We start from the raw sequence: 55,980 nt of genomic DNA, 5'->3' as shown, positions 1-55,980 counted from the left end.
GTCATCGGCAGGACGCGGCAACCCTTGGTCCTGAATAGCCTGGCGCAGCAGTGGCATCGCCTTCTCGGGGGTGCGCATCGCCGCGACCACGCGCCACCCCTCGCGATACAGGCGCACGGCTGAGGCGAATCCGAGTCCGCGGGATGCGCCGGTGATGACGACCGAGCGCGGCTCAGCCATTCTTGCTCACGGTCGCGCAAGAGCCTTGGCCCGGCGGCGGCGCTTCGACATGCGGCCGGCCATTCGGCTCGCCGCTGGCCCACGTCGACCAGATGCCGACCGAGTAGGGGCCCTGGGCCCCGGCTTTCTCGTAATAGCCTTGCGGGTCATATACTTTCGCTTCCGGATACGGCCATGGACAGGCAACCGAGGTCGCCGCGTGGCTGGCCTTGATGGCCCAGAACCAAGCGCCGTAGGCGAAGTAGGAGACGTTGATGATGGCGAACATCACCAAGAAGGTGCCCAGCACCGGCCGGCCCGGGAAGATCTTCGCCTTGGCGGCCAGCTTCTCTGCCACCGATCTACCGGTGTCGTCGCGATAACAGAGAATCGCCGCAGGCACCATCACGAAGGTCACCGAGAACGACTCCCAGATCAGCGGGAATTGGAAAGTGGTGCCGGTGAACACCGATCCCCACGGAATCACCTGCGAGTAGATGTACATCCCGGCCTGCACGAGCTGGATCTCCAGCCACGCGTCGAAGATGAAACCGATCACGCATGTCAGCAGGCCCAAGCTGACCAGCGGATGCCGCGACACGAATGCCGTCGGTCCATACTTGGCCTGCAGCTTGCGCAGGATCCAGACTGCCGGAAAGTATGGCCCGAAATAGAAAGTGACATAGCCGAATACGACGAACGGCTCGACGGTCGGCGACAGCGAGACCAGCGGCCAGGACTCCGGCCAGTGGATGAGGTCGGGGTTGTAGACCGCGAACGGCGACCAGTTCATGATCGGGTCCTGCCACACGATCAGCGTGGTGCACAGGAACATCAGCATGACGGGGCTACCCGGATTGCGGCGCCAGCCCCGGATGAACACCACCAGCAGCACCAACAGCATGATGATCGTGGAGATCTGCAGGAAGGTGATGTAGTCCAATCCGAACAGGAACTTCACCGGCCGCGGCCGGCCCTGCACGTTTGGATTGGCAACCCGCGGGTCAAGGGCCACACGGCAATTCGCGATGAAGAAGAGTGCGAAGGCCGCCAGCGCGCCACCGGCGATCCAGCCGCCCCAGCCGTGCTTTTGCGCTCCCGGCGCGGTGGGCGTGCCGTCTGCCTTCAATGTTGCGGATCGTTCGGTAGACATCAGTCTTGTTCTCCGAAGCGATCCACCAGATGCGAGTTGATCCCGTCGGCGTCGAGAGTCCGGGCCACCAGGTACCCGGCGCCCATCCAGGCGCGGCGGGTCCACTTGCCGAACGACACTCGAGTCCCGGGCGCGCCCGAGGCGGCGGGCATCATCTTGACCCGCTCGAGGGCCTCCTTCACGCCACGCGGGCTCAGCGGATGAGCGTCGGTAAACGCGCGCACGAGTGTCGCGGCGACATCGCGGTTCACCACCGTCACGCAGAACTCGGGGCGACTACCGTTGTACTTCGCGGCGTAGGTGTCGAGGAATTCCTGGCCGACCCGGTTCGCCTCGTCGTACTGGTCCACACCGGTCCAGCCCATGAACGCGTTCCACATGATCGGGTTGACCCACGCGTTCTGCCACGCGGTGGTGGTGAAGCGGGGCGGGTCCCAACCGAGGGCTTCGAGCGCCGGGTTGATGAAGACGATGCCGAATCCGAATCCCAGATGCACGATCGCCTCGGCCTTGGCCTCGTGCAGCGTCTGGACGGCGACGTTGATGTCCTGCGCCGTCTGGGCGATCGAAGCTTCGGCCACGATGCGAATCCCCTTGCGCCGACAGGCACTTCGCAGGTTCTTCAGGTAGCTCTCGCCGATCAGGCTCTGCTCGACCAGCACCCCGATCTCGGCCAGCCCACGTTTGGCGATCAGGTCGGCCAAGAAGATCGGCTCGTCGGTCATCGACCCCTGCGGAAAGGCGAATGTCCACTCGCCCAGCCAATCGTCGGTGCCGGTGACGCTGATGGCCGGCACCTTGAACCGGTCCTCGATCGCCTCACGCACCGGCACGCAGTTGTCGGTGATGTTGGGACCGAAGACGACAAGGCAGCCCTCGTCGACCAGTTCGCCGTAGGCATCGATCACCGCCTTGACCGAACCCTTGGGCAAACCCTCCACCTCGCGATAGATCATCTGCACCGGACGGTCCATCAGGCCCTGGGCTAGCGCCTCTTCGAAGATCAAGTCGAAAGTCCGAGTGAACGAGGCGAACAACTCCTCCGGAAAGCCCGGCGGCAGCCTGAAGTCCATCAAATAGCCGACCTTGATCGGCTCAGCACTACTTTCGTAGGACATCTGACCTCCCGGTTAACCCGCTCACGTGCAACGATTCAGTGCAACCTAATATTTGTTCAAACGGGCGACGGGGCCGGTTCGCAGGGCCAGTCATCTACCCGCCGCCGCCCAGGTAGAGCGCGACCATCTCCCCCAGCGCGCGACCCACGGCGACATCGTCGGTGAGTGGTGCGGTGATCGCAGCCCGCGCCGCCTCTTGCATGCTCAGCCCCTCGGCGATCAGTCGGCCCGCCGCGATCAGCAGGCGGGTCGATGCGACCTCGCGCAGGCCGCCGGTTTCCAGGCGGCGGATGGCCTGGCCGAAACGCACCAGCTCGGCCGCGGTGGCGGCGTCCACACCCGCTTCATGCTCGACGATGCCTTCTTCGACATCGGCTGCGGGGAAACCGAATTCGATCGCCACCATGCGCTGGCGGGTTGAATCCTTGAGGTCCTTGAGCACGCTTTGATAGCCGGGGTTGTAGGACACCACCAGGCCGAAGCCGGGTGCCGCGTCCAGCGTGATCCCGAGGCGCTCGATCGGCAGCTGCCGCCGGTGGTCGGCGAGCGGATGCAGCACCACGGTGGTGTCTTGCCGCGCTTCCACGACTTCGTCCAGATAGCAGATCGCCCCCTCGCGCACCGCGCGGGTCAGCGGGCCGTCCACCCACACCGTCTCGTCGCCCCGCAGCAGATACCGCCCGACCAGATCCGCCGTGGTCAGGTCGTCGTGGCAGGACACGGTAATCAGCGTCCGGCCCAGGTCGTGGGCCATCGCCTCGACGAAACGGGTCTTGCCGCAACCCGTTGGGCCCTTCAACACCAGCGCCAGACCCTGGCGGTAGGCGGCCTTGAAGATCGCCTCTTCGCGGCCGACCGCCCGGTAATAGGGCCGCGTATCGGGAGCCGCACCGTTGCGGCAAGCGATCCCGGACTCGCTGCTCATCACGTCCCCTCTGCCGACTTCTTGGAGCCTAACCGGAACAGATGTTTGTTTCAAGGGTACTGACCTTTGAGTTCGTTTTGTGACGGCGTGCACGAACTTCGTTCGGGGACATGGCATCCCCGCGAATTGACGGCAATCAGCCGCTCACCTTTCGGCGCACCTCCGCCGCGCGCAACGCGGATCGGAACAGCGGTCCGATCACCCCGACCAGCTGATCCGGGCCCGCGATGGTGGCATGTGCGGTGCTGCCGAACACCCGGCGCAGCGACGCCACGTCAGTGCCGGCCCCGATCGTCAGGCACACGCAACCGGTCCCCCGGCGCCGTGCCTCGGTCAGCGCGCGGCGGGCGTCGGCGGCACCATAGGCGCGCTCATAGCCGTGGTCGTAGGCGAGGCCGTCGGACAGCACCACCAGGAGCCGCCGGGAGGTGCCGCCGCGCGCCTCCAGCACCGACGAGCCGTGCCGGATGGCCGTTCCGAGGCGAGAGTAGGCACCGGGTTCCAGGCTGTTGAGCCGCCTGATGACTGACGCGTCGAGATGGTCGTCAAACCGCTTGAGCGGCACCATCGTTACCGCCGTGCGCCCCTGCGAGTAGTAGGCGTAGAGGCAGACCCGGTCACCGAGGTCGTGCAGCGCGACGGCCAGGTTCGCGACCGCGGCGCGCTGCTGTTCGTGCACCGTGCGCCCGGCCGTGCCGGGTTCGGCCGCCGACCCCGACACGTCGAGCAGCAGTAACACCGACAGGTCGCGCCGGCGCCGCAAGCTGTCCAGGTACACCGACTCGTCGGGCACCGATCCGGCCCGTACCTCGACGCGGGCTTCGACGGCGGCGTCGATGTCGATGTCGTCCCCCTGCGACTGCCGGTGGCGACGGTGCAGTCCCATGCCGAGCCGCGACAGCGGTCGACGCACTGCGAAGGCGTTGTCGACAGCCTGCGACGCCGAGGCTTTGATCTGCGGCTCGACCTCGCGCACGGTGCACCAAGCCGGTCGGTAGCGCCGGCGGGCGACGTCCCATTCCGGATACCGCACGCCGTCGCCCATGGCGTCGGAGTCGTCGACCTCCTGGCTCGCGGTCGAAGCCAGCGACGCTACGGTGTGCGCACCGCGCTGTGCCGAGTTGGTGCGGTGCGTCGGGTCGTCCGCGCCGGGCGGTCCACCGCCAGTGCCGGTCTTGCGCGCCGACGACAGCATCTTCTTCAGCCACTTGCCGATGAAGCCGCCGCCACCGACCGGGCTGGTGAACAGGTCGGGATTGTCGGAGTCGTCGACCTCGCCATCATCGAGCTCCTCCAGCTCGCGGGCGCGATCGGTGCGCGGGACATGCCCGGCGACTTCGTGTTCGTCTGCTGTGGCGACGCGGCCGCGCGCGGCCATCAGCTTGGCCGCACGGATCACCCCGAAGGCGGGCTGCGGCTCGGCGACCGGAGCCCGCCCGGCGGCCAAGGCCAGCGACGCCGCGGGCGAGTCGCTGCGACGCGCGATATCGCGATTGCCCAACGATGACAAAACCGTTGGTAGCACCTGCTCATTGGCCACCAGAGCGCGGTGGCTCTCGACCGCGAGGTAGCGCTTGGCCAGCCGGGGGTGGTGCAGCAACGACCGCACCACGTCGGGCTCCAGACTGCCGGCCGCGACCATCGACGCCTGCACCGCGATGGCTTCGAGCTGCGCGCGGGCAGCGGCGGCGGCATCGACGTAAATCGTCTGCCCGTCCGTCCAGGCCGGCTCACCAGGTGACAGCCCCGCAACCGCGACGCCCCTGCCTGCCAATGCGCAGGCGAGCATGCCCAGGCTCTGCAACCGCTCGGCACCAGAGTCGTCCGCCACCCAACCTCCGACTTGACCAAATATCTGTTCCACCGTAAACGCGGGCTGGACGACCGTCAACGAATCGGTAGCCGTTATGCGGGCAGGCTGTTGACCAAAAAAATGCTCCACCGTAAAGTCCGGGCTAAGTCGCAGTTAGCCTCGATCAGAGTCAAGGAACAGTGGACTTCTCCTATCCGGCGGAATTGGAACAGTTCCGCATCGAGTTGCGCGACTGGCTGTCGGCGAACGTGACCGACGAACTGATCGCCGCCCGGCGGCCCTCGGGACGCGACGATGCGTCCTTCGAGATGCTGCGCGGGTGGAGCCGCACGATGTCCGACGCCGGCTGGGCCGCTGTGTCCTGGCCCCGTGAATACGGTGGTCGCGGAGCGACGGTTCTCGAGCAGCTGATCTACACCGAGGAGACCACTCGCGCGCGGGCTCCGATGCCGCTCAACGTCATTGGGATGAACAACATCGCCCCGGCGATCATGCAGTACGGCACCGAAGACCAGAAGAAGACGCTGCTTCCCCGAATGATGCGCGCCGACGACATTTGGTGCCAGGGCATGTCGGAGCCCGAAGCCGGTTCCGATCTCGCCTCGCTGCGCACTCGCGCGGTCCGGGACGGCGACGACTTCGTCGTCAACGGCCAGAAGATCTGGACCTCGCTCGGCCATCGGGCACACTGGTGCCAGCTGTATGTGCGTACCGATCCCGACGCCCCGAAGCACAAGGGGATCTCCTGCCTGATCGTCGACATGTCGCTACCCGGCATCGAGGTGCGTCCGCTCGTCACGCTCAACGGCGATACCGATTTCGCCGAGGTGTTCTTTCACGACGTGCGAGTGCCGGCCGACGCATTGCTCGGGCCGCTGCACGGCGGTTGGCAGGTGGCCACCACCACGCTGCGCCACGAGCGGGCCGGGGCCGCACGACTCTACGCCGAAATGCAGGTGCGACTGGAAGAACTCATCGACGACATCGCCGCGCACAGCAACGCGCTCGAAGATCCGGTGACACTGCGACGTCTCGGCGAAATCGCGGTTCGCATCAAGTATCTCGAGGTGCTCTGCCAGCGATCGATCTCGGCGGCACTGCACGGTGGCTCGGAAATCACCGCGTTCGGATCGGCCAGCCTCGCCAAGTCGGTGTGGGGTGAGATCGGACAGGACATGGCCGCACTGGCCTTCGACGTGCTGGGCACTCGTGGCGACAACGCCGCATGGGCGAACTATCGCCTCACCTCACGTTCGCTGACCATCGCGGGCGGAACCACACAGATCACCAAGAACATCACCGCGCAGCGCGTACTCGGATTGCCACGCAAATGAACCTCGAACTCACCGACGAACAGGTCGCGCTGCGCGACACCACACGGCGCTTTCTTGCTGACAAGGCACCGATTTCGGGTCATGTGCGCGAACTGCTCGACGATCCGGCCGGTATGGACGACGCGGTTTGGCGCGGCCTGGCCGACCTCGGTACCACCGGGCTGTTGGTGCCCGAGGAACACGGCGGCGCCGGGATGACGATGGTCGAAGCCGGCGTGGTGGCCGAGGAGCTCGGCGCTGCCCTGCACCCGGGACCGTGGCTGTCCACCGCGGTGGCCGCGCCGCGCGCGTTGACCCGGCTCTGCGACAATGACAGTGCCGCAACAATTTTGGCCGGCATCGCCGGGGGAACGATCATCGCCACCGTCAGCTTCCTGGACTCTGGGAACGTCGCGGCGGAGGCATCCGGTGATGGCCTCGTCCTGCGAGGTGAGCTCGGCGACGTGTCCGATGCCGCGGCGGCCGGCGTGCTGCTGGTGCTGGCCGAAGATGCAAGCGGCACCGCACTTTTCGTGGTAAATACCGACACCTCGGCAGTATCCGTGGTACCAGAGCGCGGTATCGACCAGACCCGCAAGCAGTTTCGCGTCCGGCTCGACGACGCACCCGCGCAGCGACTGGCCACCGCGGCATCAACCGATGTCGCGGCGGTGATCGATGACCTGCTGATCGCGACGGCAGCCGACGCGCTCGGCGCCGCCCGGGCGGTGCTGGATCTGGCCGTCGAATACGCAAAAGTCAGAAAGCAATTCGGTCAGGTCATCGGATCCTTTCAGGCCGTCCAGCACTTGTGCGTCGACATGTACGAGACGGTCGAACTGGCCCGCAGCGGTGTGGTGCACGCGCTGTGGGCCGCCGACGCGCTTGAATCCGACGAACGCCATCTCGCTGCCCTTCGCGCCAAGGCATTCGCCGGGCGACTGGCCACCGTTGGCGACACCGCGATCCAGGTGTTCGGTGGCATCGGCTACACCTGGGAGCACGATGCGCATCTCTATCTCAAACGCCTGCTGAGCTGGAGCGCACTTCTCGGCGGACCCGACCGGTATCTCACCGAACTCGGTGCGCGCCTTGCCAACAGGGCTCACTGATGGACGTCGACTGCCTGCAGTCCGGCAGGGCCTCGAACTCAAGGGTTCCGGACGGGCAATCTGATAGCCTTTAGCAACAATTTGGTTCGGCAGGAGGATGAATGCGCAGCTTGGCCCGGTCGCAGTCCTCTCAACATGCGCACCGTTAGCCATGGCCAAAGCCAAAACCTTGGCCAAGGGAAAGCGGGCGCCCGCCGATCGCCTGGATCAGCTTGACGATTCCGGGACGCGCCGCAGCGAGATCCTGCAGACCGCTGCATCTTTGATCGCATCCTCGGGATTGCGAACCTCGTTGCAAGAGATCGCCGACGCGGCGGGAATTCTGCCCGGAAGCCTGTATCACCATTTCGAATCCAAAGAAGCGATCCTCATCGAGCTGATCCGTCGCTATCAGGACGATCTGCACCGCATCGGGGAGCGGGCCCAGGCGCGACTGGACGAACCCGATTCGCGACCGCCCGCCGACAAAATCATCGAGCTGGGATCGGCGGTCGCCAACTGCGCCGTGCATCATCGCGCCGCGCTGCAGATGTCGTTCTACGAGGGACCGAGCGCGGACCCCGAATTGATGAACCTGACCCGAAATCAGTCCGTCGCGGTGCAAGCGGCGATGGTGCAGACACTGCGCGCCGGCAGGTGGAGCGGCTACATCAAGCCGGACATCGATCTGCCCACGCTGGCCGACCGCATCTGCCAGACCATGCTGCAGGTCGGGCTCGACGTTATGCGACACAACTCCGCACCCGACCAGGTGGCGGAGCTGCTGTGCCGAATTATGTTGCGGGGCTTGGCTGCCCGGCCGCCTACCGATGCGGCATTGGATCGATCGAATGCATTTTCGGCGGCCAGCGCCGTCATCGAATCGTGGGCCGACGACATCGACGCCGATCCCAGCGACAAGGCCGCCCATGTCCGCGCCGTGGCACGAACCGAATTCGGACGCAAAGGCTATGAGGCCACCACGATCCGGGACATCGCGGCGGCGGCCGGCCTAGGCACCGGCACCGTCTATCGGGTGATCGGCTCCAAGGACGAACTTCTCGACTCGATCATGATGTCGTTCGGTCAGAAGGTCGAGGCAGGCTGGGTCAGCGTGCTGCGCTCGGATTCCTCCGTTATCGAGAAGCTGGACGCGTTGAGCTGGATCAACGTCAACGCACTGGATCGCTTTTCTGACGAATTCCGGATTCAGCTGGCGTGGATGCGCCAGACGCCCCCGACCGCCAACCCCGGTTGGTCATATCCCACCCGGCTACGGCAAATGAAATCGCTGCTCTCCGAAGGCATCCGCTCCGGCGAGATCAGCATCGACGCCCCGTCCACCGCCATGCTGGCGCGCTGCGTGATCAGCCTGCAGTGGATTCCGGAGAACATTCTGCGCGAGATCGGCAAGCGGCCGGCGCTGGTGCACATCCGTGACACCGTTTTGCGCGGCGCCGCCGTCCGCGGCAAGTAAGACCGGCTGATTCGATACGACCCCGGTATTGAACCAAATAACTGTTACCCATACAGTTGAGCAGTTAGAACCGCGTTGGCATTATCCGAGAAGGGGATTTCCATGACCATTGTCGATCGGTTGCGCTACGACGGCAAGCGCGCTCTTGTAGTCGGAGGCGCGACTGGCATGGGCGCCGCGGCGGCCAAGTCGGCGGCCGAGCTCGGCGCCGAGGTCATCGTGCTGGATTACGCGCCCGTGGACTACGACGTTGCCCAGTCCGTACAGGTCGATCTGCGCGATCCCGCCTCGATTGACTCCGCTCTCGACCAGATCACGGGTCCCATCCACGCGGTGTTCTCCGCGGCCGGCGTCGCCGACGGCACGATCGACCTGATGAAGATCAATTTCATCGGCCACCGCCACCTGATCGACCGCCTGCTGGAGCGCAACCAGCTTCCCAACGGTTCGGCGATCTGCTTCATCTCCTCGGTCGCCGGCATGGGCTGGGAGAACGACCTGGACCTAATGCTGGAATTCCTCGAGACGCCGGACTTCGCCGCGGCCGAGGCGTGGTGCCAGGCGCACGAGTCCGACGGGATCAACCACTACGGAACCAGCAAGAAGGTGATCAACACCTACGTGGCCACCCAGGGCTACCCGCTGGCGAAGAAGGGAATTCGCATCAACGCGATCTGTCCCGGGCCGACCGACACGCCATTGGCCCAGGCCAACGCGGACCTGTGGCTGTCCTTCGCCCAGGACTACCGCGACGACACCGGCTCCAAGGTGCACACGCCCGAGCAGATGGGCGACGTGATGGCGTTCCTCAACAGCGACGCCGCCTGCGGCGTCAGCGGTATCACCCTGTTGGTGGACTCCGGACACACGATGGCCTCGATGACCGGCGCCTACGCGCCGGGCAAGCCGATCATCGACATCATCATGGGCAAGGTCAAGTTCTAGCTCTCGTCGACACCGACGAGGAGGCGTTGCGGGCTGCGGCCAAGGACGCGGCGCCACGCAATGTGGGCGGGGTCCTGCGCCAGGCGCAGGAATGGCCGCGCGGCGAGTGCGGCGCGGATGCACTCCTGCACAGCCACTTTCGCAAGAGAGGCGCCCAGGCAGTAGTGCGCTCCGGCGCCGAAGTTCATCAGCCGGGGCGTGCCCGCGCGGGTGAACCGCTCGGGATCGAAGCGGTCCGGCGACGGCCACGCCGAGCGGTCCCGGCATGCCGAGGCGATGCACAGCAGAACCATCGCCCCCGCCGGGATGGTGGTGTCGTGCAGATCGATCGGCGCGATGGCGGTGCGCGGAATGAGGGGGATGCTGGGTTCGAGGCGAATGGTCTCGGCGGCCGCGCTCGCAAGCCGGACGTCATCGTGCGCTACCCCGCCAAGGCGGTCGCGGTACTGCAGCGTCACCAGAAGGCTGCACGGTATCTGACTGCCCATCGTGTCGTGACCGGCGACAAGGAGATTCGCAATCATCGCCACAGTCTCGTCGCGGGTGAGCCGCTCGCCGTCGGACTCTGTGGTCAGCAAGCCGGTGATGAGATCGGGACACGGATCCTCGATTCGGCGCTGCGCCAGCGCCTCGACATAATGCCGCAACTCAACGATCGCTCGCGTCGCCTCCTCGATCTGGTCGGGTGTCATCACGTAGAACACCGGACTCAGGGCATCCGCCCATCGCGAGAATGCACCGGCATCGCTGTCCGGGACTCCGAGGAGGCGACAGATCAACCGCGTTGCCAGGCCCGCACAGGAAGCCACCAGATCTCCTCCGTGCAGGTCCGCGGAAGCGATCGCGGCGGCGGCCATGTCCGCGGCGGTCGACCTGAGGTTCTCGACCGAGCGCGGGGTGAACGCACGGGAAACCAGCGACCGCAGGCGGCGATGGTAGTCACCCTCGGTGGTGAACATCAGCTTGCTGTACCAGTCGCGCAACGGACCGTCGGTGATGCCCATGACGTCGAATAGGGCCAGCCCGATTCCATTCAGCCGCTCGTCGCGGGCCAGTGTTTCGATGTCGTGGTGGCGCAACACCACGGTGGCGCCGGTGATCTCGTCGGTGGCCAGCGGTCCGCGTCGCGCAGCCTGGGCGAGCACGTCGTGCATCTGTGTGGTGAAACTACCGGTCAGGTCTACCAATGGTTTCGTTCCCATTCCCGAATTCCCTCCAGTTGGCTCACAGGGCGTATTGATGGCGCAGAATCTGCCCGGCGCGCTCGCCGATGATGACGCAGGGGGCCATGGTGTTGCCGGTGGTGACCCGCGGCATGACGGACCCATCCGCAATGCGAAGGCCTTCTACCCCATAGACTTTCAGGGATCCGTCGACGACCGACATGCTGTCGCGGCCCATCTTCGCAGTGCAACTCTGGTGGTGGTAAGTGGTGACCTCGTTGCGTATGAAAGTCACTAGATCGGCGTCGTCGAGCCTGCCCGGCATGACTTCTCGCTTGCTGAAGCGACGAAGGGCCGGCGCATTACCGATTTCACGGCACAGTTCAATGCACGCGATTGCGGCCTTGAGGTCGTCCGGGTGCGACATCAGACCGTCATGGATCTTGACGGGATCGCCAGGATTTGGCCCAGTAAGAGCGATGTGCCCGCGGCTCTTCGGCCGCACCACCGCGCCATACATGGCCCAGCCCTCCTCGGGCACACCGAACGCCTGCGCGTTCTCCGTGCTTGAGAACGGGAACTCCAGCTGATAAGCCTGCAGATCCGGGGACTTAAGGCCCGGATCACTTTTGCAGAAAAACGTCACTTCGCCGCCGCTGTTGCGCCAGGGCAGCGGTTCGCGATATTCCCACACACACGAGAAACCCGGGTGGTCCTGTAGGTTTTGGCCGACGCCGGGCAAATGCTGCACGACGTCGATGCCGTGCGGCTGCAGGTGAGCCTGATCACCGACACCCGATTGCATGAGCACCTTCGGAGTATGGATCGCGCCGAGCGACAGCACGACCTCAGATCCCGCACCGACACAACGTAACTCGCGGTCGTGCAGGAATTCCACCCCGGTGGCCCGCGACCCGTCGAACGTCACGCGGGTCACCATCGCGCCTGTCAGCACCGTCACGTTGGGCCGGTCCATCAGCGGGAACAGGTAAGAGCGAAAGACCGATTCGCGGCGGCCATTACGTATGCGCAGATCGACAATCGATGCGCCACCGGCGGCCTCCATGAGCGCACCGTTTTGGCTCTCGAACGCTGGGATGCCCAGCGATTTACCGGCTTCCAGCCCCGCGCGCGCAATCGGACTCGGTTCGGCGGCGGGTCCGACGTAAACAGGTCCGCCGATGCCGCGATGCGCAGGGTCGGGAGCCCCATGCCAGTCCTCGATCGCCCGATAGATCGCGAGCACCGAATCGTAGCTCCACCGTTGGTCTTTGGCTTCGGCGGCGAAGTAATCCCAGTCGCTTTTGTGACCGCGCGCCCACACCATGACGTTGATGCTCGAGCCCCCGCCGAGGACCTTGGCCATCGCGTACGGGATCGCTCGTCCGTTGAGGTGGCAATTGCGCTCGGTGGTGAAGTTCCAGTCGCGCTCGCTGCCAAGGTTCGCCAACCACATTCCCGGCTCGCTGATCTCGGGTCCTTCGTCGGGGCCGCCGGCCTCGAGCACCAGCACGCTCACATTCGGGTTTTCGGCGAGGCGCCGGGCCACAACCGAGCCGCTCGATCCCGATCCGCACACGATGAAGTCGTATTGCGGCTTCAACTCCGCGCCCAGCCGTCGCTGGTTGCGACGAACCCGTTCGGCGAATTCCGCTGTGGGACGCCCGATCTCGACGGAGGTTGATGGCATGGAGCTTCTCGCTTCCAGGGCTGGGTGGCGTCTCGGATGGCCGGCCACGGATACTTCATGGTGACGCCGCCGGCACGGCTCGAGCGACCTCCGGAGCCTTGGAGCGCGGATTTCGGCTATCGGTCCGCGTTGCCCGGATAACCCCCGCGATCACGCGGCCCGTGCAGGGTCTGCTGCGGCGGCTCCCCATACATCGCCCGGTAGGCGGCCGCGAACCGGCCGAGGTGCGCGAATCCCCAGCGATGCGCAATCGCGGCGACGCCGGTGTGGGACGGGTGGGCCGAGCGCAGCTCGCCGTGCACGCGACGGAGCCTGACCGTGCGCAGGTAGGCCATAGGTGACATCCCGACGTGCCGGCGAAAACCCTCCTGCAGCGCGCGGACGCTGACGTGGCACTCGAGCGCCAACCGTGACGTCGTCAACGCCGATTGCGGGGCGCTCTCGATGATGTCCATCGCCTCGCGGACGGCCGCCGGCCGGATGGGCCGGACGGTCGACGCGAGGGCCTCGCGGTGGGGATGGTCGGCCACCAGCAGCAGGCCGTACACCAGGCTCTCCAGCAGCGGATCCAACACGGCCGGGTGCCACATCGGGCTGTCCGAACGAGCGAGCTCGCGATTGAGCCAATGCACTTGGGTCACCCAGCCCCGCACGGCATGGTCGGCCAGTGGCAGCGCCACGGCGAAGGGAACGGATGACCTTGCCGGCTTGCCCAACAGCGTTTCGAGTGCCGTATCGACGACCAGTTGATCGAGCTTGACTCCCAGGTGTCGGCTGGCCGCGGGCCAACGGGTCACGCTCATCTCGGCCCGGGGGCCGTAGATCGTGGCCGTCGCGGGAGTCGAAACCCACCGCTGGCCAAGGTATTGCGACTCAAGCCGGCCGTCGATCGGGACGTGCACGTAGTAGCTGTCGCGATCCGCCGAAAAGCGCAGCGAAACATCGGTGTCGTAACTGAGGTCGGCCAGCGTGATCGGTCCGGCGTGTATCAGGCGCTGGCTGAAGCCGAACCCCTCAGCGGGGCCGAGCAGCCGAAGTCTGTGGGAGTGAAAAGCCGATTCGCAAAGGTGGATAGCCTGCTCCGGCGATCGCGTGTGAAACCAGTTGTCGGCCATGACGGTCATCGAGTCCGTTCGGTAGGTGCTAATCGCGCGCGCGGGGCCACGCACGGTAGACGTCGTCAGCGTTGATCCGGTTCGATTCCCTTCCGTTTTGCTAACCGGAGAAGTCTCCGGTATCTTTCCGAGCGTACCGGAGAATTCTCCGCTACGTTGCACGCGAAGGAGAGACCATTGCGATACCTCAAGCTCGGCAGCTCAGGCCTGGACGTGTCCCCCCTGGCGATCGGAGCCATGACGTACGGCGATCCGCAGCGCGGACATCCGGTCTGGTCGCTGGCCGAAGACGAATCGCGGCCACTGATCAAGCATGCAGTCGAGGCCGGGATCAATTTCTTCGACACCGCCAACATGTATTCACAGGGCAGCAGCGAGGAGATCCTCGGACGCGCGCTGCGCGACTACGCCAACCGCGACGACGTGGTCATCGCGACAAAGCTGCGGCATCCGATGCGACCGGGGCCGAATGGAAAAGGACTGAGCCGCAAGGCGATCATGGCCGAGATCGACCATTCGCTGCGTCGGCTCGGCACCGACTACGTCGACCTCTATCAGATTCACCGCAATGACCACACAACCCCGCTGGAAGAAACACTTGAGGCGCTGCACGATCTGGTCAAGGCCGGCAAGGTCCGCTATCTTGGGGCCTCGTCGATGCCGGCGTGGGAGTTTTCCAAGGCCCTTCACCTGCAGCGCGCCAACGGCTGGGCGAGGTTCGTCTCGATGCAGAACCACTACAACCTGCTGGCCCGCGAGGAGGAACGCGAGATGATCCCGCTGTGCCTCGACGAGGGCGTAGGCACTGTGGTGTGGAGTCCGTTGGCCCGCGGCAGGCTCGCGCGTTCCTGGGACGACGCCAAGTCGACCGCACGATCGTCCAACGACGGGTTTGCCGACATGCTCTACGCGTTCGGCAACGAGGGCTCGGACAGAACGATCGTTGACGCCGTCGGAACCGTCGCCGCCGCACGCGGTATCAGCCGCGCCCAAGTCGCACTGGCGTGGCTGCACGCCAAACCCGTAGTGACAGCGCCGATTGTCGGAGCGAGCACTATCGACCAAATCGACGAGGCGATAGCGTCCCTTGACGTCACATTAACCGATGATGAATTGCACACGCTGGAGGCACCTTACACGCCGCGCTACGACTTTCAAGGCATATCCGATGACGCACAATTGCAGGCCGTCATCGCTCGCATACCCCAAATGTCGATCGCCGGATAACGTTTCGCGGAAGCAGGCGCGGGCAGGCGCCGAGCCGTACAACGGAGCTTGCCCGGACATGCCGGTGTGCGATACCTCAAGCGCTCCACCGGAAAGGAATCGCCATTGCGCTATGTACTGAAGCCCGACCATATCCCGGCGGCATGGTTCAACGCAGCATCCAGCCTTCCCTCGCCACTGCAGCCACCGCGGCACCCGGTCCTCGATCGAGGGGTCCAGGGCGACGATCTAGGTGACCTCTTTCCCCAGGCTCTGATCGAACAGGAGATGTCCGCCGCACCCTGGGTCGACGTTCCAGGCCAAGTACTTGACGTCTTAAGACGCTGGCGTCCAACGCCATTGGTGCGGGCCGTACGTCTCGAACAACTCCTGGACACGCCGGCCCGGATTTACTTCAAGGACGAGTCGGTGTCACCGGCTGGTTCACACAAGGCCAATACCGCAGTTGCCCAGGCGTACTACAACAAAGCCGAAGGTGTTCGTCGAATCACCACCGAGACCGGTGCTGGGCAATGGGGCAGCGCGGTGTCGATGGCCTGCCGATTGTTCGACCTGAACTGTCATGTGTTCATGGTGGCCGCATCGCACCGGCAGAAGCCGTACCGCCGCATCTTGATGGAGACGTGGGGCGCTGAGGTGATTGCAAGCCCATCCGCTACCACCGAGGCGGGACAGTCGGTCCTGCACAGCGATCCCGACAGCCCGGGTTCACTCGGGATCGCGATCAGCGAAGCCGTCGAAGAGGCACTGGGCAGGCCGGATACGCACTACGCGCTCGGCTCTGTGTTGAATCATGTCCTGCTTCACCAGACGGTCATCGGCCTGGAAGCCAAAGCGCAACTGCAGCTTGCGGGCGAGGGCGCTCCCGACGTCATCATCGGCGCATGCGGCGGCGGATCGAACTTCGCGGGCCTGGCGCTGCCGTTTCTGCAATCACGCACCGCGGCGGGAAGCCGGCCTCGTCTGGTAGCCGTCGAACCGCAGTCCTGTCCGTCACTGACAGCGGGCCTGCTGCGATACGAATCCGGTGACGCCGCAGGCCTGACCCCGCGGATGTGGATGTACACGATCGGACGCGACTTCGTCCCGCCGGCCACGCACGCCGGCGGACTGCGTTATCACGGCGTGGCACCGATTGTGTCAAACCTCCTGCAACACGGGTGGATCGAGGCCGTGGCGTACTCACAGCGATCCGTGCTGGAGGCCGCCATCCGGTTCGCACGCAGCGAGGGCGTCATCCCCGCGCCGGAGACTGCGCACGCGATCCGAGCCGTGCTCGAGGAGGCGCTGGTCGCCCGCCGGACGCAGCGGGAAACCGTGATCGTGTTCAACTACTCGGGTCACGGACTCCTCGACCTGGCGGCCTACGACGATTATTTCCATGACCGGCTGTCCGACGACTAATTGCCCAGGGTCGTAACGGAGATCGACTCCACTTATGCTCGTACCGCAGCGAAGATGTGCCTGACGAAGCGAGGTGGCGGTCCGTGACAGACGACGGTGTCACCCGGGTTCGCGCCGACGCCGTCCGCAACCGGGAGCACATCATCGACGTGGCGCACGACGCCTTTGCGGAGTCGGGCACGACATCACTCAACGAGATCGCCAAGCGCGCGGGTGTCGGGGCGGGCACGTTGTACCGCCACTTCCCTACCCGGGAAGTGTTGATCCTCGCCGTCTACCGCCACGATGTGCAGCGACTTGTGGCCGCGGTGCCCAAACTGCTGCAGGCGCACCCGCCCTTGGACGCGTTGCGCCTGTGGTTTCTGAAGCTCGCCGATTACGTTCGCGTCAAACACGGCCTCGGCGACGCGCTGCACAGTGCCGCCGCACAGGACGCGATCAACGAAACCTATGCACCTGTGGTCGCCGCCGTCGGCCAGTTGGTCGATGCATGCATCGCCGACGGATCCCTTCGGCCGGACCTGGATCCCGCGGACGTTGTGCTCCTGATGAGTTTCCTGTGGCGGGTCCCGGCAGGAGCCGAGGGAAAGCGGCAAGCCAAACGAATCATGGAGCTCGCGATCGAAGGACTACGACGTAGCTGAGCGGTCGTTCGACGCGCTGCGCGTCGGTACCGTCGATGGCATGGCACGCATCATCGTCTTCGGCGGACACGGCAAGGTCGCACTGCAGCTGGCTCGCATCCTGAGCGAGCGAGGCGAGCAGGTGACCTCCGTGTTCCGCAATCCCGACCACTCCGACGAGGTCGCCGCCACCGGCGCCGAACCGGTGGTCGCCGACATCGAGCAGCTGGACACCAACGCGCTGGCCGAGCTGCTGCCCGGACACGACGCGGTCGTATTCTCGGCCGGCGCGGGCGGTGGCAATCCGGCGCGCACCTATGCCGTCGACCGCGACGCCGCGATCCGGGTGATCGATGCCGCCGGCCACGCGGGCGTCAAGCGGTTCGTGATGGTGTCCTACTTCGGTGCGGGTCCGGATCATGGTGTGCCGCAAGATGATCCATTCTTCGCCTACGCGCAGGCCAAGGCCGCCGCGGACGAGCACCTGCGGGCCAGCGAGCTGGACTGGACGGTGCTCGGTCCCGGCCGGTTGACGCTGGACGAAGCGACCGGGCGCATCGCTGTCGGCGAAGAGGGCAAGGGTGAGGTATCGCGTGCCGACGTCGCGCTCGTCGTGGCCGCCGCGCTTTCCGACGATTCGACGATCCGGCGGACCATCGAATTCAACAACGGAGACGTCCCGGTCGCCGAGGCGTTGGCGGGCTGACTAAGCTTCTTCTCGCAACTGGTTTGCGTGCGCCGCAAGGCGCGGGCATCGAGCGAAGCAACGTTAACAACGCTTCGTGAGAGGGAACCCGGTGGGAATCCGGGACTGTCCCGCAACGGTATGCAGGAACGACCGCCGTCATGTAGGCACTGGCCTTAGGACTGGGAAGCGACGGCCACTAGGAGCACCGTTAGGTGCGCGCCTGCGAGTCCGGAGACCTGCCAGCTGTGCCGGGCGCGCCGCGTCCGGCGGCTCATCGCCTCGTGGAATGGGCGTTAGGCTGCAGCCGTTGGTGGTTAGTGCTTCAAGAAAAAGAGGTGCTGACCGCTGTTGGAGTGGCTGTACGTCCGCCGGCGGTGACCACCACGTCGATTGAAGGACGAATATCGTGATCCCCCAACCATTCACCGCAACTGTTGTCGGTTCTGCCCGTATCGGCCCGAAACGCGAACTCAAGCGCGCGACCGAGGGCTATTGGAAAGGCCGAACCAGCCGCGCGGAACTCGAAGAAGTCGCAGCCACCCTGCGCCGAGACACCTGGAATCACCTGGCCGAAGCCGGATTGGACTCGGTGCCGGTGAACACCTTCTCCTACTACGACCAAATGCTCGACACCGCGGTCATGCTGGGCGCGTTGCCGGCCCGGGCCGCACAGGTTCCCGACGACCTGGACCGCTACTTCGCCGCCGCGCGCGGCAACGCCGATGTCGCGCCGTTGGAGATGACGAAGTGGTTCGACACCAACTACCACTACATCGTTCCCGAGATCGAACCCGCCACGACGTTCACGCTGAACCCGGACAAGGTGCTGTCCGAGCTGAAAGAGGCTCTTGAGCAAGGGATTCCGGCCCGCCCGGTCGTCATCGGTCCGATCACGTTCCTGTTGCTGAGCAAGGGCGTCAACGGTGGCGGCGCGCCGATCGAGCGCCTGCAGGAGCTGGTGGGAATTTACTCCGAGCTGCTGAGCCTGCTCGCCGCCAACGGCGCGCAGTGGGTACAGATCGACGAGCCGGCGCTGGTCACCGACATCTGCGCCGACGCCCCCGCGCTGGCCGAAGCCGTCTACAACGCCCTGGGCAAAGTGAGCAACCGGCCCGCCCTCTACGTCGCCACCTACTTCGGCGATCCCGGCGCCTCACTGGGCGCACTGGCCCGCACACCCGTCGAGGCGATCGGCGTCGACCTGGTGTACGGCGCCGACACCGCGATCGCCGCAGTGCCGGAACTGGCCGACAAGACCCTGGTGGCCGGCATCGTCGACGGACGCAACATCTGGCGCACCGACTTGCAGGCGGCGCTGAGCAAACTGGCGTCGCTGCTGGGTTCGGCCGCCAACATCGCGGTGTCGACGTCGTGCTCCACGCTGCACGTGCCGTATTCGCTGGAGCCGGAGACCGGCCTGGACGACACGCTGCGCAGTTGGTTGGCATTCGGGCGGGAGAAGGTGGCCGAGGTGGTGACGCTGTCCCGTGCGCTGCACGAGGGCCGCGAAGCCGTCGCCGCGCAGATCGAGGCATCCAACGCCGCCGTCGCCTCCCGCAAGCAGGATCCGCGGCTGCACAACGACCGGGTCCGGGCCCGCATCAAAGAGATTGTCGCGACCGGCACCCACCGCGGCGACGCCGCAGAGCGGCGGATCAGCCAAGACGAGCGGCTGCACCTGCCACCGCTGCCGACCACGACAATCGGGTCGTTTCCGCAGACCGTCGAGATCCGCAAGGCCCGCGCCGCGCTGGTCGCCGGTGAGATCGACGAGGCCGAATACGACCGGCGGATGAAGCAGGAGATCTCCGACGTCATCAAGCTGCAGGAACAGCTCGGCCTCGACGTGTTGGTGCACGGTGAGCCCGAGCGCAACGACATGGTGCAGTACTTCGCCGAGCAGCTGGACGGCTTCTTCGCCACCAAGAACGGCTGGGTGCAGTCCTACGGCAGCCGCTGCGTGCGGCCGCCGGTGCTCTACGGCGACGTCATCCGCCGGCAGCCGATGACGGTGGAATGGGCGAAATACGCGCAGTCCCTGACCGACAAGCCGGTCAAGGGCATGCTGACCGGCCCGGTGACGATCCTGGCGTGGTCGTTCGTCCGCGACGACCAGCCGCTGGCCGACACCGCCAACCAGGTGGCACTGGCGATCCGCGACGAGACGGTGGATCTGGAGTCCGCCGGCATCGCGGTCATCCAGGTCGACGAGCCCGCGCTGCGTGAGCTGCTGCCGCTGCGCCGGGCCGATCAGGAGGACTACTTGCGTTGGGCCGTCGGGTCTTTCCGGTTAGCCACCTCCGGCGTCGCCGACTCGACCCAGATCCACACGCACCTGTGCTACTCGGAGTTCGGCGAGGTGATCGGCGCGATCGCCGACCTGGATGCCGACGTCACCTCCATCGAGGCGGCGCGCTCGCACATGGAGGTGCTCGACGACCTCAACGCGGTCGGCTTCGCCAACAGCGTGGGCCCGGGCGTCTACGACATCCACTCACCGCGGGTGCCGAGCTCCGGCGAGATGGCTGAGTCGTTGCGGGCCGCGTTGCGGGCTCTGCCCGCGGAGCGGCTGTGGGTCAACCCCGACTGCGGCCTCAAGACGCGAAACACCGACGAGGTGACCGCGTCGCTGCAGAACATGGTTGCCGCGGCGCAGGAAGTGCGCGCAGCAGTCTGACGGTCGATAGCGCCGAGCGTCACGCCGTCGTGGCGCTCGGGCTTCGGCGTCACTCTGGCGTGACGCTCGGCGGGGCCTCCGGCTCTAGCTCCTCGCGCGCCTCGGCCTCTGCTGCCTCTTCTTCGGCAGCCGCACTCCAGAGCACCTGGACCGGCACCTGGTCGTCCCAGGGCTGCCGCGTCACCATGTCCGCGACTTTGACGATGCCGCGTTCGAATTCGCCCGTCGCGGCGTCCACCAGCCGGTAGGCCTGCGTCTGCTTGTGGATCGGCTGGGCGTCGAGTAGCACGACCCGCACCTCACCGGGCAGGAAGCCGCAGCGCTGCTGCATCGCGGCGATCAGCTGTTCGTTGTGCATATGGCCGTCGCCGAAATTCCATCCGATGGCGGTGCTGCAGATTCGCTCCCCGTCGGTGATCACGTAGTCGTCTTCGTTCTGGCCGGCCATCGCCCGGTGTGCCAAGGTGAACAACGCCCGGCCGTGAGTGTTCATGGCGCGGAACGCATATCCGAGATACATCGGGATCTGCGCACGTTCCTTGCCGTACACCTTCTCCAGCTGGGCCGCGGGCATGCTGGCGATCGAGACGATGTTGTGGTTGATCTTCTTGTCCGCCGAGGCCTTGATGCACCACAGCGTGGTGTCCCAGTTGCCGGCGTAATAGCGCATGCCGGGCAGGAACGAGATCTTGCGGGGAAACAGGTTGCCCGCGATCACGATTGAGGCGATGAACGCGATGAAAACCCCGACCAGGACGGGGTTTTTCAGGTCGGTCAGTCCGGTATGAGTGTGTCCGACGAACAATGCGAAGACGCCGAAGATCATGAACACGTTCCACTCCAGCGGCACGCCCATCGGGATGGCCGACAGGATGCCGAAGTGGAAGATCACCATGATCGCTGCGGGGACCGCGGTCCACCATCCGCCGTGCCCAACGAATAGCGCGATGGGCACACACATTTCGACGAAGGTGCTCACGTGGGCGAATACGCGCGACAACCGGCCGGGCCGCAGATCGTCGGGGAACTTCTCGAAAAACATCCGCTTGATGAACCGGGGCCGGAACACCGGGTTGTTGGACATCATCGTCGACATCACGAACGGAAAGTGCTTGTTCAGCTTGGAGGTGGCAGCACCGATCCAGATCACCATAAACACCAGCTTGGCGGCGATGATCATGTCGACACCGCCGAACAAAAACGTCACCGACAGCGTCGCGTACACCTCACCGCGGGCGGCCAGGAAGATCACCTTGTCCCGCAACCCCAGGATCCCGAGCAGTACCAGGATCAACACGATCCGCCACGGGCGAATCACCCCGATCTGGGTGCCCAGCTCCGGTATCGGGCCGGTGCCGTCGGCGAACAGCGTCAGGAAAGTCACCAGCAAGAACAGCCCGTACAGCGCGTTGTCGACCAGCGTGCGGGCGGTGCCCTTGGTCCCCGGCACGCGCTGAGGCCACGGGGGCAGCCGGATGGTGTCGGGCCGCAGCCAATACAGGATCGACCCCAGTGGTGGGTTGAACCGGTTGTTCAGCGGCCCGAAGCCGCAGCCCAGCCCGACCACCTCGAAGAGCATCGTGTACAGCACGACCTTCTCGAACACGATCGGCTCGGCGTACCACGACATGACGTCGGTGAACGCCAACCCGCGAGTGGTCGGCACCGCCAACAACCAAGCGAACAGGATGTAAAGCAAGATCTTGCCGACGTAGAACAGATGCAGAACGACCGGCGTTCCGAAACCGACCTCGGCCCAATGTCGGGCCATCGGGCGGATCTTCTCGCTGCGGGACAGCTTGCTCCACTCGTCGATGTCGACCTGCGGCAGTTCGGGTTGGAGAAATCCCATGGTTTCACACCCTAGAACCTGCTCTGGCCGACCGTGTTGCGGATCGCGGATGACACCCTTTGCCCGCGGGTCCTGCGGCGGTTAGCGTAATGTCTTGGCACCTGCTTAGGAGATGGCCATCATGAGCAGACTTCGGTTCCTGATACCGGCCGCGGCGCTGGCGAGCGTGATGGCGACCACGCTCGGCGTCGGCATCGCTTACGGTCAAGCCCCCGCACCGGGTGATTCATGCACGGTGTTGCACTCCACCACGCAGGACGCCAACGGCCGCACGATGTGGTGCAACCCGACCATGACCGGCAACCACAGCCTGGTCTGGCAATATGGCGGGCCGACGGACTAGGCCTACCGGTGGGCCAGTGCCCGCTGCTCGCGTCCCGAGTAGGCGCTCAACGGGCGGATCAGGGAGTTCGACGCGGCCTGTTCCATGATGTGAGCGGTCCACCCGGCGATCCTGCTCATCACGAAGATCGGCGTGAAGCAGGCGATGTCGAATCCCATCAGGTAGTACGCCGGGCCGGTCGGGAAGTCGAGATTGGGCAAGATGGCAGTGGCGTCGAACATTTCGGCTTCCAGAACGTTGTATATGTCCAGCCAGCGCTGTCCGTCGCGCGTCGCGGCGACGCGGTTCAACGCCGCCTTCATCGTCGGCACCCGCGAGTCACCGTTCTTGTAGACCCGATGCCCGAATCCCATGACCTTCTCCTTGCGGGCGAGCTTGCCGCGCAACCACTCTCGCGCGTTGCCCGGCTCGCCGATCTCGATCATGTCGTGCATCACCGCCTCGTTGGCCCCACCGTGCAGCGCACCCTTGAGCGCACCGATGGCCCCGGTGACCGCGCTGTAGATGTCCGACTGCGTCGACGTCACCACCCGCGCGGCAAACGTCGAGGCGTTGAAACCGTGTTCGGCGTAAAGGATCATCGACTGTTCGAAGGCCTGCACCACCGCGGGTTCGGGCACCTCACCGAAGCACATCTGCAGGAAGTTCTCGGTGTAGCCCAGGGCGCTGTGCGGCGGGATCGGCGCCAACCCGCGCCGGCGCCGCATGTCCACCGCGACGATGCTCGGCAACACCGCGAGCATCCGCAGCGCCTTGGCCCGGTTCGCCGAGTCGTCGTCCTCCTCGGGGTCCTCGGCACCCAAAAAGCTGATGGCGGTGCGTACCACATCCATCGGATGACAATTGTCGGGCAGCTTGGTCAGCAACGACAGCATCGAGCGGTCGAGCCGGCGGCTGGCGCGTTCGCGCTGGCTGAACAGCGCCAGCTCCGCGTCGGTGGGCAGCTCGCCGCGCCAGAGCAGGAATGCGACTTGCTCGAAACTGCAGTGGGCCGCCAAATCCTGGACCGGATACCCGCGATAGGTCAGCGAATTGGTCTCCGGCACCACTTTCGAGATCGCGGTGGTGTCCACCACCACGCCGGCGAGGCCCTTCTTGATGTCAGCGGTCGGCGCGGTCATGGTTGATCCCTTCAAGGCTGAAATTGTAAGTGTCGGTGTCGAATTCGTTGTAGTCCTGGTAGCGCAGCAGCGAGTACAGCCGGCTGCGGTGTTGCATGCGATCCAGCAAATCGAATTGCGTTCCCGAAGAACCGATTTCACGCAGACCCGCTTCGACGGCGAACATCGCCAGCCGCAAGGTGGTGACCGGGTAGATGACGACGTTGTAGCCGAGGTCGGCGAGTTGGCGCACGTTCAGCAGCGGCGACTTGCCGAATTCGGTCATGTTGGCCAGCAACGGAACGTCGACCGCGGCACGGAACGCCTCGAACTGCGCCACCTCGGTCAGCGCTTCGGTGAAGATCATGTCCGCGCCGGCATCGGCGTAAGAACGCGCACGATCGATCGCGGCGGGCAGACCCTCGATGCCGGCGGCATCGGTGCGCGCGCAGATGACGAAGTTGGGGTCGCGCCGCGCGGATACCGCTGCGCGCAAACGCTTCACCATGTCCTGGGCCGAGACGACGGCCTTGCCGTCCAGATGGCCGCAGCGCTTCGGGTTGACCTGATCCTCGAGGTGGCATCCGGCCAGTCCGGCGTCCTCCAGGACCGTCACCGTGCGTGCGGCGTTCAGCGGCGCGCCGAATCCGGTGTCCGCGTCGATCAGCGTCGGCAGGTTGACGGCGGCGGCGATCTGCGCGCCCCGGCCCGCCACTTCGGTCAGCGTCGTCAGGCCGATGTCCGGCAACCCGAGATCGGCCGCCAACGCGGCACCGGACACATACACGCCTTCGAAGCCCGCCTCGGCGACCGCCTTGGCCACCAGCGGCGAGAAGGCGCCCGGAAGCCGCTGCAGCCGGCCACTTTCCAGGCCAGCGCGCAATGCGATGCGCTTGTCGGCGGCACTGGACGAGGAGCCGGCCACGCTCATCGGAAGATTCCCGACGGAATCGCCGGCGCCTTGTCCAGCACCCGCGGATCGACCACCACGTTCAGCGCCCCCAGCGCGCCGCCTTTCAGATCCGCGAGGGAGTCGACGGCGGACAAGAACCGGTGCTGTTCAGAGCTTTCCACGACGCCGTCGGCGAGCTCGGAGAACTTGCGGACGTACTGCTCGCGCGCGAACGGCCGGGCGCCCAGCGGATGAGCATCGGCCACGGCCAATTCGTCGGAGATCACCTCGCCGCTCTTCAGCGTCACCTCCGCACGCGCCCCAAAGGCCTTCTCGGCCGGATCGTTCGAGTGGTAGCGGCGAGTCCACTGTGGATCCTCGACGGTGGAGATCTTGTGCCACAGTTCGACGGTGTCGGGCCGGTGCGCTCGCTCCGGAGCGTACGAGCGCTCGTGGTGCCAGCTGCCGTCCTGCAGCGCGACCGCGAAGATGTAGGGCAGCGAGTGATCCAGCGTCTCCCGGGAGGCGTCCGGATCGAACTTCTGTGGGTCGCCCGAGCCGGTACCGATCACATAGTGGGTGTGGTGGCTGGTGTGCAGCACAATCGTCGCGACCTGCTCGAGATCGCCGATTCGGTCACGCAGCCGGCGCGCCAGGTCGATCGGCGCCTGGCTCTGGTACTCCGCGGAGTGCTCCTTGGTGTAGCTGTCCAGAATCGCGCGCTTGGCTTCGCCCGGCTCGGGCAGCGGCACCTGGTAGGTGTGGTCGGGACCGCTTAGCAGCCAAGCGATTACGCCGTCCTCGCCTTCCCAGATGGGCGCCGGGGCGCCTTCCCCGCGCATCGCGCGGTCGACGGCCTCGATGGCGACCTTTCCGGCGAACGCCGGCGCGAACGCTTTCCAGCTGGAGATCAGGCCCTTGCGGGATTGACGGGTGGCCGTGGTCAGGTGCAGCGCTTGCCCGACCGCCTGATAGATGGTCTCGGTGTCCAACCGCAGCATCGTCCCGATGCCCGCGGCCACCGACGGACCCAAATGCGCGACGTGGTCGATCTTGTGCTCGTGCAAGCAGATTGCCTTGACCAGGTCGATCTGGATCTCGTAGGCGGTGGCCACACCGCGGATCAGGTCGGCACCCCGTACATCGAGCTGCTGGGCGACGGCAACGAGCGGCGCAATGTTGTCGCCGGGATGGGAGTAGTCCGCGGCCAAGAACGTGTCGTGGAAGTCCAGCTCGCGCACCGCGACGCCGTTGGCCCAGGCCGCCCACTCGGTCGAATAGGCGCCCGGTACGCCGAAGACGCGCGCCCCACGCTGCACCGGATGCGCCAGCGCCTGGGCCCGCGCGGTGCTCACCGGCCGACGGATCACCGAGGCGGCGCTGACGGCGGCATTGTCGATGATGCGGTTGATGACCATCTCCGCGGTCGCCGCGGGCACGGCGACCGGGTCCGCCGCGACCTCGGCAATCTTGAAAGCCAGGTGCTCGCGGCGGGGGAAATCGTCGGCGCTACGCCGGGTTCGCACGTCATGGATGCGCATACATCGCACAGTACGCAGCCGGAGAAACGCGGTAAATCCCCTAAATAAGCGTAATTTTGTGTCCCGCTCCCGGCGGTTTTGCGAAGTTTGTGAAAGGCGGTGGGCGTACCGTGTAGCAGGTGGCGAAGACGTTCGCGGGTGCGCGGCTACGCCGGCTGCGCGAGGAGCAGGGGCTGACTCAGGTCGCGCTGGCGCGCGCCCTCGGATTGTCGACCAGTTACGTCAACCAGCTGGAAAACGACCAGCGCCCGATCACGGTCCCGGTGCTGCTGACGCTCACCGAGCGATTCGACTTGCCGAATCAGTACTTCGCGCCCGAGTCCGATGCCCGACTGGTCGCGGACCTGCGCGAGATCTTCGCCGAGGGACCCGCGACGGCCGGGCAGATCGAGGAGCTCGTCGCCCGCATGCCGGAGGTCGGCCAGACGCTGGTCAATCTGCAGCGGCGGCTGCACGACGCCACCGCCGACCTGGAAGCGCTGCACAGCCGGGCCAGCGCCGAGACATCCGCGGCACCCTCGCAGCCGATGCCCTTCGAGGAAGTCCGGGACTTCTTCTACGACCGCAAGAACTACATCGGGGATCTCGACGTCGCGGCCGAGCGCCTGTTCGACCAAAACCGTTTGCAGCCAGGCGGACTCGACAACCAGCTGGCGGAGTTCGTTCGCGACCAGCTCGGCGTGACGGTGGTCATCGACGATGGTCAGGTCTTGAATCCCAACTCCAAACGCCTGTTTCGCGCCGAGTCGAAGACCTTGTATCTGGCCCGGTGGCTGCATCCGGGCCAACGCGCCTTCCAGTTGGCAACTCAGATCGCATTACTCACCCAGGCCGAACTGATCACCCAGCTCATCGACGGCGACGACCAGCTCAGTGACGATGCGCGGGGTGTGGCGCGCATCGGGCTGGCCAACTACTTCGCCGGCGCGCTGTTATTGCCCTATACGCGATTCCTCGAGGCCGCCGAGGCCCTGCGTTACGACATCGACCAGCTGGCAAGACGTTTCGAGGTGGGCTTCGAAACCGTCTGCCACCGGCTGTCCACGCTGCAGCGCCCGAGCGCCCGCGGCGTCCCGTTCATCTTCGTCCGAACCGACAGCGCGGGCAACATCTCGAAACGTCAGTCCGCCACGGCTTTTCACTTCTCGCGCGTCGGCGGCAATTGCCCGCTGTGGGTGGTCCACCACGCCTTTTCCCGGCCCGGTCAGTTCATGACTCAGATCGCGCAAATGCCCGATGGGCGCACCTATTTCTGGCTCGCCAGGACCACGTCGGCGGAACCCAGCCGCTACCTCGGCCCGGACAAGACCTTCGCGATCGGGCTCGGCTGCGATGTGGCCCACGCCGAGAAACTGATCTATTCCGTCGGAATCGATTTGAACGATGCTGAGGCGATCGTGCCGATCGGCGCGGGCTGCAGAATCTGTGACCGGCCCGCCTGCCCGCAACGGGCGTTCCCCTACCTCGGGTACCCGGTGTACGTCGACCCGCACTCCAGCACCGATCTGCCCTATCCGCCGATCGTCCCGGCGCCCGGTCGATGAATTCCGCGCGAACCGGCCGCTGACGTGGCCCGGCCGGTGTAGTTTGCTGCTCAGCGGGGGTAGGGCAACCGAGGAGCGGTCATGGCGGACGTCGATTATTGCGTGGTCGGAGCGGGTTTCGCGGGCTTGACCGCTGCGCTCCGGTTGAAGCAAGCCGGGCACTCGGTGGCCTTGCTGGAGGCCCGCGACCGCGTCGGCGGCCGCACCTTCACCGTCACCCGCGACGACGGCGTGTGGGTCGACCGCGGCGGGGCGTGGATCGGGCCCGGACAGGACCGGATCTACGCGTTGATGAACGAGTTCGGGGTGCCGGAATACAAGCAGCACAACGACGGCGACGCGATGATGATCGTCGGCGGCAAAAAGCACCGCTACGGCGGCACTATTCCGTGGACCGTGAGCCCGTGGGCGGTCGCCAACCTCGGGCTCGCCCTGGCCAGCATCGAGAAGATGGGCAAAGCTCTTCCGCGCGAAGCCCCGTGGGAGGCGAAAAAGGCCCACGAGTGGGACCGAATCAGCATTGGGCAGTGGATTGAAAAGAATTCCATATCCTCCGAAGCCGCCCAGATGCTGGACATGGCCTTCGCCGGCCTGTACACCTCGGCAGCGTCGGAGACGTCGTTGCTGTGGGGGCTGCTGCAGACGGCATCGGCCGGCGGACTCACCTTCGCGATTTCGGGCAAGGGTGGCTCCCAGGATGCCCGCCCGGTCGGCGGCATGGGCGCCCTGCATCGCCCGATGGTCGCTGAACTCGGTGAGGCGCTACACCTTTCGCAGCCGGTCCGCCAGATCAGCCAGGACGACGACGGCGTGACGGTCAGCGCGGCCGATCTGGCGGTGCGGGCGCGACGGGTCATCGTCGCGATCCCGCTGGCGATCGCCACCTCGATCGACTACGAACCGCTGCTGCCGGTGGACCGCGCGTTTCTGCACCAGCGTGTGACAAGCGGCGCGGTGATCAAGACGTCGGTCTTCTACGACGAGCCCTTCTGGCGCGCCGACGGACTGTCCGGCCAGTCCGCCGCCCCGGGCTCCCCGGCCTCTTTGACCATCGACGCCTGCACGGACGCCGGGAGCCCGGGCATCATGTGCGTCATCACCGAGGGCCCGGCGGCGCGCCGGCTCACGATGCTCGACGAGGCCGAACGCAAAACGGTGGTAATCGGTGAGCTGGTCAACCGGTTCGGCAGCAAAGCCCAGACGCCGCTGGAATTTCACGAACAGAACTGGAGCCAGGAGCGCTACTCCGGAGGTGGGATGATCGGCCACACCCCCACCGGTGTGTTGACCGAGTACGGCTACACGCTGCGCGAGCCCTGCGGCCGGATACATTGGGCCGGAACCGAAAGCTCGGCGGTCATGTGCGGGTGGATCGACGGCGCGATCCGGTCCGGAGAACGTGCCGCGGCCGAAGTGGCGGCCGCCGAAACCGCCGCGGTCGCCTAGTCACGGCAGCCCTGCCTGGTCATCCCGGTGTGCTTGCCGGAAAGAGCAGTGCCACAATGGGCCGATCATCACCATCACGGGGGCCTGACCAGGAGAGTTGACGGGATGGGTGTTAACGTCCCAGGCCCTTTCGCTCGGCGATATCGGCTGCGGCTACATGCCAGTGCCGGCAGCGGCTTCTACGCCCGCGAGCAAGTTCGGGTGCTGCGAATCTTCTTGGGCGGCACGACTTTTCTTTACGCCTGGGGCGTGGCGTTCACCCTCTTTCCCATCCACAAGGGCCTGACCTACGCGAACCCGACCGGGGGCATCATCGCGATCGTCCTCGGCGTCGCCGCTTTGGTCTGGCTGGGCGTGCGTCCCGACCGACCCGCGCCGGCGACGGCCGTTGCGATCGTGGCCACCCCGATCGTGATGGCCTTCCACGTCGCGATCATCGCCGAGTTCGTCTGCCTGATCGCGCCGATCTTCCTGGCCATGTACCTGCGCGCGTTCCACTCGCCGCGCCGCGGGGCCATGCTGGTCGCCGTGCTGACCGCGGCGTGCGTCCTGGCTCTCGCGGTCGCGCCCACGCGCAAGCTGGTGATCGACTACGTCATCTTCGTGATCGCCATCGTCGGTGCCGCCGAATCGTTCGGGTTGCTGATGCGAGCCCTGGTCGCCGCGGCGTGCACCGATCCCCTGACGCGCCTGCTCAACCGGGCGGGCTGGGAGATCGCCACCGCCGACCTGCTGGGCCGGTCCCGTTCGGCAGCCATCACCGTCACCGTCATGGTGCTCGACATCGACAACTTCAAGACGATCAATGACACCCACGGGCACCTGGCCGGCGACGAGCATCTGATCAGCCGCGCGGAGTGCTGGCGGAAACTGGCGCCCGCCAATGCCGTTCTGGCCAGGCTCGGCGGCGACGAATTCGCGGTGTGTATCGCCGACGACGCCAACGTGGCGCCGGGCAACTCCGATCGATTCCTGGCCGACGTCCGCCTGCACACTCCGGGCACCAGCATCGGCACCGCATCGCACAGCGGTGTGGGCGCCGACATCGCCGCGCTCTACGCGATCGCCGACGCCGCACTCTACGACGCCAAGCGCAAGAAGCTTCCGGGCGCGCTCGGGATCTAACCGGCTTGCTTAGCCGGCGGGCGGTAGAAGATCAGCAACAGGCCGAGGCCGCCCGCCAGCCCGAGCCCGACCGAGATCAGCAGGCCGTTCCAGCCGATCAGCGGGTTGTTGATCCCGAAGATCACCCAATCCAGGCTGAGCCGGCCGGGGCCCAGCGTGGCCACTCCGACCGCGCTGAGCGCCAGGACCAGGTTGTACTCCCAGCCCTCCTTGACGATGAAGAAGCCATTGTGACGATGGACGGTCCAGGCCGCGACCAGCATCAGCGCGACAAAGCCGGCCGCCGGAATCGGCGTGAGCAGCCCGGCCGCCAGCCCCAGCCCGGCAGCGATTTCGGTGGTGGCGGCCACCGTGGCGTGGAATTTGCCCGGCTTCATGCCGATGCTCTCGAACCAGCGCGCGGTGCCCGGGATGCGGCCGCCGCCGAAGAACTTGTTGTAGCCGTGCGCGGCCAATGTCACGCCCAGGACCAGCCGCAGGATCAGTAATCCGACGTCATAGGGAGTCATACGTGCAAACCTAGATCATCGGCCGGATTGGACAACAGCAGCGGTGAGCGGCTGTGGCGGTCGATCCGTGTGGGAACATAGCGGGCGTTCCCGCGCATGCCGAAACCAGCCGAGCCAGGAGGGGGTGCACCACGGCGCGTATCGCACGAGGCGACAGCACTCCCGAGAGCATCGGGCATGCGCCCGCCTCCACCGACCACACCGTGGTGTTGCTGAACGGCGACGCGGACCATCCGCGGGAGATCCTGGGCAACAAGGGCCACGGCATCGAGGTCATGCGCCGGCACGGCCTGCCGGTGCCTCCCGCGTTCTGCATCACCACCGAGGTGGGCCTGCGGTATCTGGTCGAGCCCGCCGCGACGCTGGACGCGATCTGGGACGACGTGCTGGGCCGGATGCAGTGGCTGGAGACCGAAACCTCCCGCACGTTCGGCCGGGGCCCGCGCCCGTTGCTGGTCAGTGTGCGCTCGGGCGCCACCCTGTCGATGCCCGGCATGATGGACACGATCCTGAACGTCGGCCTCAACGACGACGTGGTGCGGGCGCTGGCGGCGTCGGGGACCGAGAAGTTCGCCCGAGACACGCTGCTGCGATTCACCGACATGTATCAGCGCATCGTCGGCGGAGCATCGCAATCCGTTCCGGCCGACCCGTACGCGCAGCTGCGTGCCGGCATCGAGGCGGTGTTCGCGTCGTGGAATTCGCCGCGCGCGGTTGCCTACCGCGACCACTACGGCCTCGACGATCGCGGCGGTACCGCAGTGGTGGTGCAGGCCATGGTGTTCGGCAACCTCGGCGCCAATTCCGGTGCCGGAGCATGCTTCTCACGCAACCCAATCACCGGCGCCAACGAACCGTTCGGCGAGTGGCTGCCCGGCGGTCAGGGCGACGACGTCGTCTCGGGGCTGGTCAACGTGGAACCGATCACCGCGCTGCGCGACGAGCAGCCGGCGGTCTACCAGCAGCTGATGGACGTCGCCCGCACCCTGGAGCGGCTCGGGTCCGACGTGCAGGAGATCGAGTTCACCGTCGAAGAGGGCAAACTCTGGCTGCTGCAGACCCGGGCGGCCGAGCGCTCGGCGCAGGCCGCGGTGCGACTGGCGCTGCAGCTGCATCACGAGGGGCTCATCGACGCCACCGAGACATTGCGCCGGGTGACCCCGGCCCACGTAGAGGCCCTGCTGCTGCCCGCTTTGCAACCGGAAATACGTTTGGCCGCACCACTTTTGGCCAAAGGCCTGCCCGCCTGCCCGGGCGTGGTGTCGGGCAAGGCCTACACCAGGGTCGACGAGGCGCTGGAAGCCGCCGACCGGGGCGAACAGGTGATCCTGGTGCGCGACCACACCCGCCCCGAAGACGTGATGGGCATGCTGGCCGCGCACGGCATCGTCACCGAGATCGGCGGGGCTGCCAGCCATGCGGCAGTGGTCAGCCGCGAACTCGGCCGGGTGGCGGTGGTGGGCTGTGGCAACGGCGTGGCGGCGACGCTGGCCGGCAAGCAGATCACCGTCGACGGCTACGAAGGCGAAGTGCGCGAAGGTGATCTGGCCCCGACCTCGTGGTCGGAGAACGATACGCCCGAGCTACGCGAACTCGCCGACCTCGCACGACGGATCAGCCCGCTGCGCGCGCACGCCGGCGGCGACCATCCCAGGCTGGCGGACACCTCCGACGCCGCGGTGCGTGCCGCCCTGGAAAGCGGCCAGACCGACGTGCTTTCAGCCTCCCCGCTGATCGTCATGCTGGCCGCGCTGCGCTTGTCGAGCCAGGCCACCGGATGACCGAACTGGCCGTGCTGCAAGCGGTCCGACTCAAGGGCCGGGTCAGCCCGGCCGATCTGAGCGCCACGCTGAACCAAGACGTCGACGATGCCGTCGAACAGCTGACCGTCTCGGGTTTCCTGGTCGGTGATGCCACGTTGCGAATCAGCCCCAGCGGCCGCGACCGGCTGGACGCGCTGCTCGCGCAGGAACGCGAAGGCATCGACGAGGCGGCGATGACCGCCGCCTATGACGACTTCCGAAGCGTGAACGCCGATTTCAAAGCCCTGGTCACCGATTGGCAGCTCAAGGGCGGCCCCGCCGGTAAACCCAACGCGCACGACGACGCCGAGTACGACGCGGCGGTGTTGGCCCGCTTGGACGCAGTACACGCCCGGGTGCTGCCGATCATCGAAGCGGCCGCGGCCCAGCTGCCGCGGTTGAATGCCTATTCGGTGAAACTGGTTGCCGCACTGGACAAGGTCAAGTCGGGCGACAGCACCTGGCTGAGCCGGCCGCTGATCGACTCCTACCACACCGTGTGGTTCGAATGGCACGAGGAGCTGATCGGCGCGGCCGGGCTGACGCGTGCGCAAGCGGCGAGATCCGATGACGCGCAGTAGCCTTTACAGCGCGGCGTCCAACAACTCCAGATAGGCGTCGACGTCGGCATCGACGCCTCGAAAGACCGACTCCGCCGTGTGGACGCTGATCGCGACGGTCTCGCCGATGCCGTGTACTCCGTGCGTCAGACCCATCGACGGCGACAGTCCCGGATAGCCGGCCGTCAGCACTACCCGCGCATCGCCGAAGCGCAGATCGGCGGGCCCGCGGTTGACACTGGACACCACGGTGTTGCCCAGCACCTGCGCGGATCGGGCACCGGCGTCGAATCGTGAGATGCCCCAACGTAGTAGCGGGGCCGGTACCGTCGCGAATGCCCGGTCGCCGGCCCGTGTCGCCGGATGTTCGAATCGGCGCCGGCCGTTGGCCAGATCGGTGGCGATCCGATCCAGCCGCGCATCCAGCTCCAACTGCGGATAGAGTCCGACGACGACGTTGCCGAAGTGATTATTCGCCTGTGGTACACCGGGTTTGGCCATCGGGACCTCCGCGCCCAACATATCGGTCGCGCCGGAAAGCAACCGCGACAGGGCGGTCGACACCGCGGCGAGCACCGCGACGGTGACGCTGGGCCCGCGCAGCTGCGAGCGATGGCGCACCAGTGTGCGCATCGAACGGACGCCGTCGGGGCGGGTATTGGTGGCAAGCGGCGGGCGAGTTCCGGCCCCCGGTGCCAGCAGACCCGCCCGCGTATCGCGGACCAGCCCGCGGTGGCTGCGCGCCGCCTGGGCGGCTCGCCACGCGAAGATACCCGGCGACGGCCGTCGCACCTCGGGCACCGGCGCCGCCCGGCCGAACAGCCAAGCGGCCAGCGCCGCGCCGCGAACGCCGTCGGCCAGCGCATGCGGTAGCTGCAGAACCGCCACCGTGCCCGGGCCTTCGACACCCGGAATGCCGGGCACCGGCGTGAACACGTGGACCCGCCAGGGCATCCGGCGAAGGTCCAGCTGGCTGTCGGCGAACCCGGCCACCGCCGACAGGCAAGCCTGCCAACTGTGATCCGTCAGGTCGTGGCGCACCACCTGCTCGGGCGTCACTGTCGTGGGCACCCACCGCGGATACGTCAGCGAACACCCATCCTCGACGCGCAACGTCAGTTCGGGGCACGCCCGAGCCCGGCGCCGAACCTCTTCGAAAGCACCGCCTAAGTCGGCGGGTTCACCGTCGAATGCATAGAGCAGGAACTCGTCGCTGGGGACTTTGGCCGACATCCAGTAGAACTGCGCATCGACGGCCGCCATTCGGCGCGCAGCCACGGCGTCAGCCGGGTGATCCGATGAACGCCAGCACCCGCTCGGCGATTTTCTCGGGCTGTTCAAGCTGCAGAAAATGCCCGGCATGGTCGATGATCGCGACATCGCTGCCGGCGGGCAGCACCTTTTCGGTCCAGTGCGCGAAAGCCGGAGTCATACAACCGTCGTCGCGGCCATGCAGATACAGCGACGGCAGGATCGGCGCCTTGGTCCACAGCTGGTTCAGTTCGGCGTACCGCTGCGGCGGCCGGGTGTTGCGCAGCGTGGCACGGTAGGTCCCCAGCGCCGCCCGCCAGCTTTCCGGTGTTCCGATCGCGGCATCGACGTGACGCAGGTCCTCTTCGGCGCCGCGATAACCCGGTGACCACCGCCGCCACAGCCGCGGCAGCACCCAGGACGCGGAACGCTCAGGCAGCAAAGGCAATTGGAAATAGAACATGTACCAGCTACGCCTCAGCTGACCCGGCAGCAGGCGGGCCAGCCGGGCGCGCTCGCTCACCTGACCGCGGAAGGCGGCCGAGACCGGCACCGACATGATCACGGCCTTGGTGAACGGGCTGTTGGGCATCGCGGCCAGGCCGGTGGCGGCAAGTGCGCCCCAGTCGTGTCCGATCACCACGTCGCGGTCGGTGCCCCCGGCGGCCTCGCGCACCCGCAGCGCGTCGTCCATGATCGCGCCCACGTGATAGCTGCCGTCGTCGGGTAGGGACGACGGCGCGTATCCCCGCATGAACGGCGCGACGACCCGCCAGCCGGCCGCGGCAAGCAACGGGGCCATCTTGCGCCAGCCGTAGGCAGTGTCGGGGAAGCCGTGCAGACACAAGGCGATCGGGGCGTCGGCTGGGCCCCAGGTGAGCGCCTTGAGATCCGCGGGAGGGCCCGGCACGTCGATCCACCGCGGCTCGGTCATCTCGGGTAGTCCGCCATCTTCACTCCCTGTTCGGCAAAATTCCGACCGGATACCTGACGGGCAATCGCCCGCACCGACCAACGTATCGTGCGCGAATCAGAGTGCATCAACCGCTACTGAATATCGTTCAAATCCGCACTGTCGCAATATCTTCGGATCGGGCGACATCCTGGACGCTAGCCTGCCGGACTGATCAACCCGTAATGGCCGTCGTAGCGGCGGTACAAGACGCAGGCACGGCCCGGCGCTGCGTCGATGAAGAACAAAAACGGCAGGTCCAGCAGGCCGAGGCGCTCGGCTGCCTGCTCTTCGGTAAGACACGGCGGCGGCTGGGTACTGATCGTCACGGGTAGTTCGAACGGGCTCAGTTGGTCCGCCAGTGCAGGTGCCACAAGAGCTAGGCGATAGCCGGTCGGTCCGCCGCGATAGAGCACCGCGACGGCACCGGTGCCTTTCTCGGTGAAAAGGTGAAAGTCGTAATCAAGCAAGTCCATTTCGAGGGCCGCCTCGTCGACCGTACCGGGCGCCATCGCGAACGACTTTCGCCGAATGACGCGTACTTCCGCCGCCGGACGGGGGAAATAGCTCCGTCGATGCATGGGCTCGGATTCGTGGCGCCACTCGTGCGGATCGCTGATCAACCCTCGTTGCGCCTCCCAGTGGTGGGCGGCCCGTTCCAACCGGCTCCGAAGTCTCGCCTCGAGCCGATCTACGGCTTCGCGCGCGGTGACGCCGTGGGCTTGGGCGCGAATGAGCCGACCGTCGACATCCAGATTGGCCTGGGCGACGACGGCTCGCTCCACGGCCGGATCGCCATGCTTGGTCAATCTGACGCGGGCATGCAGCACCGGCCGGGGGATGAGCCGCGCGAGCTTGTCGATCTTGGTGCGCGCGTATTCCGCTGCACCTGGAAGCTCGCCGTGTGTTGTCACGACGAAATCGGTCAGGGCTGGGTCTGTCCCGTGGCGCATGATCTCCTTGCTACGCCGCGGTTTTCGTGCCTTCTAGGGTCAAAGGTCACCACGCGTCGAGCTGGTGCTCAGAGGGCTCCGGGCCGTTAGCCGGCCGCTTGTACCGCGATGTGTTTCTCCGTCGCCGCAACCTGTTCAGGCAGGGCGACGTCCACCGTCAAGATGCCCTTGTCGTAGCTGGCCTTGATGTCGTCTTCATCGGCGCCGGTCGGCAGGGTTATCGACCGCATGAAAGAGCCGTAGGAGAACTCCGAGCGGCCGTTGGACTGGTTTTTCTCCGTACGCTGCGCCTTGATGGTCAACTGCCCATCGCGCACCGTGATGTCGACGTCCTTGGCTGGGTCGATGCCGGGTAGTTCGGCACGCAGCAGGTAATGACCATCTTGTGTCTCATCCTCGAGTCGGATCAGGTTGCCACGACGCAAGGCAGACGGCACCCCGTTGCGCAGATCCGACCAGACCTCGGACCAGTCCGGCAGCCACGAATGGGGTTGCTGAGGATGTGCAGGCAGATTAGTCATGATTCCTCCTCGGGGCTTTGGTCTGCCGTTGAATTGCCTCCACCATCCCCCGTCGATGTGTCCAGCGGTAGGGACCGAAGTCCCCATAAGTCGGGCAATCTCGTGACTGTGTTGTCCCGCCGGCTACAGCCCTATCGATCGAATCTGTTGAACGACAACGTAATTTGCGGTTAACGGGAGTGCGGCCCGGACGCCTCGGCCGCCGCGCGCTCGAGATCGGCGACGATGATCTTGCGCATGCCATACATCGCCTGGGTCGCCGCCGTCGCACAGGCCGGATCGGGATGGCTCACCAACTCGTAAAGCCGATTCGGGACGACTTGCCAACTCAGGCCGAAGCGGTCCTTGCACCAACCGCACTGCGATTCCTCGCCGCCGTCGGTCAACCGTTCCCAGTAGTAATCGACCTCGTTCTGGTCCTTGCACTCGATCGTGAAGGACACCGCCTCACTGAACGTGAAGTGCGGCCCGCCGTTGATCCCGATGAACCGGGTGCCGTCCAGCACAAAAGTGCCCGACAGCACCGAGCCGGGCTCGCCGGGTCCGGCGTCGGTGCTCCGGTTGAATTCCTCGATTCGCGAGTTCGGGAACACCGAGATGTAGAACGACGCCGCCTCCTGAAGGTTGTGGTCGAACCATAGCGAGGGTGTGATCGATGGCATGGGCCTCCTTTGTCGGGCTATCGGCTTCGGTCGTCGATGGATAGACCCCACCAATCGGCAGAAATCATCGGAGGACTATGTAACGTCAGATCGATGAGCACCGTGAGCAGCAGTCCCCAGACGGTCAAGTTCGCAGGTGCGGGAGGTATCGGCCTCGTCGCCGACGAATGGAACCGGGACGCCGCGCGGGCGGACCGACCCTCGATCCTGATGCTGCACGGTGGTGGCCAGAACCGGTTCTCCTGGAAGAACACCGGCCAGTTTCTGGCCGACGAGGGCTACCACGTCGTCGCGCTGGACAGCCGCGGACACGGCGACAGCGACCGGGCGCCCGGCGCGGACTACGCGATCGAAACCCTGACGGCCGACGTCATGCACGTCCTGGACGCCATCGGCCGCCCGGTGGTGCTGATCGGCGCCAGCATGGGCGGACTGACCGGCATCCTGGTCGCCGACAGCGCGGGACCGGCGAAGGTGACCGGATTGGTGCTGGTCGACGTGGTGCCGCGGTACGAGAAGACCGGCAGCGCCCGCATCCGGGATTTCATGATGACCAACCTGCACGGTTTCGGCTCCCTCGAGGAGGCGGCCGACGCGGTCTCCGCCTATCTGCCGTACCGGGAAAAGCCGCGCAGCCCCGAAGGGCTGAAGAAGAACCTGCGGCTACGCGACGGACGCTGGTACTGGCATTGGGATCCGGCGTTCATGACCGCGCCCGGGGACGACCCGGAGCTGCGCACCGAGCACTTCGAGCAGGCCGCGGCCGATCTCACGATTCCGGTCCTGCTGATCCGCGGCAAGCTCTCCGACGTGGTCAGCCCCGAAGGCGTCCAGCATTTCCTGGCGACGGTTCCGCGTGCGGAGTTCGTCGAGTTGTCCGACGCCGGGCACACCGCGGCCGGCGACGACAATGACGCCTTCAGCGACGTCGTGGTGGAGTTCGTCAAGCGGCTGACAGGCTAGACAGGCTAGTCAGCCGCCCGCGCGATCGCCGCGTCAGCCACCCACTCCCGGCTTCTCCGCGTGTCCACCGAACTGCTTGCGCATCGCTGAGAGCGCCTTGTTGGCGAAGTCGTCGAGGCTGCGTGACGCGAAGCGGGACTGCAACGCGGTGGTGAGCACCGGCGCGGGCACGCCCTCGTCGATGGCCGCGATCGCGGTCCAGCGGCCCTCCCCGGAATCGGAGACCCGTCCGGAGAACTCCGACAGCGTGGGCGATTCGTGCAACGCGATCGCAGTCAGATCCAACAGCCAGGAACCGACGACGCTGCCCCGGCGCCACACCTCGGCGATGTCGGCGATGTCGAAGTTGTATTGGTAGCACTCGGGATTGGACAGCGGCGCGGTTTCGGCATCGCCCTTTTCGATACGCGTGCCGATATCGGCATTGCGGAGAATGTTGAGCCCCTCGGCGAGCGAAGCCATCATCCCGTACTCGATGCCGTTGTGCACCATCTTCACGAAGTGCCCGGCGCCGGACGGACCACAGTGCAGGTAACCCTTCTCCGGTTGGGCGACCTCGCCGTCGCGGCCCGGCGTGCGTGGCGCCGCGTCGACCCCGGGCGCGATGGTCTTGAACAGCGGCTCGGCGTGCTCGAAGGCGTAGTCGTCACCGCCGATCATCAGGCAGTAACCACGCTCCCGGCCCCAGACTCCACCGCTGGTGCCGCAATCGATGAGGTGAATCCCTTTCTCGGCCAACAGCTTTGAGTGCTTGAGGTCGTCGCGGTAGTAGGAGTTGCCGCCGTCGATCACGATATCCCCGGACTCGAGAGTGTCGGCCAGCTCCTCGATCACCGACGTGGTGATGTTGCCCGCGGGCACCATGACCCAGACCACGCGGGGGGCGGTCATCTTCTCGGCCAGCTCCGCGACCGAGAACGCCGCGGTCATCCCCTTCTCGGTGGCCAGCGTCTTGACGACTTCCTTGTCGTAGTCGTAGACGACGCCCTCGTGGCCGCCGTCGACGACACGACGGATGATGTTGGCGCCCATCCGGCCCAGGCCGATCATTCCGAGCTGCATTTCTGGTCTCCTTACTGTCCCGACTGCGTTTTTGGAGGGAACCACGGGTCTTGCCAATGGCGGTGACCGCGGACGAGCGACTGCGCGGCCTCGGGTCCCCAGGACCCGGGCTCGTAGGGATGAATTTCGCCCGGTTTGTCGAGCAGTGGCTGGACGATGCGCCACGTCTGTTCAATGCTGTCTTCCCGCGCGAAAAGCGTGCGATCGCCGGTCAGCGCGGCGTGCAGCAACAGTTCATAGGGTCCCTCGGCTTCACCCAGGTCGGTGGCGAACAGCGAGTCCAGGTGGACGTCGTGCCATTCGTCGTGAACTTGGGCGGACAGCTGCATGCGCATGCCGGGGGCGGGGTCGATGCGCAGCACGATCTGGTTGGGCTCGGCCGCACGGCGGTGCGGGAGGAAGGCCAGCTGCGGGACGCGGCGCAGAAACAGCCGCACCTCGGTGACCTTCTCCGGCAGGGACTTGCCGGCCCGCAGGAAGATCGGCACTCCAGACCAGCGCCAGTTGTCGATCTCGGTGCGCAGCGCGACGAAGGTCTCGGTCTGCGAATCCTTCGCCACCCCAGGGACATCGGTGTAGCCGCGATACTGACCGCGTACGCAACGGTCGGGATCCAGCGCCGGCATCGCGCGGAACACCTCGGACTTCTTGTCGTTGAGGTCGTCAGCGCTGCCGCCGACCGGCGGCTCCATCGCCACCATCGCGAGGACCTGCAGCAGATGGTTCTGCACCACGTCGCGCAGCGTGCCGACCGCGTCGTAGAACCTGCCCCGGTCCTCGACGCCGAAGTTCTCGGCCATCGTGATCTGAATCTCCGAGACGCTGTCGCGGTCCCACAGCGCGGCCAGTGCCTGATTGGCGAACCGCAGGCATTCGAGTTCCACCACGGGCTGCTTGCCCAAGAAGTGGTCCACCCGCAGGATTTGCTCTTCCTCCAGCACCGCGTGCAGCCGCTCGTTGAGTTCGAGCGCCGACTCGAGGTCATGGCCGAACGGCTTTTCCACCGCGACGCGGGCACGCGCGACCAGGCCCTCCCGGGCAAGGTTCTCGACGATCGGCGCGAACAACGCGGGCGGCATCTCGAGGTAGTACAGCGGGCGGTAGTCCGAGCCGATCATCTCGGCGAGCCGGTGGTAGAGATCGCGCTCGGTGACGTCGCCGTGGATGTAGTCCAAGCGATTCGCCAGTCGATCGAACACTTCGTCGTCGATCTTCTCCCCGGCGTCGTTGATCGCGCCGCGGGCCCGCTCGACGAGTTCCTCGACGCTGATGTCGTCGCTGGCCACCCCCAGGATGGGGCAGTCCAGCAGGTTGCGACGCTCCAGGCGATACAGCGCCCGAAACGTCATCTTGCGGGCCAGATCGCCGGTAATTCCAAAGATCACCAGCAGGTTGGACGAATCACCACCGTCGTCGGCCAAGAACGAACCTCCCAAAAGTCACCGGATCGGTTCACTTGAGATTCACTACCCGGGGGTGATCGCACTCAACCCTAGACACTGCTGATAGGGCCGACAACCGGAAGCCATCGCCCGCTTTGCAAGGATGCGAGGCGTGGGTGATGCACTGCATATCGCGGTCTACGTCCTGGCCGGAGTTGCCGTGATCGAAGCCTGCGCACTCGGTGTGATGTGGAGGTTGCTGGTTCGTAGCCGGGAGGAAGCCGAGGAGTTAAGGCAACGCGCCGACGCCCGCAATTGGCTGATATCCGGTGGTCGCGAGGCCGTCAAGACGATGTGGAACACCGCCAATGTGATGCGCACGGAGGGCTTTGGCGCGGCGGTACGCAGCAATATCGAAGATCTCGCCGACTGGGCCGAGGTCGAGCGGCCCGATCTGGCCCGAGTCACTCCCGACGGGCGGGTAGTGATTCTGTTCTCCGACATCGAGGAATCCACCGCCCTCAACGAGCGGATCGGCGACCGCGCCTGGGTCAAGCTGATCAGCTCGCACGACAAGCTCGTCTCCGGGTTGGTGAAACGTCACAGCGGTCACGTGGTCAAGAGCCAAGGCGACGGCTTCATGATCGCCTTCGCCCGTGCCGAGCAGGCGGTGCGTTGTGGCATCGACCTTCAGCACGAGCTGCGCCGGGACGCAAAACGCAAGCGGCACCAGGAGATTCGCGTGCGAATCGGTATTCACATGGGACGCTCGGTGCGCCGCGGCGACGACCTGTTCGGGCGCAATGTCGCGATGGCCGCGCGGGTCGCGGCGCAAGCCGTCGGTGGCGAGATCCTGGTGAGCCAGTCGGTGCGAGACGCGCTGCGCGACTGTGCGGACATCTGCTTCGACGAAGGCCGCGACGTCGAGCTGAAGGGCTTTTCGGGCAGTTATCGATTGTTCGCCGTGGAGTCCTCGCCCTGACTGTCGGACTCGGCCAGTCGCTGATGCAGCCGAGAGCGGATCTCGTCGGGGGTGTAGGCGCGGCGTTTGCGTTGATCACGCACCACCAGCGCACCCCCGGCAACGACACCGGCGACACCGGCCAAGCCGATCCACTTCCAAATGCTGCGCATACTTGACACGCTATTACCGCCATGGACACCCTTCGCGACAAGGTCGCCGTCGGCACCGGAGCGGCCACGCGGCTGCCACGGCGCGGCAAGCTCGCGCGCGAAGTATTTCCGAAGAACCAGACGAAACCCCAAGTGATGAGCCGACTTACATGCTGACGCTGCAGCAAGCGCTGAACGAGACCCGAACCGGCGACCTCTGGTTGTTCCGCGGCGGTTCCAGACCCGACCGTGCCATCCAGACCCTGACGAACAGTCCGGTCAACCACGTCGGCATGACCGTGGCCATCGACGACCTGCCGCCGCTGATCTGGCATGCCGAGCTGGGTGACAAGCTCGTCGATCTGTGGACGGCTACCAACCACCGCGGTGTGCAGCTCAACGATCTGCACCAGGCTGTCCTGCAGTGGAGTGAGCGCTACCACCAACGATGCTGGCTGCGCCAGCTGACGCCGCATCCCACCCGCGAACAAGAGGACAAGCTACTGCGCGTGATCGCGCGGATGGACGGCACCGCGTTTCCGACCACCGCGCGGCTGACCGGCCGGTGGTTTCGGGGCCGGCTGCCCACCGCCTACGACTGGATGAGAGGAATCCCCTTCGTAGACCGAAAGGTTCGGGAGTCGACGCAGCGACGCAAGGAACGTCAGCGCATGGGCCTGGAAACGGCGTACTGCGCCGAGACCGTGGCGATCACGTATGAGGAAATGGGATTGCTCAACACCCAGAAGTACTCGAATTACTTTGACCCGGGCTCGTTCTGGAGCGGCGACACACTGCCACTGGCGCCGGGATACGCGCTGGGCGAAGAAATCGAAGTGGCTCTCGGCTAGCCGACCGACATCTCCCCCATCTCCGACCAGCCTGTCGCGTCGATCGTCTGACTGATGATCTTGGGCGTGGACTTCAGGGCCTGCGGCAGCTCTTGCATCGCCTGCTTGAAGTGTTCGCTGTTGACGTGGACGCCGCCGGCGTCAGCGTCGCGGAATGCCTCGACCAAGACGTACTCTGCCGGGTTCTCCAAGCTGCGCGACCACTCAAACCACAGGTTGCCCGCTTCGGCGCGGGTGGCCGCGGTGAAGGAGGCAACCAGGTCCGGCCAGCGATCGGCCCAGTCGGGCTTGGTTTCGAACTTGACGACGATGAAGATCATTGCGGTCCCCGCTTGTGCTCGCAGCTCCCAATGGGTTTACCTGCCCGCCCGTCCTGGCCAAGCAGCGCCAGGATATACGGACCGCCGGGCGTGCGCCGTGACCGCAGTGGCATTTCGGGTCCGCGTAGCTCCTGGTCACCGCAATAGCAAAAGTCCGCCTAGATGTCTTAATCGACTTCTAGGCGGACTTTGCATTGAGCTGCGGCATCGCATTTGCGCCGACGCCGCACCAGCTGTGACGTAGCCCACAGCAATGTGGTTTTATCGACTACTTCACTTTTGGCCGCTTATGCCAAGCAAGTAATGCGATCAGCGGGATCCACGTCGCAGTTCATTCTGCGAAATAGATAACGCATGCACAATCCAATTCTTTATCAACTTGGAATTCCGGGAGCGCCGGGAGGAGGCAATTCCGGAGCCGGCGGAGGCGGCATATCGGGGGCAACGGCGCCAACCAAAACGGGCGGCGCGTCCGGCGGCGGGGGCGGCGCGTCCGGCGGCGGGGGCGGGGGCGGTGCGTCCGGCGGAGGCGGCGGACCGGGCAACCCCACGGGAGCGCCGTCACCGTCCGCAGGCATCGGCAGGAACATGTGGTGGGTGAATCCCGGCTGGTAAGCGCCAGCACCACCGATGTGCACCCCGCCACGTTCGCCGCTGGACACCGGCGTGCCGTCCGGCAGGGTCACCGCCGTGTGGCCTCCGTTCCAGCCGACGACCAACGCGTTGGGCGCCGTTCCATATTGAAAGCCCCGTGCCAATAGCGCGGCTTCTTCATTTCCAGTGTTAAATCGGTTTCCGTAAACCGGCCTGTCGGTTGCGGCATTGACAACCCACGAGACCAGCCCCGAACAATCGGTACCAGCGGGAGAATCTCCACCCACAATATAAGGCGTCCCGGATACCTGATTGATCAGCGACATCAACGATGCAAGAACAATCATGCGGAGGGACACTAGCAACAACGTAGTTAGCGAGCCAAAATTTGTGGCGCGCGTCACGTGTCAATTAAATAATGGTCTACACCGCACTTACAGCAAATAAGTCACGAGAATGCATATTTCGCGAATCGGGTTTACTCGGGGTCGCGGCCCTTTTCGCTTTCGACGACCTGGCGGTCGATGTCGGCCTGCTCCCGCCGCGCTCGGGCGCCCGCACGCTTGCCCTGGTCATCGGCGCGCTGCAGCCGCTCCCGCTCGCGCTCGGCGGCCGAGCCCTCACGTTCGTCCGCGCGTTGCTCTCGTTGATCCGCCAGCTGCTCACGCTCATCGGCGATCCGGTCGCGCTGATCGGCGACTTGGTCTCTGCGGCGGGCCATGAATTCGCGTCTTCTCAGCTCGGATTCGCGCTGGGTCAGGTCACTTTCCCGCTCGTCCAGAGCCGAGGCTCGGCGCTCGAGCTCGTCGGGTGTCTCGGTGCCGTCATTGCGGACCACAGCTCACCCTAGCGCTGCCGCCTCGACGGGCTTGAGGCGGAAGACCGGAATCCGTCGTCCGAGAGCGGCGGCCTTGACGCGGTAATCGGCGTAGTTGACGCAGACGTGCGCGGCAAGCGCGTACAGGCGCTCGTAGTCGTCGGGATCGGTGACCTCCACCGCCACGAAGTCCTGGTCGCCGAACCGGCACTCGGGATGGGCCTTCAGGTTGTAATACCACGCCGGATTCCGTGGTTCCCCCAGATACGAGGCGACCACGATCGCATCGGACCCGTCGTGAAAGTACGCGAGTTGGTGCTCACGCGGCTGACCCGACTTGGCCCCCGTGCTGATCAACGGCGCTGCGGAGATCCCGCCAAGGATGCTGGGGTAACGGCCACGGGTTGCGCGATACAACCACGGGTCGATGTGCCAGAACAGATTTCGCGCCATGAAAGCCCCGGCACGCGAGCGGCCGAAACGTTCCAGGGTCCGATACCAGCGGCCGTACTCCACAGTCGGGTCGACATAGCGCAGCGCCATGGGGCGACTCTACTCATCGGCCCGGCAGCGTTCTCCTCGCCTGCCACAACACTGCGGGCACCGCGTTCGCCAGATCCGCCCGGCTCTTGGCGAAGCAACGAATCGCGCGATAGAACGACCAAATTTGGCGAGGCGTAGGGACTTTCGGCAGCCAGGCCAGCTCCCAATGAATGCCGTTGATCGGATCGTCGAAGAACACCGCGTAGTAGCCTGGCCAGTACTGCGGGTATTCCTTGGGTTCGTCGGTGACGTGCACATCGCGCGTGCGCAAGAAGTCGCGGTGAAAGCGGTCGACCTCTGTCCTGCTGCGGGCCCACAACGCAATATGGTTGATACCGACCGCTTGGTCGCGGTGCGTCAGCTTTGCGCCGGTACGGGCCGGCTGTATACCAATGTAGCTGTGCGGGTTGGCATTACGTGTCATGTAGTAGATCGACTGGTACTCCATGTTCAGCGTCGAGAAGCTGCTGTAGCCAAGCCAGCCGAACAACGCGTCGTAGAACGCGATCGAGTCGTCATAGTCCAGTACCGCGAACTCGACGTGACTGACACCTCGCCACCGCATCATGCCTCCCCGGCAAGTCGGCTAGACCGGCGTCCATATTCCGTTGTTGAAGAAGCCCCACACACCGGTGGTCGGGTTCCACATCAGGTGGGCCTGAGGCGCCCACGCCGGTGGCGGCGGAGCGGGCGGCGCCCACGGCGGCGGGGGTCCCCAGGGGCCCCAGCCCGCCGGCGCCGGACCTTGCCAGTCGTGGCACTGATTCCAATCCCAGTGATAGTTGGTGCCCCAGGCCGGATCCCATTGTTGACCAGGGCACCAGTGGTTGCTGGGCGCGGGCGCGGGGGCCGCTTGGGCGCCGCCGTCCGCCAATCCGAAAGCGGACAAGGTCAAAGCGCCACCCGCCAACAGCCGAATCCACGGTCTCGCACGCTTGTCCGTCGCCATCTCCTAAGAATGGTCGGCCCGCGGCCGCACCGCTAGTGTTCGCCCTCATTGCACGAAACTCGCCAAGCCGCGTGCGTGCCAACGGCGCACACCTCACTCGTCGGATTCGACCCGAGCATCGGCGGACCGCTGGAGCTCTCTTTCCACCGCCAACTTCGCCAGCTCGCGCTCGCTGGCGGCCAGCTCGCGCTCGACTTCGGCTTCCTCGCGCAGCGCGGCGGCACGCTGCCGTTCAGCCATTTGCTCGGCCCGTTCCGTGTGGTCGCGAATGCCACCCTCCTGGGACAGTTCGCGAAAGCTCGCGGAGACCTCTCGTTCGTCTGCAAGACGCTCTCGTTCATCCGCGAGCACCTCCCGCTCGTCTGCGATCCGTTCGCGCTCATCGGCCACCGCCTGCCGACGCTCAGCCACGCGATCACGCGCCTCCAAAAAGGCCGCCAAGCGCTCCACACCCTCAGTCAGTTTCTCTCTGCTCAGGGCAAGCAGCTCGCGGGTCTGCGCCACCTGCTCGCGCTCAAACGCCAGGTGTTCACGCTCGTCGCAATGCCCTCACGCTCAAAGGCAATTCGTTCTCGCTCGGATGCGACACTCTCGCGTTCAGCGGCCGTGCGAATGGCGGGCTCGACCATCTCGGCCCTTCCTCTTCTCGAAGCAGTGACGTCTGCACTGGGTACCTTCAACACCTAGCCGCTCACTGCGCAGCGCTCTAGAGTCGATGGGCCTCAAACGCGACACGCGACGTGAATCACGCGACCAACTGGCGCGCCCACCGGCCGCGTAGCCTGAGGCGATGGCTGGGGTACTGGACGGGGGCCCGTTTTTTCACGGAACCAAGGCTGAACTGATGGTTGGAGACCTGCTCACCGCGGGCTTTCGCTCCAACTACCGGCCCGAAATCATCATGAACCACGTCTATTTCACCGCCCTGCGCGACGGCGCCGGGCTGGCGGCCGAGCTCGCGGCCGGCGACGGTGTGCCGCGGGTGTATCTCGTCGAACCGACCGGTGAGTTCGAGAGCGATCCGAACGTCACCGATAAAAAGTTCCCCGGCAATCCGACCCGCTCCTATCGCACCCGCGAACCGCTTCGGGTTATCGCAGAAGTCGACGACTGGACACGGTTGTCTCCCGAAGCACTTCAGGCGTGGCATGACCGATTGGCCGCGATCCGGGCGGACGAGCGCGGCGAGATCATCAACTGAGAGGTTCCGAAGCCAAACTCCACCACCTCTGCCTTCGGTGTCATATCCCGAACTTGGCGCGTGCCGCGTCCGTCACCGGGGTGAACAGGTTGACGAGATTTCCGTCGGGGTCGCGGAACAACAGCGCGCGGTTTCCCCACGGCATCGTCGTCGGTTCGGTGACCACGTCGGAGAGCTGCTCGCGAAGTCGCTCGTACTCGGCGTCGACGTCGTCCACGATGAACTCGACGATTGCGGTTCGGTTGGCCGCCGGCTCGGCAGATCCCTGCCCGAACAAGGAGACGGTCTTGTCGCTACCAATGGCCAGCGCCGCGACGGGTGTCGGAATCTCCGCGAAGAGTTCGTTACCCCAGACGGCCGTGACACCGGTGACCATCTCGTAGAAGGCGACCAATCGTTTGACATCGGCAGTGATGACGCGGATCGAAACCAGTCTCATCGGGACCTCTCCTCGGGGCGTCACCGAATAATCGGCGGATGGGCTCAGCGAGCCGATGCCAGGTGCACCCCCCGACAAGTCTTCAAACCAGAACTCGGCTAGACGTTGAATCGGAATTCGACGACGTCGCCGCTCAATCGAAGTCGGAAGCCGCAGCGTGCTCAAGGGCCTGATTGAGTGCTTTCGTATCGGGCAGGATGACCTCCTCGACCACCTTTCCCCATACCACCCGCCCGAAGTAGACGCCTCGGTACACGAGACGTCCCTCTTGCTCGGTGTGATAGCGCGTTGCCACACGAGTCGACCACGGCCCACCCTCCACCAGCGTTTCATCTACTACGAAGCGGAGATTGGGCAACCGACGGAGCAACTGGTCACGCAACCACTCTCGCACCGCGTCAGCACCTCTGATATCTGCCGCCAAGGGATGATCACCAAGAAAGACGAAATGCATGTCGTCGGCGAGGGGTGTCTCGTCGAACCGCTGCTCCGACAACCTCTGCCACCCCGCCGCTGCTTGCTTACGCACCAACCAGCGATAGATCATCGCCCAAGCGTATTCGCCACGCCTCCAATCGGAGTCGGGTTCGCGGTTGGTGACCCGCCCGGCATACCGCTGCTTGTCGAAGCCGAGCTCGACCAAGTCTTATTGGATCCTGCGACTAGTGTTTTGACAGATGGCCTGACGTTGCTTGGAACCGAGACTCCACCACTTCGCGGTTCGTGGAATCTCCTACAAAAGCCATCTTCGCGTGCGTCGGCGTACCTTGAGCTATGCCCAACGTCACGGCATCAGTGGTCATCGCCCATCCTGCTGAAGTGGTCTGGGAGTACATCATCCACCCGGACCATCTACACAATGTTCTGCCCGGAATCGTCTCCGTCGACGCCGGTAAAGATCCGCCGTACGTCCCTGGCGATGTCTGGCACGGAGTGAGCCGATCGTTCGGCATTACGAACCGTTGGACCGGGGTCTTCGAGAGGGTCGATGCTCCCACGATGATGGAATTTAGACTTACGGACTCCAGGTTCCCAGTTACCACCATCGACACCTTGGATGAGATCGCGGGCGGCACCCGCTACACCTGCCGTGTCATCGGCGAGCCCAGTTTGGGGGGACCTCTAGGCCGCTTCTTTGATGCCGTGGTCTCCAGAGCCATCAAGCGCTCGATGACGAAGCAGCAGGCCAAGCTTCCCGCTCACGTAGACGCATGGGCGTTGCAGAAGGGACTCACTGCAGACCCCCCGACGAGCTAGGCCTTCTTCTTCGTCCCAGACATTGCTTGAAACCGGAACTCGGCTACACACTGAACCGGAACTCCGCCGAATGCGTTGCCAAGCCTCGTCACAACGCTGCGACGAGGCTCTCCGCGGGTGAGTTCATGCTCTGGGCGTGAGGACATCGGTGATGGGCCACGCGACTTCGGTTCTCCATTTGGTGTCGTCCGCCGTGTGCGAGTGATCGCAGTGGTAATACTCCCGGAGGCGCGGTCCGACCGCGAGGCCTTGGCCGGCTATGTAGCTGCCAAGCTCGGCGTAGGCGAGGTCGATGTCGGCGATTGCACCGTGATGAACCGTCACGGCAACCTCAGCGGCGGGCACGACGATGGGTTCGACGAGCCCCAGTCGTCGTGGTGCGGCGACGGGGACGAAGACGGTCGCCTGGCCTGGTTCATGTCGAAACAGACTCTCGTCGTACATCCCGCCGGCAGGCCCGGTTTGATCGAGCCGACCAGTCCGCACGGCCTCGCGAACGTCGTATAGGGCTGCGCGCCACCACTTTTCGACGTCGATGGGATCGACAGCGGCGGTGATGGCGATCGCCGGGATAGTCGACTCGGTGCGCCGGTACACCGGCTGCTGACTCGCCGCGCTGTTCAGCAGAGCACGAAGCGAAGTGACCGCAGCCTTTGTCTGAGCCAGCTCGGCTTCGAGACGATCGATATGGGTGGCGATCAAGGATTCGCGTTCACCGGCGTCCTGAGCGACAAGAACGTCTCGGACGTCCGCGACCGGCATCCGTAAGTCCCGTAGTCGTCGGATCAGTTGAGCGGTCGGCAGTTGATCGAGGGAGTAGTAGCGGTAGCCGGTCTCGGAATCGACGTGTACCGGTTCGAGTAGTCCGACGTGGTGGTAATGGTGCAGCGTTTTGACACTGAGATGGGTCATTGTCGCGAACTGCCCAACGGAAATGGTGATACTCATGGCGGCTCCGGGTCAGGGGGCCGCTCCCTGGCAGAAAGCGACCCCCTTGGTCAGGTCAATACTGTGGTTCTGTGTTCTTGATGACAAAGAGGCTGACGATCTTGCCGTCGTGCAGCCGGAAGTAGTTGGTCATGACCAACGGATCGGGTAAGCCGGTCTTGTCATAGTCACCGTCGTAGCGGCACCTAACGCACCACATCCCGGCGTTGTCGACAATCTCGACGGGTTCCACCGTGACTCGGTCGCCGACAAACTCCTTGGCGATGAACGCGCGGATGTGGTCACTGCCCCAGAACTCCCGCGAGAAGTCGTTGACGAGTGCGTCTTCGGCGAACGTCTCCATGATCGCGGCCACGTCGAAGCTGTTGATCGCGGCGATGTGCGCCGCGATCACGGGGTCCAGTGTGAGTTGTGTAGTCATTGCTTCCTCCTTGGCATTGTGACGTCGAATTGCCGTGCAACACCAGGGTGGGCCCTCCCGTTACGGGAGGGTCAAGCCGTTGATCGAACGGCCACGCCTTCTTCGGGGACGCAGGACCTCGTGAGACCCGCTATCTACACGTTGAACCGGAATTCGACCACGTCGCCGTCGGCCATCACGTAGTCCTTGCCCTCCATCCGGACCTTGCCGGCCGCCTTGGCCGCCGCCATCGATCCGGCCTCGATCAGGTCGTCGTATGACACGATTTCGGCCTTGATGAAGCCCTTCTCGAAGTCGGTGTGGATCACCCCGGCCGCCTTGGGCGCGGTATCGCCCTGATGAATCACCCACGCGCGCGCCTCTTTTGGACCCGCCGTCAGATAGGTCTGCAGCTTCAGAGTGTGAAAACCGGCCCGCGCCAACGCATCTAGTCCGCGCTCGGTCTGCCCGATGGACTCCAGCAGCTCGGCGGCCGACTCGTCGTCGAGCTCCTGGAGTTCGGCCTCGATCTTCGCGTCGAGGAACACCGCGTCGGCGGGGGCGACCATCGCGCGCAGCTCGGCCTTGCGGCCCTCGTCGGTGAGCACCGACTCGTCGGCGTTGAACACGTACAGAAAAGGCTTGGTGGTCATCAGGTTCAGCTCGCGCAGCGCTGACACGTCGACACCGGCCGCAAACAGTGTCTTGCCCGAGTCCAGCACGGCCTGGGCAGCGACGGCCGCCTCGTGCACGGGCTTGCGCTCCTTGTTGTTGCGGGCTTCCTTCTCCAGTCGCGGAACGGCCTTCTCCAGGGTCTGCATGTCCGCGAGGATCAGCTCGGTCTCGATCACCTCGATGTCGGAGCGCGGATCGACCTTGCCGTCGACGTGCACGACGTCGTCGTCGGCGAACACCCGCACCACCTGGCAGATCGCGTCGCACTCGCGAATGTTGGCCAGGAATTTGTTGCCGAGCCCGGCCCCCTCGGACGCGCCCTTCACGATTCCCGCGATGTCGACGAACGTCACAGGCGCCGGCACGATCTTCTCGGAATCGAACATCTCGGCCAGCTTGTCCAGGCGCGGATCGGGCAGCGCCACGACGCCCTCGTTCGGTTCGATCGTCGCGAACGGGTAGTTGGCGGCGACCACGTTGTTGCGGGTCAGCGCATTAAACAGCGTCGACTTGCCCACGTTGGGCAGGCCGACGATTCCCAGGCTCAGGCTCACGGGGAACCAAGTTTAGGGCTCCGCGCCGCGCGCGGGTGCCGCGGCTCATTTCGTGCGCGACGCCCGTGGCACGCCCGGCATCCCTAACAAGGTATTTACGGGCGTTTTGGCTCATTGCCGGTACGGTCTACATGTGTCAGCGCAGCGGGGAACCTCGGCAGTAGAAGCTGCCCATCGCTCGATCTACCCGGGCATTCCCGGAGTGCCGTCGTGGATAGCCCTGCTCATCGCCGTTACCGCGACTGCCATCGGGTATGGCATCGACTCCGGACTCGGCCACAAGGAGCTGACCGGCATCTTCGCTTGCCTCTATATAGCGGGCTGCGTGGTGGCCGTGCTGGCCGTACGCCAGGAAGGCTTGTTCACCGCGGTCATCCAGCCGCCGCTGATCCTTTTCTGCGCGGTACCGGGCGCCTACTGGCTGTTCCACGGCGGCAAAATCGGCAGCCTCAAAGACCTGCTGATCAACTGCGGCTATCCGCTCATCGAGCGTTTCCCCTTGATGCTGGGCGCCGCCGGTGGCGTCTTGCTGATCGGACTGATCCGGTGGTATCTGGGGATGTCGCGGCGGCCGGCCACTGGTGACGCGACGGAAGACACCGCGACGGCGACCGTTGCCGAGAAGTCGCCCTTCCTGCGGACCGTCAGCGCGAAACTGAACTCCCTGCTGGGCGTCGCGTCGTCGGACGACGACGAGGCCGACGAAGAAGAGACTGTCGATTCGCAGCGCCGCTCCACGAAAGCCTCGGCCAGAAACCGCACGGAGCGCAGCGGCCGGTCCACGGCAAGCTCCGCCCGAAGCCGGTCGCGGCACGCCCGCCCGTCGCCGGAAGAGGAGTACGACCCGGCGGCCGAGCGACCCCGCCGGCGGCGCCAGACCCCGCCGCGCGACTACGACCCCGCCGACCCGCCGCGCCGGTCCTCGCGGCGCCGTCCGCGACCGCAGGGCGATCCCGACCAGCGCGGCGAATCGCAACGAGAAGGCCGTCGGGACCCGCGCAGCCGCCGCAATCCCTACGAGCGCCCAGCCGCGCGCGGCAGTCGCTACGAGGACTACGACAGGTATGAACCGTCGGAGCCGTTGCGCCGATACCCGTCCTACAAGCCGTACGAGTCCTATCAACCCGCGTCGGAGCCCCGGCGCCGTCACGCCACGGCGAGCGGGACCAATGGCTCAAACCCGTCACACCACCCGATCTCGCAGGTCCGTTACCGCGGGTCTGGTTCGTCGGACGAGCGGCGCGGTCGCTCACGGGCGAATGGTCGTCCCCAGGAGCGTCCTCCGGCCGAATCCTGGGAGTACGACGCCTAGTCCGGTCCGTACCGCGAGCGGCAAAGGTCAGAGCATCGAGCGGATCTCGCGGGGTAGCGCGAAGACCAACGTCTCCTGGGCCGTCGTCACCGGCTGCACCACGTCAAAGCCGGCCTCGGCGAGGCGCTCCAGCACGCCGCGCACCAGCACCTCGGGAACCGACGCTCCGGAGGTGACCCCCACCGTCGTGACGCCCTCCAGCCAGGCCGGGTCGATGTCGTCGGCCCAGTCGACCAGGTAAGCGGCCGTCGCTCCCCCGCCCAGCGCCACTTCCACCAGCCGCACCGAGTTCGACGAATTGCGGGACCCGACGACGATCACCAGCTCGCATTCCGGCGCCATCGCCTTGACCGCGACCTGACGGTTTTGGGTCGCATAGCAAATGTCATCGCTGGGCGGATCCTGCAGCTTCGGAAAGCGTTGCCGCAACCGCTCGACGATTTCCATGGTCTCGTCCACCGACAGCGTGGTCTGCGACAGCCACACCACTTTGTTCTCGTCGCGGATCGTCACGTTGTCGACCGACGCCACCCCGTCGACCAGCTGCACGTGGTCGGGCGCCTCACCGGCGGTGCCGATGACCTCCTCGTGGCCCTCATGGCCGATCAGCAGGATGTCGTAGTCGTTGCGGGCGAAGCGCCGGGCCTCGTTGTGCACCTTGGTGACCAAGGGGCAGGTGGCGTCGATCGTGTGCAGGTTGCGTTCGGCGGCCGCGGCATGCACGGTGGGCGCCACCCCGTGGGCGGAAAACACCACGATGGCGCCCTCGGGTACCTGATCGGTCTCCTCGACGAACACCGCGCCGGCCTTTTCCAGGGTGTCGACGACGTGGCGGTTGTGCACGATCTCGTGGCGGACATAGACCGGGGCACCGTGCTTCTGCAGCGCGCGCTCGACCGTTTCGACGGCCCGGTCCACACCCGCGCAGTAGCCACGGGGCTCGGCCAGCAGCACGCGCTTACGGGCCGGATCGGTGGCTACCGAGCTGGACGCACCGGGAATCCCCATGTCGACAGTCGGTGGCATGCGCTCCAGGGTACGTTCCGCCGACACGGGGTCGCCAGCGCGCGGCGCTGGGCTTGGAGTTAGCCGTTGCTTAAGGCAATCTTGGACCCATGGCTTCTGCACCGTACGGAGTTCGGCTACTGGTCGGCGCGGCGACAGTCGCCGTCGAAGAGACCATCAGACTGCCGAAGACCATCCTGATGTACCCGATGACGTTGGCCAGTGAGGTCGCTCACATCGTGATGCGGTTTCAGCAGAATCTCGCGGAGCTGGTAATCAAGGGCGATTCCACCCTGGAATCCATATTTCCGCCCAAGGACGAAAAGCCGGAATGGGCAACGTTCGACGAGGACACCGAAGTCGCTTTGGACAACTCGGGCGGAGGTTTCGCCGAGTTGCCGGACGGCGCCGGCGGCGATCGCCGGGCCGAGGGGCGGTTTGCGCTGTATTCCGTGGCCGAGGCGCACGAAGACGCCAGCGCGCTGGTCAAGCCCACCGGGCAGGCGAAGAAGTCAACGGCTGACACCGAAGTTCCGGAGCCGTCGGTGGCGGCCGAACTCGACTATCAGACGTTGACCCTGGCGCAGCTGCGGGCGCGGGTGCAGTCGCTGAGCGTGGACGACCTCGAAGCCCTGCTGGCCTACGAGCAGGCCACCAAGGCCCGGGCACCGTTTCAGACGTTGCTGGCCAACAGGATCACCCGCGCGTCCGCGAAGTGACCCGGTCGGCGAATTCGGAGGCGAACTCGGCCGAGAACCCGTTCCCGGTTCGCGCCGTTGCGATCCGGGTTGCGGGCTGGATCGACAAGCTCGGAACCGTATGGGTTGAAGGGCAATTGGCTCAGATCAATATTCGGGCCGATTCCAAGACCGTGTTCATGGTGCTGCGCGACCCGGCCGCCGACATGTCGCTGAGCGTGACCTGTCCGCGGGACCTGGTGTTGAACGCACCGGTGAAGTTGGTCGAGGGCACCCAGGTGGTGGTCTGCGGAAAGCCCTCGTTCTACACCGGGCGTGGCACATTCTCGTTGCGGCTGACCGAGATTCGCGCCGTCGGCGTCGGCGAACTACTGGCCCGCATCGAACGGCTGCGCCGGCTACTGGACGCCGAGGGATTGTTCGACCCGAGACTCAAGCGTCCAATCCCCTTCCTGCCGAACATGATTGGGTTGATAACCGGCCGAGCCAGCGCCGCCGAGCGCGACGTGACGACGGTGGCCGCAGCGCGCTGGCCCGCGGTGCGTTTCGCGGTGCGCAACACCGCCGTGCAGGGCGCAGGCGCGGTCGCCCAGATCGTCGAAGCGCTGCTCGAACTCGATCGGCACGTCGAAGTCGACGTGATCGTGCTGGCCCGCGGCGGCGGCAGCGTCGAGGACCTGCTGCCGTTCTCCGACGAAACCCTGTGCCGCGCGATCGCGGCCTGCCGTACGCCGGTGATCAGTGCTGTCGGCCATGAGCCCGACAACCCGCTCTGCGACCTGGTCGCCGATCTGCGCGCGGCCACCCCGACCGACGCGGCCAAGAGGGTGGTCCCGGACACCGCTGCGGAGCAGCGAGGAATTGCTGACCTGCGCCGGCGCAGCGCCCAGGCACTGCGCAATTGGGTGTCCCGCGAACAGCGGGCGCTGGCTCAGTTGCGCAGCCGCCCGGTGCTGGCCGAGCCGCTGGCGGCGTTGACGGCTCGCACCGAGGAGATCCACCGCGCCCGCTCGGCGGTACGGCGTGACATCACCCGGTTGGTCGCCGCCGAATCCGATCGCGTCGGCCACCTGGCCGCCCGGCTGGCCACGCTGGGCCCGGCCGCGACCCTGGCCCGCGGGTACGCGGTGGTGCAGGCCGTTCCGGTGGACGGCTCCCCCGCGGCCATGCACGTGCTGCGCTCGGTCGACGAGGCGCCGGCGGGCACCCGGCTGCGGGTGCGGGTTTCCGACGGCGCCGTGACGGCGGTGAGTGAGGGACTGA

Annotated in this window: 57 protein-coding genes and 1 riboswitch (2 of these 58 running past the window's edge); of the genes, 24 read left to right on the top strand and 33 right to left on the bottom strand. The window is 65.7% G+C overall.

From position 1 onward, the window contains the following. The 5 genes from ACAG21_RS25840 to ACAG21_RS25820 form a co-directional block, all read right to left on the bottom strand. Window positions 1-180 carry the 5' portion of an SDR family oxidoreductase gene (locus ACAG21_RS25840; protein WP_370499105.1) on the bottom strand. The gene continues 831 nt to the left of window position 1, outside the view, so the window shows 180 of its 1,011 coding nt (coding positions 1-180); its start codon is at window positions 178-180; its stop codon lies beyond the left edge, outside the window. Next, entirely contained in the window at window positions 173-1,312 is a 1,140-nt protein-coding gene (locus ACAG21_RS25835) for a spirocyclase AveC family protein (protein ID WP_370499104.1), read from the bottom strand. The genes ACAG21_RS25840 and ACAG21_RS25835 overlap by 8 nt, the downstream gene beginning before the upstream one ends. After that, window positions 1,312-2,430, bottom strand: coding sequence for an ABC transporter substrate-binding protein (locus ACAG21_RS25830; protein WP_370499103.1), 1,119 nt, complete (start codon window positions 2,428-2,430; stop codon window positions 1,312-1,314). Before ACAG21_RS25830 ends, ACAG21_RS25835 begins: the two co-directional genes overlap by 1 nt. Before the next feature lie 94 nt (window positions 2,431-2,524). After that, the gene (locus tag ACAG21_RS25825) at window positions 2,525-3,355 is read right to left on the bottom strand and encodes a CbbQ/NirQ/NorQ/GpvN family protein (RefSeq protein ID WP_370499102.1); all 831 of its coding nucleotides are present in this window, start codon (window positions 3,353-3,355) and stop codon (window positions 2,525-2,527) included. A 136-nt stretch (window positions 3,356-3,491) separates the two neighbouring features. Continuing rightward, a complete protein-coding gene (locus tag ACAG21_RS25820) occupies window positions 3,492-5,144 on the bottom strand; it encodes a nitric oxide reductase activation protein NorD (protein WP_370499122.1) in 1,653 nt (550 codons plus the stop codon). 203 nt (window positions 5,145-5,347) lie between these two features. Between ACAG21_RS25820 and ACAG21_RS25815 the strand changes: the two genes are divergently transcribed. The 4 genes from ACAG21_RS25815 (at window position 5,348) to ACAG21_RS25800 (ending at window position 9,994) form a co-directional block, all read left to right on the top strand. After that, on the top strand, window positions 5,348-6,502 hold the full coding sequence (locus ACAG21_RS25815; protein WP_370499101.1) for an acyl-CoA dehydrogenase family protein: 1,155 nt from the start codon (window positions 5,348-5,350) through the stop codon (window positions 6,500-6,502). Next, a complete protein-coding gene (locus ACAG21_RS25810; protein WP_370499100.1) occupies window positions 6,499-7,593 on the top strand; it encodes an acyl-CoA dehydrogenase family protein in 1,095 nt (364 codons plus the stop codon). Before ACAG21_RS25815 ends, ACAG21_RS25810 begins: the two co-directional genes overlap by 4 nt. A gap of 151 nt (window positions 7,594-7,744) precedes the next feature. After that, window positions 7,745-9,049 carry a TetR/AcrR family transcriptional regulator gene (locus ACAG21_RS25805; RefSeq protein WP_370499099.1) on the top strand — a complete coding sequence of 435 codons (1,305 nt, stop codon included), beginning with the start codon at window positions 7,745-7,747 and terminating at the stop codon, window positions 9,047-9,049. 102 nt (window positions 9,050-9,151) lie between these two features. Beyond that, on the top strand, window positions 9,152-9,994 hold the full coding sequence (locus ACAG21_RS25800; protein WP_370499098.1) for an SDR family oxidoreductase: 843 nt from the start codon (window positions 9,152-9,154) through the stop codon (window positions 9,992-9,994). Here ACAG21_RS25800 and ACAG21_RS25795 read toward each other — a convergent pair. From ACAG21_RS25795 to ACAG21_RS25785, 3 genes are all read right to left on the bottom strand, one after another. Next, on the bottom strand, window positions 9,991-11,196 hold the full coding sequence (locus tag ACAG21_RS25795) for a cytochrome P450 (RefSeq protein WP_370499097.1): 1,206 nt from the start codon (window positions 11,194-11,196) through the stop codon (window positions 9,991-9,993). The genes ACAG21_RS25800 and ACAG21_RS25795 overlap by 4 nt on opposite strands. A gap of 22 nt (window positions 11,197-11,218) precedes the next feature. Continuing rightward, entirely contained in the window at window positions 11,219-12,847 is a 1,629-nt protein-coding gene (locus ACAG21_RS25790) for a GMC family oxidoreductase (protein WP_370499096.1), read from the bottom strand. A 116-nt stretch (window positions 12,848-12,963) separates the two neighbouring features. Beyond that, window positions 12,964-13,971, bottom strand: coding sequence for an AraC family transcriptional regulator (locus tag ACAG21_RS25785; RefSeq protein WP_370499095.1), 1,008 nt, complete (start codon window positions 13,969-13,971; stop codon window positions 12,964-12,966). 168 nt (window positions 13,972-14,139) lie between these two features. Here ACAG21_RS25785 and ACAG21_RS25780 point away from each other — a divergent pair, with 168 nt between their 5' ends. The 5 genes from ACAG21_RS25780 (at window position 14,140) to metE (ending at window position 20,581) form a co-directional block, all read left to right on the top strand. Then, window positions 14,140-15,189 (top strand): aldo/keto reductase, encoded by a 1,050-nt coding sequence (locus tag ACAG21_RS25780; RefSeq protein WP_370499094.1) that lies wholly within the window; start codon window positions 14,140-14,142, stop codon window positions 15,187-15,189. Between the two features lie 105 nt (window positions 15,190-15,294). Further along, the gene (locus tag ACAG21_RS25775) at window positions 15,295-16,593 is read left to right on the top strand and encodes a TrpB-like pyridoxal phosphate-dependent enzyme (protein WP_370499093.1); all 1,299 of its coding nucleotides are present in this window, start codon (window positions 15,295-15,297) and stop codon (window positions 16,591-16,593) included. 83 nt (window positions 16,594-16,676) lie between these two features. After that, entirely contained in the window at window positions 16,677-17,237 is a 561-nt protein-coding gene (locus ACAG21_RS25770) for a TetR/AcrR family transcriptional regulator (protein ID WP_370499092.1), read from the top strand. Between the two features lie 40 nt (window positions 17,238-17,277). Beyond that, entirely contained in the window at window positions 17,278-17,922 is a 645-nt protein-coding gene (locus tag ACAG21_RS25765) for an SDR family oxidoreductase (protein ID WP_370499091.1), read from the top strand. A gap of 47 nt (window positions 17,923-17,969) precedes the next feature. Continuing rightward, window positions 17,970-18,163: riboswitch (cobalamin riboswitch) on the top strand. Window positions 18,164-18,310: 147 nt separating this feature from the next. Next, entirely contained in the window at window positions 18,311-20,581 is a 2,271-nt protein-coding gene (gene metE, locus ACAG21_RS25760) for a 5-methyltetrahydropteroyltriglutamate--homocysteine S-methyltransferase (RefSeq protein WP_370499090.1), read from the top strand. 49 nt (window positions 20,582-20,630) lie between these two features. Here metE and ACAG21_RS25755 read toward each other — a convergent pair whose 3' ends face one another. After that, entirely contained in the window at window positions 20,631-22,433 is a 1,803-nt protein-coding gene (locus ACAG21_RS25755; protein ID WP_370499089.1) for a DUF3556 domain-containing protein, read from the bottom strand. Window positions 22,434-22,554: 121 nt separating this feature from the next. Here ACAG21_RS25755 and ACAG21_RS25750 point away from each other — a divergent pair, with 121 nt between their 5' ends. Next, window positions 22,555-22,776, top strand: a complete 222-nt coding sequence (locus ACAG21_RS25750) for a hypothetical protein (protein WP_370499088.1) — start codon at window positions 22,555-22,557, stop codon at window positions 22,774-22,776. Window positions 22,777-22,778: 2 nt separating this feature from the next. Here ACAG21_RS25750 and ACAG21_RS25745 read toward each other — a convergent pair whose 3' ends face one another. Genes ACAG21_RS25745 through prpD form a run of 3 tightly spaced genes read right to left on the bottom strand, consistent with a single transcriptional unit; the run spans window position 22,779 to window position 26,309 of the window. Further along, the gene (locus ACAG21_RS25745) at window positions 22,779-23,897 is read right to left on the bottom strand and encodes a bifunctional 2-methylcitrate synthase/citrate synthase (RefSeq protein WP_370499087.1); all 1,119 of its coding nucleotides are present in this window, start codon (window positions 23,895-23,897) and stop codon (window positions 22,779-22,781) included. Continuing rightward, window positions 23,878-24,807 (bottom strand): methylisocitrate lyase, encoded by a 930-nt coding sequence (gene prpB / locus ACAG21_RS25740; RefSeq protein ID WP_370499086.1) that lies wholly within the window; start codon window positions 24,805-24,807, stop codon window positions 23,878-23,880. The genes ACAG21_RS25745 and prpB overlap by 20 nt, the downstream gene beginning before the upstream one ends. Continuing rightward, window positions 24,804-26,309 carry a 2-methylcitrate dehydratase PrpD gene (prpD, locus tag ACAG21_RS25735; protein WP_370499085.1) on the bottom strand — a complete coding sequence of 502 codons (1,506 nt, stop codon included), beginning with the start codon at window positions 26,307-26,309 and terminating at the stop codon, window positions 24,804-24,806. Before prpD ends, prpB begins: the two co-directional genes overlap by 4 nt. 119 nt (window positions 26,310-26,428) lie before the next feature. Here prpD and ACAG21_RS25730 point away from each other — a divergent pair, with 119 nt between their 5' ends. The 3 genes from ACAG21_RS25730 to ACAG21_RS25720 all read left to right on the top strand — a co-directional run bounded on the left by ACAG21_RS25730 (window position 26,429) and on the right by ACAG21_RS25720 (window position 30,424). After that, a complete protein-coding gene (locus ACAG21_RS25730) occupies window positions 26,429-27,853 on the top strand; it encodes a short-chain fatty acyl-CoA regulator family protein (RefSeq protein ID WP_370499084.1) in 1,425 nt (474 codons plus the stop codon). Window positions 27,854-27,934: 81 nt separating this feature from the next. Next, window positions 27,935-29,299: a flavin monoamine oxidase family protein gene (locus tag ACAG21_RS25725; protein ID WP_370499083.1), complete on the top strand. Its 1,365-nt coding sequence runs from the start codon at window positions 27,935-27,937 to the stop codon at window positions 29,297-29,299. Window positions 29,300-29,446: 147 nt separating this feature from the next. Further along, the gene (locus ACAG21_RS25720) at window positions 29,447-30,424 is read left to right on the top strand and encodes a GGDEF domain-containing protein (protein ID WP_370499121.1); all 978 of its coding nucleotides are present in this window, start codon (window positions 29,447-29,449) and stop codon (window positions 30,422-30,424) included. Here the strand turns inward: ACAG21_RS25720 and ACAG21_RS25715 are convergent. Then, window positions 30,421-30,933 (bottom strand): DoxX family protein, encoded by a 513-nt coding sequence (locus tag ACAG21_RS25715; RefSeq protein ID WP_342926724.1) that lies wholly within the window; start codon window positions 30,931-30,933, stop codon window positions 30,421-30,423. The genes ACAG21_RS25720 and ACAG21_RS25715 overlap by 4 nt on opposite strands. 203 nt (window positions 30,934-31,136) lie before the next feature. Here ACAG21_RS25715 and ACAG21_RS25710 point away from each other — a divergent pair, with 203 nt between their 5' ends. Beyond that, a complete protein-coding gene (locus ACAG21_RS25710) occupies window positions 31,137-32,714 on the top strand; it encodes a pyruvate, phosphate dikinase (protein WP_370499082.1) in 1,578 nt (525 codons plus the stop codon). Continuing rightward, entirely contained in the window at window positions 32,711-33,316 is a 606-nt protein-coding gene (locus ACAG21_RS25705) for a MarR family transcriptional regulator (protein ID WP_370499081.1), read from the top strand. The genes ACAG21_RS25710 and ACAG21_RS25705 overlap by 4 nt, the downstream gene beginning before the upstream one ends. Before the next feature lie 3 nt (window positions 33,317-33,319). On the opposite strand, the gene ACAG21_RS25700 is transcribed toward ACAG21_RS25705, so the two are convergent. From ACAG21_RS25700 to ACAG21_RS25680, 5 genes are all read right to left on the bottom strand, one after another. Then, window positions 33,320-34,573 (bottom strand): DUF1298 domain-containing protein, encoded by a 1,254-nt coding sequence (locus ACAG21_RS25700; RefSeq protein ID WP_370499080.1) that lies wholly within the window; start codon window positions 34,571-34,573, stop codon window positions 33,320-33,322. Window positions 34,574-34,577: 4 nt separating this feature from the next. Then, a complete protein-coding gene (locus ACAG21_RS25695) occupies window positions 34,578-35,480 on the bottom strand; it encodes an alpha/beta fold hydrolase (RefSeq protein WP_370499079.1) in 903 nt (300 codons plus the stop codon). A gap of 176 nt (window positions 35,481-35,656) precedes the next feature. After that, window positions 35,657-36,451: an HPF/RaiA family ribosome-associated protein gene (locus ACAG21_RS25690; RefSeq protein ID WP_370499078.1), complete on the bottom strand. Its 795-nt coding sequence runs from the start codon at window positions 36,449-36,451 to the stop codon at window positions 35,657-35,659. Window positions 36,452-36,537: 86 nt separating this feature from the next. Then, window positions 36,538-36,972 (bottom strand): Hsp20/alpha crystallin family protein, encoded by a 435-nt coding sequence (locus ACAG21_RS25685; RefSeq protein WP_370499077.1) that lies wholly within the window; start codon window positions 36,970-36,972, stop codon window positions 36,538-36,540. Between the two features lie 170 nt (window positions 36,973-37,142). Continuing rightward, window positions 37,143-37,634 carry a VOC family protein gene (locus ACAG21_RS25680; protein ID WP_370499076.1) on the bottom strand — a complete coding sequence of 164 codons (492 nt, stop codon included), beginning with the start codon at window positions 37,632-37,634 and terminating at the stop codon, window positions 37,143-37,145. 93 nt (window positions 37,635-37,727) lie between these two features. Here ACAG21_RS25680 and ACAG21_RS25675 point away from each other — a divergent pair, with 93 nt between their 5' ends. Then, a complete protein-coding gene (locus tag ACAG21_RS25675; protein WP_370499075.1) occupies window positions 37,728-38,597 on the top strand; it encodes an alpha/beta fold hydrolase in 870 nt (289 codons plus the stop codon). Between the two features lie 33 nt (window positions 38,598-38,630). Here the strand turns inward: ACAG21_RS25675 and gnd are convergent, their stop codons facing one another. Then, window positions 38,631-39,659, bottom strand: coding sequence for a phosphogluconate dehydrogenase (NAD(+)-dependent, decarboxylating) (gene gnd / locus ACAG21_RS25670; protein ID WP_370499074.1), 1,029 nt, complete (start codon window positions 39,657-39,659; stop codon window positions 38,631-38,633). An 11-nt stretch (window positions 39,660-39,670) separates the two neighbouring features. After that, window positions 39,671-41,080, bottom strand: a complete 1,410-nt coding sequence (locus ACAG21_RS25665; protein WP_370499073.1) for a glucose-6-phosphate dehydrogenase — start codon at window positions 41,078-41,080, stop codon at window positions 39,671-39,673. Window positions 41,081-41,204: 124 nt separating this feature from the next. On the opposite strand from ACAG21_RS25665, the gene ACAG21_RS25660 reads away from it, so the two are divergent. Further along, complete coding sequence (locus ACAG21_RS25660) at window positions 41,205-42,023, top strand: adenylate/guanylate cyclase domain-containing protein (RefSeq protein ID WP_370499072.1); 819 nt, start codon at window positions 41,205-41,207, stop codon at window positions 42,021-42,023. Here the strand turns inward: ACAG21_RS25660 and ACAG21_RS25655 are convergent. Next, window positions 41,990-42,175, bottom strand: coding sequence for a hypothetical protein (locus ACAG21_RS25655; protein ID WP_370499071.1), 186 nt, complete (start codon window positions 42,173-42,175; stop codon window positions 41,990-41,992). The genes ACAG21_RS25660 and ACAG21_RS25655 overlap by 34 nt on opposite strands. Before the next feature lie 149 nt (window positions 42,176-42,324). Here ACAG21_RS25655 and ACAG21_RS25650 point away from each other — a divergent pair, with 149 nt between their 5' ends. Further along, window positions 42,325-43,005, top strand: a complete 681-nt coding sequence (locus ACAG21_RS25650; protein WP_342926735.1) for a guanylate cyclase — start codon at window positions 42,325-42,327, stop codon at window positions 43,003-43,005. Here ACAG21_RS25650 and ACAG21_RS25645 read toward each other — a convergent pair. The 6 genes from ACAG21_RS25645 to ACAG21_RS25620 form a co-directional block, all read right to left on the bottom strand. Further along, on the bottom strand, window positions 43,002-43,325 hold the full coding sequence (locus ACAG21_RS25645) for a putative quinol monooxygenase (protein ID WP_342926736.1): 324 nt from the start codon (window positions 43,323-43,325) through the stop codon (window positions 43,002-43,004). The two genes, ACAG21_RS25650 and ACAG21_RS25645, sit on opposite strands and share 4 nt — an antisense overlap. A 374-nt stretch (window positions 43,326-43,699) precedes the next feature. Beyond that, the gene (locus ACAG21_RS25640; protein ID WP_370499070.1) at window positions 43,700-44,266 is read right to left on the bottom strand and encodes a peptidoglycan endopeptidase; all 567 of its coding nucleotides are present in this window, start codon (window positions 44,264-44,266) and stop codon (window positions 43,700-43,702) included. A gap of 131 nt (window positions 44,267-44,397) precedes the next feature. Further along, window positions 44,398-44,757, bottom strand: coding sequence for a hypothetical protein (locus ACAG21_RS25635; RefSeq protein WP_370499069.1), 360 nt, complete (start codon window positions 44,755-44,757; stop codon window positions 44,398-44,400). Between the two features lie 3 nt (window positions 44,758-44,760). Further along, window positions 44,761-45,279, bottom strand: a complete 519-nt coding sequence (locus tag ACAG21_RS25630; RefSeq protein WP_370499068.1) for a nitroreductase/quinone reductase family protein — start codon at window positions 45,277-45,279, stop codon at window positions 44,761-44,763. Window positions 45,280-45,292: 13 nt separating this feature from the next. Next, window positions 45,293-45,844 (bottom strand): VOC family protein, encoded by a 552-nt coding sequence (locus ACAG21_RS25625; protein WP_370499067.1) that lies wholly within the window; start codon window positions 45,842-45,844, stop codon window positions 45,293-45,295. A 21-nt stretch (window positions 45,845-45,865) separates the two neighbouring features. Continuing rightward, window positions 45,866-46,228, bottom strand: coding sequence for a hypothetical protein (locus ACAG21_RS25620; protein WP_370499066.1), 363 nt, complete (start codon window positions 46,226-46,228; stop codon window positions 45,866-45,868). 75 nt (window positions 46,229-46,303) lie between these two features. Here ACAG21_RS25620 and ACAG21_RS25615 point away from each other — a divergent pair, with 75 nt between their 5' ends. Beyond that, window positions 46,304-46,915, top strand: coding sequence for a hypothetical protein (locus ACAG21_RS25615; RefSeq protein WP_370499065.1), 612 nt, complete (start codon window positions 46,304-46,306; stop codon window positions 46,913-46,915). A gap of 103 nt (window positions 46,916-47,018) precedes the next feature. Next, on the top strand, window positions 47,019-47,429 hold the full coding sequence (arr, locus tag ACAG21_RS25610; protein ID WP_370499064.1) for an NAD(+)--rifampin ADP-ribosyltransferase: 411 nt from the start codon (window positions 47,019-47,021) through the stop codon (window positions 47,427-47,429). 40 nt (window positions 47,430-47,469) lie between these two features. On the opposite strand, the gene ACAG21_RS25605 is transcribed toward arr, so the two are convergent. Both ACAG21_RS25605 and ACAG21_RS25600 read right to left on the bottom strand, forming a co-directional pair. Further along, the gene (locus ACAG21_RS25605) at window positions 47,470-47,868 is read right to left on the bottom strand and encodes a VOC family protein (RefSeq protein ID WP_370499063.1); all 399 of its coding nucleotides are present in this window, start codon (window positions 47,866-47,868) and stop codon (window positions 47,470-47,472) included. A gap of 133 nt (window positions 47,869-48,001) precedes the next feature. After that, window positions 48,002-48,511 carry a nuclear transport factor 2 family protein gene (locus ACAG21_RS25600; protein ID WP_370499062.1) on the bottom strand — a complete coding sequence of 170 codons (510 nt, stop codon included), beginning with the start codon at window positions 48,509-48,511 and terminating at the stop codon, window positions 48,002-48,004. 131 nt (window positions 48,512-48,642) lie between these two features. Between ACAG21_RS25600 and ACAG21_RS25595 the strand changes: the two genes are divergently transcribed. Continuing rightward, on the top strand, window positions 48,643-49,125 hold the full coding sequence (locus ACAG21_RS25595) for an SRPBCC family protein (protein WP_370499061.1): 483 nt from the start codon (window positions 48,643-48,645) through the stop codon (window positions 49,123-49,125). Between the two features lie 123 nt (window positions 49,126-49,248). Here ACAG21_RS25595 and ACAG21_RS25590 read toward each other — a convergent pair whose 3' ends face one another. The 3 genes from ACAG21_RS25590 to ychF form a co-directional block, all read right to left on the bottom strand. Beyond that, window positions 49,249-50,073, bottom strand: a complete 825-nt coding sequence (locus tag ACAG21_RS25590; protein WP_370499060.1) for a MerR family transcriptional regulator — start codon at window positions 50,071-50,073, stop codon at window positions 49,249-49,251. A 55-nt stretch (window positions 50,074-50,128) separates the two neighbouring features. Next, window positions 50,129-50,494, bottom strand: coding sequence for a nuclear transport factor 2 family protein (locus tag ACAG21_RS25585; protein WP_370499059.1), 366 nt, complete (start codon window positions 50,492-50,494; stop codon window positions 50,129-50,131). A gap of 134 nt (window positions 50,495-50,628) precedes the next feature. Continuing rightward, window positions 50,629-51,702: a redox-regulated ATPase YchF gene (gene ychF / locus ACAG21_RS25580; RefSeq protein ID WP_370499058.1), complete on the bottom strand. Its 1,074-nt coding sequence runs from the start codon at window positions 51,700-51,702 to the stop codon at window positions 50,629-50,631. 133 nt (window positions 51,703-51,835) lie between these two features. Between ychF and ACAG21_RS25575 the strand changes: the two genes are divergently transcribed. Next, on the top strand, window positions 51,836-53,014 hold the full coding sequence (locus ACAG21_RS25575; protein ID WP_370499057.1) for a DUF6542 domain-containing protein: 1,179 nt from the start codon (window positions 51,836-51,838) through the stop codon (window positions 53,012-53,014). A 27-nt stretch (window positions 53,015-53,041) separates the two neighbouring features. On the opposite strand, the gene ACAG21_RS25570 is transcribed toward ACAG21_RS25575, so the two are convergent. After that, window positions 53,042-54,040 carry a 4-hydroxy-3-methylbut-2-enyl diphosphate reductase gene (locus ACAG21_RS25570; RefSeq protein ID WP_370499056.1) on the bottom strand — a complete coding sequence of 333 codons (999 nt, stop codon included), beginning with the start codon at window positions 54,038-54,040 and terminating at the stop codon, window positions 53,042-53,044. 89 nt (window positions 54,041-54,129) lie between these two features. Between ACAG21_RS25570 and ACAG21_RS25565 the strand changes: the two genes are divergently transcribed. Together ACAG21_RS25565 and xseA are read left to right on the top strand one after the other, a co-directional pair. After that, window positions 54,130-54,738, top strand: coding sequence for a lipid droplet-associated protein (locus ACAG21_RS25565; protein ID WP_370499055.1), 609 nt, complete (start codon window positions 54,130-54,132; stop codon window positions 54,736-54,738). Beyond that, a protein-coding gene (gene xseA / locus ACAG21_RS25560) for an exodeoxyribonuclease VII large subunit (protein WP_370499054.1) crosses the window boundary here: on the top strand, window positions 54,735-55,980 show its 5' portion. The gene runs 14 nt beyond the window's last position; 1,246 of the gene's 1,260 nt are visible here — the first part of the coding sequence; it begins with the start codon at window positions 54,735-54,737; the stop codon falls past the right edge of the window. The genes ACAG21_RS25565 and xseA overlap by 4 nt, the downstream gene beginning before the upstream one ends.

It is taken from the genome of Mycobacterium sp. pR1184, from assembly GCF_041287235.1.
In the GTDB taxonomy this organism is placed as follows: domain Bacteria; phylum Actinomycetota; class Actinomycetes; order Mycobacteriales; family Mycobacteriaceae; genus Mycobacterium.
This window is presented reverse-complemented; position numbering and strand designations above follow the sequence as displayed.

What these genes read in the sequence shown, in the direction of transcription:
- ACAG21_RS25835 (WP_370499104.1), bottom strand. Translation starts at nt 1,312, where the DNA reads ATGTCTACCGAACGATCCGCAACATTGAAGGCAGACGGCACGCCCACC.
- ACAG21_RS25830 (WP_370499103.1), bottom strand. Translation starts at nt 2,430, where the DNA reads ATGTCCTACGAAAGTAGTGCTGAGCCGATCAAGGTCGGCTATTTGATG.
- ACAG21_RS25825 (WP_370499102.1), bottom strand. Translation starts at nt 3,355, where the DNA reads ATGAGCAGCGAGTCCGGGATCGCTTGCCGCAACGGTGCGGCTCCCGAT.
- ACAG21_RS25820 (WP_370499122.1), bottom strand. Translation starts at nt 5,144, where the DNA reads ATGCTCGCCTGCGCATTGGCAGGCAGGGGCGTCGCGGTTGCGGGGCTG.
- ACAG21_RS25810 (WP_370499100.1), top strand. Translation starts at nt 6,499, where the DNA reads ATGAACCTCGAACTCACCGACGAACAGGTCGCGCTGCGCGACACCACA.
- ACAG21_RS25805 (WP_370499099.1), top strand. Translation starts at nt 7,745, where the DNA reads ATGGCCAAAGCCAAAACCTTGGCCAAGGGAAAGCGGGCGCCCGCCGAT.
- ACAG21_RS25800 (WP_370499098.1), top strand. Translation starts at nt 9,152, where the DNA reads ATGACCATTGTCGATCGGTTGCGCTACGACGGCAAGCGCGCTCTTGTA.
- ACAG21_RS25795 (WP_370499097.1), bottom strand. Translation starts at nt 11,196, where the DNA reads ATGGGAACGAAACCATTGGTAGACCTGACCGGTAGTTTCACCACACAG.
- ACAG21_RS25790 (WP_370499096.1), bottom strand. Translation starts at nt 12,847, where the DNA reads ATGCCATCAACCTCCGTCGAGATCGGGCGTCCCACAGCGGAATTCGCC.
- ACAG21_RS25785 (WP_370499095.1), bottom strand. Translation starts at nt 13,971, where the DNA reads ATGACCGTCATGGCCGACAACTGGTTTCACACGCGATCGCCGGAGCAG.
- ACAG21_RS25765 (WP_370499091.1), top strand. Translation starts at nt 17,278, where the DNA reads ATGGCACGCATCATCGTCTTCGGCGGACACGGCAAGGTCGCACTGCAG.
- ACAG21_RS25755 (WP_370499089.1), bottom strand. Translation starts at nt 22,433, where the DNA reads ATGGGATTTCTCCAACCCGAACTGCCGCAGGTCGACATCGACGAGTGG.
- ACAG21_RS25750 (WP_370499088.1), top strand. Translation starts at nt 22,555, where the DNA reads ATGAGCAGACTTCGGTTCCTGATACCGGCCGCGGCGCTGGCGAGCGTG.
- ACAG21_RS25745 (WP_370499087.1), bottom strand. Translation starts at nt 23,897, where the DNA reads ATGACCGCGCCGACCGCTGACATCAAGAAGGGCCTCGCCGGCGTGGTG.
- prpB (WP_370499086.1), bottom strand. Translation starts at nt 24,807, where the DNA reads ATGAGCGTGGCCGGCTCCTCGTCCAGTGCCGCCGACAAGCGCATCGCA.
- prpD (WP_370499085.1), bottom strand. Translation starts at nt 26,309, where the DNA reads ATGCGCATCCATGACGTGCGAACCCGGCGTAGCGCCGACGATTTCCCC.
- ACAG21_RS25725 (WP_370499083.1), top strand. Translation starts at nt 27,935, where the DNA reads ATGGCGGACGTCGATTATTGCGTGGTCGGAGCGGGTTTCGCGGGCTTG.
- ACAG21_RS25715 (WP_342926724.1), bottom strand. Translation starts at nt 30,933, where the DNA reads ATGACTCCCTATGACGTCGGATTACTGATCCTGCGGCTGGTCCTGGGC.
- ACAG21_RS25705 (WP_370499081.1), top strand. Translation starts at nt 32,711, where the DNA reads ATGACCGAACTGGCCGTGCTGCAAGCGGTCCGACTCAAGGGCCGGGTC.
- ACAG21_RS25695 (WP_370499079.1), bottom strand. Translation starts at nt 35,480, where the DNA reads ATGACCGAGCCGCGGTGGATCGACGTGCCGGGCCCTCCCGCGGATCTC.
- ACAG21_RS25690 (WP_370499078.1), bottom strand. Translation starts at nt 36,451, where the DNA reads ATGCGCCACGGGACAGACCCAGCCCTGACCGATTTCGTCGTGACAACA.
- ACAG21_RS25685 (WP_370499077.1), bottom strand. Translation starts at nt 36,972, where the DNA reads ATGACTAATCTGCCTGCACATCCTCAGCAACCCCATTCGTGGCTGCCG.
- ACAG21_RS25680 (WP_370499076.1), bottom strand. Translation starts at nt 37,634, where the DNA reads ATGCCATCGATCACACCCTCGCTATGGTTCGACCACAACCTTCAGGAG.
- ACAG21_RS25675 (WP_370499075.1), top strand. Translation starts at nt 37,728, where the DNA reads ATGAGCACCGTGAGCAGCAGTCCCCAGACGGTCAAGTTCGCAGGTGCG.
- gnd (WP_370499074.1), bottom strand. Translation starts at nt 39,659, where the DNA reads ATGCAGCTCGGAATGATCGGCCTGGGCCGGATGGGCGCCAACATCATC.
- ACAG21_RS25660 (WP_370499072.1), top strand. Translation starts at nt 41,205, where the DNA reads ATGCGAGGCGTGGGTGATGCACTGCATATCGCGGTCTACGTCCTGGCC.
- ACAG21_RS25655 (WP_370499071.1), bottom strand. Translation starts at nt 42,175, where the DNA reads ATGCGCAGCATTTGGAAGTGGATCGGCTTGGCCGGTGTCGCCGGTGTC.
- ACAG21_RS25650 (WP_342926735.1), top strand. Translation starts at nt 42,325, where the DNA reads ATGCTGACGCTGCAGCAAGCGCTGAACGAGACCCGAACCGGCGACCTC.
- ACAG21_RS25645 (WP_342926736.1), bottom strand. Translation starts at nt 43,325, where the DNA reads ATGATCTTCATCGTCGTCAAGTTCGAAACCAAGCCCGACTGGGCCGAT.
- ACAG21_RS25640 (WP_370499070.1), bottom strand. Translation starts at nt 44,266, where the DNA reads ATGATTGTTCTTGCATCGTTGATGTCGCTGATCAATCAGGTATCCGGG.
- ACAG21_RS25630 (WP_370499068.1), bottom strand. Translation starts at nt 45,279, where the DNA reads ATGGCGCTGCGCTATGTCGACCCGACTGTGGAGTACGGCCGCTGGTAT.
- ACAG21_RS25625 (WP_370499067.1), bottom strand. Translation starts at nt 45,844, where the DNA reads ATGCGGTGGCGAGGTGTCAGTCACGTCGAGTTCGCGGTACTGGACTAT.
- ACAG21_RS25620 (WP_370499066.1), bottom strand. Translation starts at nt 46,228, where the DNA reads ATGGCGACGGACAAGCGTGCGAGACCGTGGATTCGGCTGTTGGCGGGT.
- arr (WP_370499064.1), top strand. Translation starts at nt 47,019, where the DNA reads ATGGCTGGGGTACTGGACGGGGGCCCGTTTTTTCACGGAACCAAGGCT.
- ACAG21_RS25605 (WP_370499063.1), bottom strand. Translation starts at nt 47,868, where the DNA reads ATGAGACTGGTTTCGATCCGCGTCATCACTGCCGATGTCAAACGATTG.
- ACAG21_RS25595 (WP_370499061.1), top strand. Translation starts at nt 48,643, where the DNA reads ATGCCCAACGTCACGGCATCAGTGGTCATCGCCCATCCTGCTGAAGTG.
- ACAG21_RS25590 (WP_370499060.1), bottom strand. Translation starts at nt 50,073, where the DNA reads ATGAGTATCACCATTTCCGTTGGGCAGTTCGCGACAATGACCCATCTC.
- ACAG21_RS25585 (WP_370499059.1), bottom strand. Translation starts at nt 50,494, where the DNA reads ATGACTACACAACTCACACTGGACCCCGTGATCGCGGCGCACATCGCC.
- ACAG21_RS25570 (WP_370499056.1), bottom strand. Translation starts at nt 54,040, where the DNA reads ATGCCACCGACTGTCGACATGGGGATTCCCGGTGCGTCCAGCTCGGTA.
- ACAG21_RS25565 (WP_370499055.1), top strand. Translation starts at nt 54,130, where the DNA reads ATGGCTTCTGCACCGTACGGAGTTCGGCTACTGGTCGGCGCGGCGACA.